Here is a 53,308-nt window from a genome sequence, read left to right on the forward strand (position 1 = left end):
TCATCTGGCCCAGTTTGCCATCGGCCTGACCGATACGATCATGTTGGGCCGGTACGATGTCGAGGCGCTGGCCGCGGTGACGCTGGCCGGCAGTTTCTATTTCGTGCTGTTCCTGTTCGGGGGCGGATTCGGCTTGGCGGTGATGCCGATGGTTGCCACCTCGGCTGCCGAGGAGGATGAAACCAGCATTCGCCGCAGCACCCGCATGGGTCTGTGGTTGTCGCTGCTGTATGGCATGCTGGTGATGCCGCTGCTGTGGTGGTCCTACCCGATTCTGATCGCCACGGATCAGGATCCGCAAGTGGCGCAGACCGCGTCCGAGTATCTGCGGGTCGCGGGCTGGGGTCTGTTTCCGGCGCTGGTGGTGATGGTGCTGAAATCCTATCTGGCCGCGCTTGAGCGCACGCAGATCGTGCTGTGGATCACCGTCGCGGCGGCAGTGGTCAACGGCCTGACCAACTATGCGCTGATCTTCGGCAATTGGCGCGCGCCGGAACTGGGCGTGATGGGGGCGGCGATCGCCTCGGTGGTGACCCAGACCGTGTCCCTGGTGGCGGTCATCATCTACGCGGTGAAGGTCCTGCCGGAACACAGTCTGTTCCAGCGGTTCTGGCGCCCGGACTGGGAGATGTTCTTCAGCGTGCTGAAGCTTGGCGTGCCGATTGGTCTGACCCTTCTGGCAGAGGTGTCGCTGTTTGCGACCTCGGCCTTCATGATGGGCTGGATCGGGCAGGTGCCGCTGGCGGCGCATGGGATCGCGCTGAACCTGGCCTCGGCCACCTTTATGGTGCATCTGGGCCTGTCCAACGCGGCGACGATCCGCGCCGGCAATGCGCTGGGCCGGAAGGACCGCGCGCATCTGGAAAAAGGCGCAATCGCGGTCACAGGCATGTCGCTGGTGGTTTCGGTGATGACGATCATCCTGTTCCTGACCTGCGCCGAGCCGCTGATCTCGGTATTCGTCGAATCGGACGACCCGCAGCGCCCGCAGATCCTGGCGATCGGGGCCGGGCTGTTGGCTATGGCCGCGCTGTTCCAACTGGTGGATGGGGCGCAGGTAATCGCGCTGGGCCTGCTGCGCGGGCTGCAGGACGCCAAGGTGCCGATGGTGATGGCCGGGCTCAGCTATTGGGTCGTGGGGATCCCGGCTTCGTACTATTTCGGCTTCATCCGCGGGATGGACGGTATCGGAGTCTGGTTGGGGCTGGTGCTGGGGCTGGCCTCGGCCGCCGTCCTGCTGATGACACGGTTCTGGACGCGCTCGGTCAAGGCGGTGGGCGTGCCGGCCGAATAGCCTCTCAGCTCTTGGGCTGGCGGTCGGCCTTCTTGCGCACCAAGACCGAACGCAAGTCATGCATCGCCAGCAGCAGCCGGTCGGTGACCTGTTCCAACTGGTTGTCAGTCGCCTTGGACTGGGCCCATTGCGCCGTCAGGTTCAGATGGTCGATGGTTCGGTGGATGTCGTCGATGTCACGCTGCGCCAACAGCGCCTTGCGGTCCTCCATCCAGCGGGCGATCTCGGCCTTGTCGGCCTCGGTCAGAGTGCGCTGGCCGTGTGGCTTGACCTCGCCATTGCGGATGTTGACGACCGCGATCTGATCCATCTCGATCCGGCGCTGTCGGTTTTCCGTGTCGATCCGATAGACTGCGGCGCCGTTCTCGCGGACGCGGAAATAGTATTCGGGTAGGGTCGCGGACATGGGGGTCTCGGGGTTATTTCAGGGAAGCGCAGAACCGCTGGATGCGGGTGCAGGCCTCGGTCAAGGCCTCGTCCGAGGTCGCGTAGCTGACGCGGAAATTCGGCGACAGGCCGAAAGCCGCGCCAAACACCACGGCCACATCGGCCTCTTCCAGCAAGGCCGTGGCAAAGGCCTCGTCGCTGTCGATGACCGTCCCGGCGGGCGTGGTCTTGCCGATCAGCCCGGCGATCGAGGGGTAGACGTAGAACGCGCCCTCGGGGGTGGGGCAGGTGATGCCCTCGATCTGGTTCAGCATGTCCACGACCAGATCGCGGCGGCGTTTGAACATCCCGTTATTCGGCGCAAGAAATTCCTGCGTGCCGTTCAGTGCCTCGACCGCGGCCCACTGGCTGATCGAACAGGGGTTCGACGTGGATTGCGACTGGATCTTGCGCATGGACGCGATCAACTCGACGGGGCCCGCGGCATAGCCGATGCGCCAGCCGGTCATGGCATAGGCCTTGGACACGCCGTTGCAGGTGAGCGTGCGATCATAGAGCCCCGGTTCGACCTGCGCGGGCGTGCAGAACTGAAACCCGTCATAGGCCAGATGTTCGTACATGTCGTCGGACATGACCCAGACATGGGGGTGACGCATCAGAACATCAGTCAGGGCCTTGAGCTCGTCCCACGAATAGCCCGCGCCGGTGGGGTTCGAGGGCGAGTTGAAGATGAACCACTTGGTCTTGGGCGTGATCGCGGCCTCGAGCTGTTCGGCGGTCAGCTTGAAGCGGTTTTCCAGCGTGGTTTCCACCGGCACCGGGGTGCCCCCGGCCAGCAGCACCATGTCGGGATAGCTGACCCAGTAGGGGGCGGGGATGATCACCTCGTCGCCCGGGTTCAGCGTGGCCATCAGCGCGTTGTAGAGCGTCTGCTTGCCGCCCGTGCCGACCGAGACCTGCGCGGGCGTGTAGTCCAGCCCATTGTCGCGCTTGAATTTGGCGCAGATGGCCTGTTTCAACTCGGGGATGCCGTCGGGTGCGGTGTATTTGGTCTTGCCCGCGGCGATGGCGGCGACGGCGGCGTCCTTGATGTTCTGCGGGGTGTCGAAATCGGGCTCGCCCGCGCTCAGGCCGATGACGTCGCGCCCGGCGGCCCGCAACTCGGCGGCCTTGGCCGTCATGGCGATGGTGGGCGAAGGTTTGACGCGCGACAGTGTCGCAGACAGAAAGCTCATGGACGGCCCCGTTTGTATGTTGGTCCCGACTGTCATAGGGTGCGCCCGAAACACGATCAAGCGATATGCATTTGCAGAACTGGAGAGTTTGATGAGCGACGAAACCGACTGGTTCGGACCCGAGGCGGCGACGTTCGGAGATCGTCTGGCCGGCGCACGCGAAGCCGCCGGCATGACCCAAGCCCAACTGGCGCGGAGATTGGGTGTCAAGAAGGCCACCGTGGTCGGGTGGGAAAACGACATGTCCGAGCCGCGGGCAAACAAGCTGTCGATGATGGCGGGCATGCTGAACGTGTCGATCATGTGGTTGCTGACCGGCGAAGGCGAGGGCGCGGGCGTGCCCGATCTTGTAGAAGGAGATGCCGAGCTGGCTCCGCTGGTTGCCGAGCTGCGTGCGATCCGCGGTGAGATGCGCGCCAGTTCCGAGCGGCTAGCGCGGGTGGAAAAGGCCTTGCGTTTGAAGCTGGAGAAAGGCGAATGACCGAAACGCGCGAAACCCGGATCAAACGGATGAAGATGCGGTCGATGCGACGTGGCATCAAAGAGATGGACATCATCCTGCAGGCCTATGCCGAGCGCAATCTGGATGCGATGGACGATGCTGGGCTGGACCGGTACGACGCGCTGCTGCATGAGAACGATCAGGATCTCTATCAGTGGGTCACCGGACAGGTTGCGCCGCCCGCTCCGTTTGAGGATTTGATCTCGGAAATCGCGCAAACCTTTCAAAAATGAGGAAAATCCGGATTTAACCGATTGTTCGGGATTTCGCGCCAAAGTTTCGAGAACAGCGCGACTGAATCGGAGGATCGGATGAGTTTGGAAATGCAGGTCTCCGCGCCGGGGGCCAAGGGGTTCATGTCCAGCTATCTGGAGGCGCTGGCCCTGGTCGAACGCCTGCATCGGCTGCTGCTGGATGTCATCAAGGACGAGTTCGAGCGGGTCGGTGTGCTGGAGATCAACGCCGTACAGGCTCTACTGTTGTTCAACATCGGCGATCACGAGGTGACGGCGGGTGAACTCAAAAGCCGCGGCTATTACCAAGGCAGCAATGTCAGCTACAACCTCAAGAAACTGGTCGAGATGGGGTATATGCACCATCAGCGTTGCGAGATCGATCGGCGCTCGGTCCGGGTTCGGCTGACCGAACGCGGGCGCGAGATTCGCGATATCGTGGCCAACCTGTTTGCACGCCACGCGGACGGGCTGCAGAGCAAAGGTGTCTTGGGCGCGGACGGAATCGAAGACATCACCAGCGCGCTGCGCCGGGTTGAGCGGTACTGGACGGACCAGATCCGCTATATCTACTGATCCGTGGCGGGCAGGCCCTGCGACAACACCAGCGCGTCAAGCTCGCGGATCAGCTTACGGGTCATGGCGTCCTCGTAGGCTTCGAACCCCAACGCAGTTTCGACGAACGCGCCGGGGCCCAATATGACCCAGGCATTGTAATAGGCTGAAAGCTCTCCGATCTGGACAAAGCGAGCGTCGCCGTTGCCGGGATCGTCGGCGCCGATCACCAAACCGTTGATCGTGAGGCCAGCGCTGCGCAGCGCTGACTTGGCCGTTCGCGGATGTGGGCCGACATTGTGCTTGCCGTCCCCCGACAGATCAAGCGTGCGCTTCCAGCAATCCGCTTGCCCAGCCAGAAGCCCGGCGCCGAACTGCATCGCAGCCCCCACCGCGGTGCCTTGTGGCGCCGACGAGCGGCGGGTGGCTTTCAGGCGTTCGGCGATGGCCTGCAGGTCGGACGAACTGCGCAGAGTGGTCCAGTCGATGAGCACGCGTTGAAAGCTGGTTTCGCTCCATTCGAAGACGGCAAGCCGGATCGGTGTGCTCGGGTCCGACAGGATGAGGTCTTGCACTTCGGGCCGCTGCAGGGCTGCCGCCAGCCCGTCCAGTTGCAATCGGTACTCACGGCTGTCGACCGAGCCCGAAACATCCAGCCCCAGCGCCAGTGCCTGTCGGCATTGGGCGGCAAGCGGGGTCGCGACCAGGCACATCAACAACGCCAGCGCTCGGACGATCATCGGACGGCCCTCTCCAGCGCGCCGATCTGCAGGCTGGTCAACTCGCGCTCCAGTTTGCGGCGCATGGCGCGTTCGAAGTCCTCGAATCCCTGGGCGATTTCCAGAAAGGCTCCGGGGCCGTGCAGGACGTTGTTTTCAAAGAACGGAATCAGGAACAGCTCGCCTTCGAAATCTGCGGCGTTGATGACCAACCCGTTGACCGTGACGTTTTCAAAGGGGAAATGGCGATAGGCGATCTGCGGGCCGTAGCCGTCATTGTTCGATCCGTCCCCCGACAGATCAATGGTCTGGAACAGGCAGGGCGGGGCTTGGCGCATCAAGGTTGCACCGTACCCCAGCGCGTGGCCCATGGCTGTGGCGGACCCGGCATCGGAGCGGGTGGAACGACCGATGCGCCGGGCCACATCGAGCAGATCGGCCCGGGTTTCGATCATCTGCCAGGGCAGGATGACATGCTGCGTGTTTCGCCCGCTCCACTCATAGGCGGCCAAGGCCACGGGCATGGGCGACGAAAAGAACGCCCGTTCAACCTCGGGCGCAACCAGCGCGGCGGCCAAGCCCTGACGCTGCAGCGCGTCCTCGGTTGCATCGACCGATACCGAGATGTCGAGTGCAAGCAGCAGTGCCAGGCGGCATTGCTCGGCCTGAACGGGGCCGGCCAAGGCGGCCAACCCCAAGGCTGTCAACCAGCGGATCACCAGTGGCCGGTGTTTTCCAAGCTGACCCAGGGCTCGGCCGGGGGCAGCGGTTCGCCGTTCTGCAACAGTTCGATCGAGATGTTGTCCGGCGAGCGCACAAAGGCCATGCGCCCGTCGCGCGGCGGGCGGTTGATGACGACGCCGTTGTCGGCGAGGTGCTGGCAGGTTTCATAGATATTGTCGACGCCATAGGCGATGTGCCCGAAATGGCGGCTGTCGCTGGGCAGACCATCATCGCCGTCCCAGTTGTAGGTCAGTTCAATCGGTGCGTCCTCCTGTCCCGGAGGTGCCATGAAGATCAACGAGAACCGCCCCTCTTCGCTGTCATAACGGCGGGTTTCCTGCAACCCCAGCAGCTTGTAGAACGCCATGGATTTGTCCAGGTCCTTCACTCGAACCATCGTGTGGAGGTATTTCAGCCCCATCGTGTTTTCCTTTTTTCAAGATGATCTGCGTCAGCTTAGCGCGCTGTCGGTGGGTGTCGAGGGGCGGGCAGGGCTCCATCCGAAAAATGCACAAAGCGCCGTACATATCGCGGTTTCGATGCCAGTGCTGCCGATATATAGTGTTAGACGACTCAATGCTGGAGAGGGAAATTTCATGCCGCTGTCTGCCGAACAACTGGCCGAAATCGAAGAACAACGCACCCAGACGCAGCCGACCCGTCGAGTCGTGGCGCCCGGCATGGAAGAGCATCTGTACACCGCACACCCGGTTCTGGACCACGGTTTCGTGCGGGTGATCGACTATATGGGCGACGACGCGGCGATCTGCCAGGCGGCGCGGGTCTCGTACGGCAAGGGCACCAAATCGGTGCAGAATGACGAGGGGTTGATCCGCTATCTGATGCGGCACTGGCACTCGACCCCGTTCGAGATGTGCGAGGTCAAGCTGCATGTCAAACTGCCGGTCTTCGTAGCACGACAGTGGATCCGGCACCGCACGGCGAATGTAAATGAATACTCCGCCCGCTATTCGATCCTTGACCGGGAATTCTACATTCCCGCGCCGGATCAATTGGCGGCGCAGTCGGCGGTCAACAATCAGGGCCGGGGAGAGGCGTTGCAGGGTGAAGAAGCTGCCCGCGTGCTGGACATTCTCAAGGCCGACAGCGCCCGCTGCTACGACAATTACGAAGCGATGATCAGCCAGGACGGCCAGCAGGGGCTGGCGCGCGAACTGGCGCGGATGAACCTGCCGGCCAACATCTACACGCAGTGGTACTGGAAGGTGGACTTGCATAACTTGTTCCATTTCCTGCGGTTGCGGGCCGACCCGCATGCGCAATACGAAATCCGGGTCTATGCCGAAACCATGTGCAAAATCGTGGCTGACTGGGTTCCGTTCGCCTACAAGGCGTTCGAGGACTACCGCCTGGGTGCGGTCAACTTGTCAGCGCAGATGGTCGAAGCACTGCGGCGCATGCTGCAAGGTGAGGCGGTGACACAGGAGAACTCGGGCATGACCGCGCGCGAGTGGCGGGAGTTCGAGGCGGTGATCCGCAACACCTAGCCACGCAGCCTGTCTGGGCAACGTCATGACCGCTTCGCAAACAGCCGACCCGGTCAAAAAACCGGCGCAGGGCATAGGGGGCGGTAGAGGAGCGGTCAACGGCCCGCAAATTGGCCGTCGACCTTGTTTCAGGGCGCCGCCCGGACGGGCGGACCGATTACATGGGCTTCAAATCACCCGCCATTTGGCGGCCGTCGCGTCCGTCCTGCAACTCGTACGAGACTTTCTGATTGTCGGCGAGTCCGGTCAGGCCGGATCGTTCTACGGCCGAGATATGAACAAACACATCCTTGCCACCCTCATCAGGGGCAATAAAACCATAGCCTTTGGTCGTATTGAACCACTTCACGGTGCCAGTAGGCATAATTCCGTGTCTCCTTCTCCTTGCGCGTCACCCTGCAAAATGACAGGGCATAGTCAAAGCGACCACCAATCGACGCAGTTCCGAGCGAACGAGACGGCGTAAATTATGTGTTTCGCCTTTTTCAACATTGCACGGTGCGGTAAAAAATCAAGGAATACTGGGCCAGGCACTGCGTTTTGCCCGAAATTGGATCAAAAACCAAAGAGGACCGGCCATGCGCCTTTATGGTCTCAAGACCTGTGACACTTGCCGCAAGGCGTTGAAATCGCTTCCGGATGCCGAGTTTGTAGATGTGCGCTTGCAAGGCGTGCCGGCCGATGTACTGGCGCGGGCATTTGCGCGTTTCGGCGACACCTTGCTCAACACCCGTTCAACGACCTGGCGCGGATTGGACGCGGCCGCGCGCGCGCGTCCGGTTCTGGAACTGCTGGCTGACCACCCCACGCTGATGAAGCGGCCGCTGATCGAAAACGGGGCCGAGATGTATCTGGGCTGGACCCCGCAGACCCAAGCCGGCCTTGGCATTGTCTGAGAGGGTGCCTATCTGTCACGACGCAACAGCAAGGAAGACAGCATGCGAAACGCAGCCATGATCCTGGGGGTCATCGCCGGGCTGGTCGGAATGATCGTCGGGTTTTTCGGGTACGGGTTCGTCGAATTGGTGGATCGCTATGGCGAGATTGAAGGTCTGGCCGAGCAGGTGGAGAACCCGGAACTGATCAAGACGGCCTCGATCTTTGCGCCGATGCTGGCGATTGCCGGGGGTGCGATGGCGCACGCCCGGGCTTTGGTGGCGGGGGTCTTGCTGCTGATTTCCGCGGCGGGAATGTACTACGCCTTTGGCTTTGGCGTGTTTACCATGTTCCCCATTGCCTTCGCCGGCGTCGCGGGGCTGCTTGGGATCGCCGCGGGCAAGCCGGACGAACCCAAGGCGCATTTCTAGGTCATTTCAGGCGGAGAACCCGATCGAGCGAGAGCGGGCCCGCGCCGTTGATCACGATAACCACGAACAGGAAGGTCCACATAACCCGCTGATCCATCAGGGTGATGGTGTTGTCGAACAGACTGCCCAGCTTGACCCCATGCCCGGTGACATCGGTGAATGTCTGCACCCAGACGAACCCGATCATGCCCAGGGCGGCAAGGCGAGTGAACAGCCCCACCAGCAGCAATGCTGGCAGGATGAACTCGGCCCACGTGCCGGCGACGGCAACGGGCCAGGTAAAGAACCCAAGCTGCGAGCTGTCATAGCCGACGGCCTCCATCGCCTTGGGGAAGATCTGCACATAGGCCCCGTCCGAAGGGAAAAGGAACCCAAAAAAGCCGCTGCCCAGCTTGGTCATGGCCGAGTTCCAGTAATAGACCAGAAGAACCGCAGCAAAGGTCAGCCGCGCCACTGTCGGCGTCAGCCAGCTCGAGGCGTGGTCCAGCTTACCGAATGCGGAATTGTGCAGAGAAATTAGGGCAGTCATGTTTCCGGCCTTTCGATGGTGACAGAAGTGATCGCATTGCCCTGCAGCAGCAGTGCCAGGGTGGCACCCAGGTCGAATGCGGGCGTCCGAGCGGTGGTTGTCTCGAAGGCCTGGCCAATGGTCCGGCCGGCCTGAATGGCGGTGATCCAGTCGAGCCCGCCGGGGGGCAGCAGGTGCGGCGACGGGTCGAATTCAGCGCGCGTGATCAGCACGTCCTGCGCACCGGGCTCGGGCTTTGGCGCGCCGTCTTCGGTGTTGAACAACCAGATGGCGTAAATGGGCCAGTCGGACCGGATCAGCTGCATGGCCTGGGCAATGCCCAGCCGGGCCTGCATCAAGTCCTGGGGCGGCAGGGTGGCCAGCACGTCGGGCGCGATCGGCTGGCTGTCGGCGGCGTGGTACGACCGGCGCAGGGCGAGCTCAAGTCGCGCCACGTCGGGCAAATAGCCCAGATGCGCCAGTTGCTTGGTGTCGGCGAGAAATTCGGGGAAGCTCTCGCCATAGAACATCATCAGCGGGGAGGTCGGCGGGTGCTGACGCAGGTAGAGCCCGGCCAGACCGTCCATGTTCTGCGGACCCAGCAGCTTGGTTATGACCGGAAATGCCTGGTGCATGGCTTCGGTCAGCGACACGGCTACGTTGTTGCGATAGACGCTGAAGCGGCGTCCGGCGGGGCGGGCCTGGTCGTCCAGCAACCCGTCGGGCACGGGGGCTGCCGGGTCCAGCAAGGCCGCCCGGAATTCCGATTGCGAAACGCTCATGCCGGGATCCGGTCCAGCGCGGATTGCGCGCGTTCAGCCTCGGCGCGCAGGGTGGGCCAGTCGGGCACGTCATTGTCCCATTCGATCAGCACGGGTTTGGGGCCTGATTGGTCGAGCACATAATCCAGCAAAGCCCAAACCGGGTCGACGACGGCGCGGCCGTGGCTGTCGATCAGCAGGGGTTGCCCATGGTCGTCCTCGTCCTCGTCGTGGCCACCCAGGTGGATCTCGCCAACCTGGTCCACAGGGTAGGCGTCGATATAGGCCTGCGGGCTGTAATTCAGATTGGTGGCCGAGACGAAAACATTGTTGACGTCCAGCAGTAGGCCACATCCGGTCCGGCGTGCGACCTCGCGCAAGAAGTCGGGTTCAGACCACGTGCTTTCGGCAAAAGCGAGATAGCTGGACGGATTTTCCAGCAGCATCTGCCGGCCCACCGTCTCTTGTACCTGATCGATATGATCGCAGATGCGCGCCAGTGTGGCGTCTGTATAGGGCAGGGGCAGCAGATCGTTCAGGAACTGGCTGTCATGGGTGGACCATGCCAGATGTTCTGAAAAGCTGGCCGGGTTCAGCCAGCCCACAAGGTGTTTCAATCGGTCCAGGTGCTCGGCGTCCAGCGGTCCTTCGCCGCCGATCGACAGGCCCACGCCATGCACCGAGATGGGAAACCGTTCGGCAAGGTGACGCAGTTGCGCCAGGGGGCGACCGCCGTCGCCCATGTAGTTTTCGGCGTGAATTTCCAGCCAGCCGACTGGACCGGGCTGCGCCAGAAGGTCGGCAAAGTGCTGAGGCTTGTAGCCAACACCGGGCGCGGCGGGCAAATGGTTTACTTTACGGGCGTCATCCAACAAGGGCCTGATCCTTTCCGGCAAAAAAGAGGGCGGGCAATTTGAAAACGCCCGCCCTTGTAAACCGTCAGGCAGTCTTATGCGGGCAGGTCACGCTCGAGCGGTTCCAGTGAGCCCTTGCGGGGTGTTCCGTCCGCAGCTTTGGGCAGTTCGATATCGGTGCAGGTGCCTGCATCGACCAGCGTCCAGGCATTGCCCTGGTAATCGACGGTCGAGGTGCCGGCGCAAGTGGTGCCCGGACCAGCGGCACAGTCATTCTGACCGGCCTTCGAGATGCCATAGCACTTTTCCTTGGCCTGTGCGGCTGCGGTGGTGGCAGTGCCGGCAACGGCTGCTGCAACGGCGCTTGCGATTACGAGGGTTTTGGCGGTGTTCGACATCTCAGGTAATCCTTTTCGTGATTGCGTATGTCTGCTTGTGACATTGACAAAGGTAACGGCTGACACCTCTCTGTTGAATTCACGAGCCCGTGTCTCACGGCTGTGTCAGGGAACGTTAATGCCCCTTGCAAGTTAACGCACTGTAATAAATTAGGAAATCCAAAAATGTTTCAGTCCGGCCCCGTGCTGAGGGCCGGATTTTCTGCAAGGCGGAGCCGATTGTTACAGAAGATCGGGCGGCGTGGCCGCGCGCGCCAGCTCTTTTGTTACATCCTCGAGCGACTGGACACGGGTCTGCTTCTCGCCCAGGCGGCGGACGCTGACGGTACGCTCTTCGACCTCGCGGTGGCCCACGGCCAGGATCACCGGGACCTTGCCGACCGAATGCTCGCGGACCTTGTAGTTGATCTTCTCGTTGCGGATGTCGGCCTCGGCGCGGACACCGGCGGCCTTGAGCGTTTTGACCACTTCCAGAACGTAGTCATCGGCCTCGGAGGTGATCGAGGCGACGACGACCTGCCGGGGCGCCAGCCAGAAGGGCAGCTTGCCGGCGTGTTCCTCGATCAGGATGCCGATGAACCGTTCGAACGAACCCAAACAGGCGCGGTGCAGCATCACCGGACGGTGCTTGGCCCCGTCGGCGCCGATATAGGTCGCGTCCAGCCGTTCGGGCAGCACGAAATCGACCTGGAAGGTGCCGCATTGCCAATCACGCCCGATCGCGTCGGTCAGCACGAATTCCAGCTTCGGCCCATAGAAGGCACCTTCGCCGGGGTTCAGTTCCGGCTCGACCCCTGCGGCGCGCGTGGCGGTCAGAAGGGCCTCTTCGGCCTTGTCCCAGACCTCGTCCGAGCCGGCGCGCTGTTCGGGGCGGTCCGAGAATTTCACCTTGAAACTGTCAAAGCCCAGATCCTTGTAGACATCGGTTAGAAATCCGATAAAGCGGGCACATTCGTCGCCAATCTGGTCCTCGGTCGCGAAGATATGGGCGTCGTCCTGGGCAAACCCGCGGACCCGCATGATGCCATGCAACGCGCCCGAGGGTTCGTAGCGTGCGCAGGATCCGAACTCGGCCATGCGCAGCGGCAGGTCGCGATAGGATTTCAGACCCTGCTTGAAGATTTCCACGTGGCAGGGACAGTTCATCGGTTTGAGCGCGTTCACGGCCTTTTCGCGGGCGTGTTCCTCGTCGACTTCGACGATGAACATGTTCTCCTGGTACTTGTCCCAGTGGCCCGAGCGTTCCCACAGCTTGCGGTCCACCACCTGCGGGGTGTTGACCTCGACATAGCCGCCGCGTCGCTGCTGGCGGCGCATGTAGTCCTGCAGCTGGGTGTAGATCGTCCAGCCGTTGGGGTGCCAGAAGATCTGGCCCGGGGCCTCTTCCTGCATGTGGAACAGGTCCATCTCGCGGCCCAGCTTGCGGTGGTCGCGTTTGGCGGCCTCTTCCAGCATGTGCAGGTGCGCCTTGAGCTTTTCCTTGCCAGTGAAGGCCACGCCGTAGATGCGTTGCAGCATCGGGCGGTTGCTGTCGCCGCGCCAGTAGGCGCCGGCGATGGACATCAGCTTGAACGCGTCGCCGGGCAGTTGGCCGGTATGCTGCAGGTGCGGGCCGCGGCAGAGATCCTGCCAATGGCCGTGCCAGTACATGCGCACCGGTTCGTCACCGGGGATCGCCTCGACCAGCTCGACCTTGTAGGGCTCGTTGTTGGCCTTGTAGAATTCGATGGCGCGCTCGCGCTCCCAGATCTCGGTGGTGACCGGGTCGCGCTTGTTGATGATCTCTTTCATCTTTTTCTCGATGAGGCCGAGATCTTCGGGCGTGAACGGCTCTTCGCGGTCGAAGTCGTAGTACCAGCCGTTTTCGATGACCGGGCCGATGGTGACCTTGGTGGCGGGCCAGATTTCCTGCACCGCGCGGGCCATCACGTGGGCAAAGTCGTGGCGGATCAGTTCGTTGGCCTGGGCCTCGTCCTTCATCGTGTGGATGGCGATTTCGGCATCCTGTTCGATGGGCCACTGCAGGTCCCAGTGCTGGCCGTTGACGGTGGCCGAGATGGCCTTTTTCGCCAGCGAGGTGGAGATGTCGGCAGCGACCTCGGCCGGCGTGACGCCTGCCGCGTAGGATCGGGAATTGCCATCTGGGAAGGTAAGAGAGACGGATTTTGAATCCAGGGCCATGATCTGGCTCTCCTCGTCGGTTTGGCGCCCACAGAACGCCCGGTTGCGGGTTATGGTGTCGGGCCCGTGTGGCAGGTGGTGGTGTCTGTGTCAAGGGTGAGGGGCGAGGGGCGCTGCCCCTCGCGCTCCTCGGGATATTTGAGGCCAGATGAAGAGGGGGGCGGGGAATTGCACTTGGGCGCGGCGCGTGCATGATGCTGGAAAAGCAAGTGAGGGTTTCATGGCAGCGACGACATTTCTGGAAACGCCGCAGGGGCGGCGGCTGGCCTATCACAAGAGCGAAGGGGTGGGGCCCACGGTCGTTTTTCTGGGTGGTCTGAAGTCGGACATGGAGGGCACCAAGGCGGTGCATCTGGAGGACTGGGCGCGGGCGCGTGGGCAGGCCTATCTGCGGTTCGACTACTCCGGGCATGGCGAAAGTTCCGGCCGGTTCGAGGAAGGTTGCATCGGGGATTGGCACGAGGACACGGTTGCGGCGGTTTCAGCGCTGACCCAGGGGCCGCTTATCGTGGTGGGTTCGTCCATGGGCGGGTGGCAGGCGCTGTTGCTGGCGCGGACCATGCCCGAGCGGATCGCCGGCATGGTCACCATCGCGGCGGCGCCGGACTTCACCGAGGACGGCTATTGGGCCTCGTTCAGCGACGAACAGAAACAGGCGCTGGCGACGGTGGGGCATGTTGAGTTGCCCTCGGATTACATGGAGCCCTACATCATCACCAAGCGGATGATCGAGGATGGCCGGTTGCGGCTGGTGTTGCGGTCGCCATTGAACCTGCCTTTTCCTGTGCGGTTCCTGCAAGGCACGGCGGATACGGCGGTTTCGGTCGACACCGCTGTACGGCTGCTCGACCATGCCAGCGGGCCGGACATGCGGCTGTTGCTGGTCAAGGATGCGGATCACCGGTTCTCGGACGGGCCGTGCCTGGGGCTGATCGAGGATGCGGTTCGCGACGTGATGGGGGCCAATTGATGTGGCGGCTGGGGCGGTTTCTCGGGCGGGCCTTGCTGGCGTTGGTGGTGGTCGGCGGGCTGATCTACTGGTTCGGCCCGCGCGAAGAGGTAGATCTGCACCCGCGGTTCGATCCGCGCAAGTTCGGCGAGGGGGTTCAGGTCTATTTCGAAAGCATCGAGTCCGCCTATGACGATATCGTGCCGGGTGTCGAAAAGCGGGTCATCTGGCAGGACGGATTCAAGGAACGGCGCACGCCTTATTCGGTGCTCTATGTGCACGGGTTCTCGGCCTCGTCCGAGGAAATCCGCCCGGTGCCAGACAGGATCGCCGACGCGCTGGGGGCCAATCTGGTCTATACGCGCCTGCAGGGGCACGGGCGCGGGTCGGATGCGATGGCCGAGGGGACGGCCTCGGGCTGGATGCGGGACATAGCCGAAGGTCTGGCCGCCGCCCGCGCCGTGGGCGAGGAGGTCATCGTGATCTCGACCTCGACCGGGGGGACCCTGGCGGCAGCCGCGGCGTTGGACCCCGAGCTGAGCAAGGATGTGGTCGGGATGGTGTTCATCTCGCCCAATTTCGGGGTGCAGGCGGCCGGATCCTGGATACCGTCACTGCCTTGGGCGCGCAGTTGGCTGCCGTTGCTGATGGGGGAAACCCGCGACGTGTCGGGCGACGATGCCGAACGGAACACGTACTGGACGTTGGTCTATCCGTGGGAGGCCGTGGTGCCGATGTCGGTGCTGGTCGACCGGGTGCGGGCGCTGGATTTCTCCAGGGCGTTGGTGCCGGCGCTGTTCTGGTTTTCGGATGAGGACAAGATCGTGCGGCCGGACCTAACGCGCAAAGTCGCCGCCGCATGGGGCGTGCCTGCAACCGTGCACACAGTGACAATGGGGCCGGGTGACGACCCCTATTCGCATGTGGTTGCGGGGCGGCTGACCTCGCCCGGGCAGGACGCGGCCACGGTGCAGGGTATTCTGGACTGGCTAGGGGCGCTGGGGGTCGAATAGGCCATTTGCCAGCGGACAGAGGTGGAGAATGCGCAAGCCGGGCAGCATGTGGAGCCTTGAGGCGCTCGGCCGGGTGCGGCTGTCGCGGCATTTCTTCTTGCGCGATTTCCTGTATTCCGAAATCGGGAATTTTCACGCCCGGCCGAACATTCCCGAGGATCCCGACCTTGCAATCAAAACGGGGCGGGCGCTGTGCGAAACCTTGCTGGACCCGCTCGAGGAGACCTTTGGCCGGGTTGCCGTGCGCTCGGGCTATCGCTCGCCCTCGCTGAACCGCTTCGGCAACGAGAACAAGCTGAACTGCGCCCGCAACGATCATCCGTTGGAATGCCACATCTGGGACCGGGGACGGGGGGATGCGCGGATCGCGGGGGCGTCGGTAGTGATCCCATGGTTCGCGGACCGGTACGCGCAGGGCCGCGATTGGCGCGATCTGGCGTGGTGGATGCACGATCATCTGGATTATTCCGAGATCTGGTTCTTTCCCAAGCTTTGCGCGTTCAACCTCGTGTGGCGGCCCGTTCCGCTGCGCCGGATCGACAGTTACATCGCTCCGCGCGGCAGCCTGTTGCGGGCCGGAGCGGAGCCGGACGAGCCACCCGACGCACGGCGTGCGCGGTATGCCGATTTCCCGCCGTTCCGGGGTATCTGCTACCCGTGATTTTTGGCCTTGCCCGGCGATGCGCAACCTTTCATCCTGACGAAAACGCCGACGCATTCGGCAGACAAAAGGAGGCCCCGCGTGATCGAGCCGCTGGTGCTTTTGCCCGGTCTGATGGGTGATGCCCGACTGTTTCAGCCGCAGATCGCCCAGCTGTCGCGGGATCGGGCGGTGACGGTCGCGCCCATCGGCGGCGGGGATCGGACCGAGGAAATCGCCTCGGGGTTACTGGACCAGTTGCCTCACCGCTTTGCGCTAGCCGGGCTGAGCATGGGCGGCGTTGTCGCGCTGGAATTGGTGCGGCGGGCGCCAGACCGGGTGACGCGGCTGTGCTTGATGGCCACCGATGCGCAGGCCGACACCCCCCAGATCGCCGCGAACCGCGAAGAGTTGATCGTTGGGGCGCAGGCCGGACGCCTGCAGGAAGTGATGCGCAAGGTCATCGGAACCAACATCTTGGCGCCGGGGCCGCAGCGCCTTCCCATACTGGACGACATGCTGCAGATGGCGACCGAACTGGGGCCGGACCTGTTCGTGCGCCAGATGCGCGCGCTTCAACGGCGCCCGGATCAGCAGGGTACCCTGCGCCGGATCAAGGTGCCGACGCTGGTTTTGTGCGGGGCGCATGACACGCTGACGCCGGTACGCAAGCACAGCTTTATGGCCGAACTGATCCCCGAAGCCGTCTTGCACGTTGTGAATGACTCCGGGCATCTGCCCACGCTTGAGGCGCCCGAGGAAACGACTGCCGCGCTGATCGACTGGTTGAATATTCCGTTGCGGATTTTCTAGTCGTAGAGGGCCGCGCGTTCTTCGCGGGTGATCACATGCGGCAGCGCGACCGGTTCGCCTGTCTCGGTATCGAAAAACGGGGTCTGCCGCCAACGACCGGATAGGCGCGCGCCCAGCACGCGCCGGATCATGCCCAGAACGGCCGGGCCCGGTTTTTCATGTTTCCACTTGCCGTTGCTCTGCGGAACATAAGCGCGGGTCTTTACCGGACCCAGCGGTTCAGGGTCGGCAAACCGGGCCACGTCAAAGCCGGCAAACGGAAGTTTCGGGCTGCTGGTGGTGGTAGCCAGCGGGGCGTTGCAGCATTTAGCGTACCAGCGAAACAACCCCTTGGGGCCAAGGCGCATCACCGCCAGGTTCTCGGCTCCCATGGAGATGTGTATGTATTCTGGAGACATCTGGAATATGTCCACCGGGCCGGGCGCGGGATCGGGCTGGCCGAAAAAGAGCTGCCCGGCCCGGCAATCGGGGCAATAGCAGACGACATGGGTGCCCGTGGCCAAGCCTTTGGCGCTGACCTCGCCGCTCAGCCCGCCGCAGGTGCAGGCGAAGGTCAGCGACGTGGCTTTGGCGCCGGTTATCACGCGACCTTGTTGCTGTTGGCGGCGCGGCGTCTCGGCTTGCGGCTGTTTTCGTTCATGAACTCAATGACCAGCGGGCGGATGTTGTCGCGCCAGCTGCGCCCGGCGAAGATGCCGTAATGCCCGGCGCCGGGTTCGACATGGCTGGCCTTCTTGCTGTCGGGCAGGCCGGTGCACAGATCCAGCGCCGCGATGCACTGGCCGGGCGCCGAGATGTCGTCATTGGCGCCTTCCACCGTTTTGACCGCTACATCGGTGATTTTGCCGATATCCACCTTGTGGCCATCCACGACGAACTCGTTCCGCGCGATTTCGCGGTTCTTGAAAACACGCTCGACTGTGGAAAGGTAGAATTCGGCGGTCATGTCCATCACGGCGAGATATTCATCATAAAACCGGTTGTGGGCGTCGTGGTCCGATGCTTCGTCACGCATCACGCGGTGGATCTGGTCCGAGAAAGCCTTGCCATGGCGCTCGGCATTCATCGACATGAAAGATGCCAGCTGCAACAGGCCGGGATAAACCATCCGGCCGACCCCTTTGTATTTAAAGCCCACGCGCTGGATCATCGTTTCCTCAAGCTGGCCCATGGTCACGCGGCGGCCGAAATCGGTGACTTCGGTCGGCGTGGCGTCAGGATCGACGGGGCCGCCGATCAAGGTCAGGGTGCTGGGCTGCGCCTTGGGATCCTTCTCGGCGAGGTAGGCGGTGGCGGCCAAGGTCAGCGGCGCGGGTTGGCAGACGGCCACCACATGGGTGTCGGGCCCCAGCTCCTTCATGAAATCGACAAGGTAGAGGGTGTAGTCCTCGATATCGAACTTGCCTTCGGACACGGGGATGTCGCGCGCGTTATGCCAATCGGTGATGTAGACTTCGCAATTGACAAGCAGGCTTTTGACGGTCGAGCGCAGCAGCGTGGCGTAGTGCCCCGACATCGGCGCAACCAAAAGCACCTTGCGCGGTTGCTCTTCGCGGCCATTCACGCGAAAGTGGATGAGATCGCCGAAGGGGCGTTCAAGCACGGAGGTGACTTCCACCAGATGATCTTTGCCGTCCTCGCAGGTAAATGTTCGGATGCCCCAGTCGGGCTTGGCGACCATGCGTTTGAAGGTGCGTTCCGTGACTTCACCCCAGGCCGCCATCCAGTTGAACACCGGATTGGGAACCATCGCAAAGGCGGGGTAGGAGGCAAATGTGCTTGCGGTTGCACCAAGCCATTGATTGGTGTTCCGCATCGACTCCATCAGGTCGTAGGTCATCATATAGCGCATGGATTTGGCCTCCTGAATGTCAGCCTGAAAGTTCGGACCATTCGCCGCTTTGCCCCCCGGTTCCCACGACGATATTCTGCACAGCAGCGAGGTTAGGGGGGATTTGTTTAAATGACAACAAGCGAAGGCAAGATGCCGGAAATGACCGACGAACACCTTGAACGGCTTCAAGAAAACATGATGAAAGTCGAGGCGCTGTCGAAGCGACTGGTCGAGGTTATGGCGTCCAGAAAACCTCACAATCCCGCGCTGGATGTCCCGAATCACGAAGTTTTGGCAAAGGCGGCAACGGCTTACTGGACCGAGGCGCTGCAGAACCCGGCCAAGCTGCTGGAACAGCAGATCGAATACTGGGGCAAGTCCGTTTTGAATTTTGCTGCAGCGCAGCAATCGCTGCTGAGCGGAGACGACGACGTGGAAACCGGCGCGCCGCGTGACAAGCGGTTTGCGAATCCGCTGTGGGACAAGAACCCCTATTTCCGTCTGGTGCTTCAGCAATACCTGACCAATGCCGAGGCAATCGCACAGGCCGTCGATTCCGTCGAGGATCTGGACGAAAAAGACAAGCGACGCCTGCGCTTCATGGCGCAGCAGATCGTCGACATGATGTCGCCCACCAATTTCCTGCCGACCAACCCAGACGCCCTGCAAAAGGCGATCGAGACCGACGGCCAGTCGTTGATTCAGGGGCTTGAGAACCTGGTGGCCGATCTCGAGGCCAATGACGGCGCGCTGGTGGTGAAACTGGCCGACGAAAAAGCATTCGAGGTGGGGGGCAACCTGGCAACCACACCGGGCCAGGTAGTGTATCGCAACCGGATGATGGAGTTGATCCAATATGCGCCAGCCACCGAAACGGTGCACGAGATCCCGATCGTTCTGTTCCCGCCGTGGATCAACAAATTCTACATTCTGGACATGAAACCCGAAAACAGCCTGATCAAATGGATCACCGAGCAGGGTTATACCCTGTTCGTGGTTAGTTGGGTCAATCCCGATGCCAGCTATGCCGAAACCGGCATGGAGGACTATATTCAGGACGGCTACCTGACCGCGATCGAAGAGGCTAAGAAGATCTGCAAGGTCAAGCAAGTGAACGCTGTCGGCTATTGCATTGCGGGCACCACGCTGGGCCTGACTTTGTCGCTGCTGAAACAGCGGGGTGACAAATCGATAAAATCCGCAACCTTCTTTACCGCGCTGACGGATTTTTCCGATCAGGGCGAGTTCACGCCGTTCCTGCAGGAGGACTTCATTGAAGAGATCGAAGAGGAGGTGAACCGCATCGGCGTTTTGCGGTCATGGATCATGGCGCGGACCATGTCCTTTCTGCGGGCGCGTGATCTGGTCTATGCCCCTGCGGTGCGCAGTTACATGATGGGGGAAACGCCGCCGGCATTCGACCTGCTGTATTGGAACGGCGATGGGGCCAACCTGCCGGCCAAGATGGTGGTGCAGTATCTGCGGGGCCTGTGTCAGCGCAACGAGTTCGTCACCGACGGGTTCGAGTTGATGGGCCACAAGCTGCATGTGCGCGACGTGGATGTGCCGCTGATGGCAATCACCTGCGAGACCGACCACATCGCCGCTTGGAAGGATTGCTACCGGGGGGTCCAGCAGATGGGGTCTCGGTCGAAGAGCTTCGTGGTGTCCGAATCCGGCCATATCGCGGGCATCGTGAACCCGCCCAGCAAGAAGAAATACGGTCACTACACCAATGACGACCTGAAGGCGGATGCCGACACCTGGATGAAAGAAGCCTCCTTCCACGAGGGCTCGTGGTGGCCGCGCTGGGAGGCGTGGTTGAAAAAGCGTTCAGGCAAGCAGGTTCCCGCGCGTACGCCTGCTGATTCGGACCATCTACCGCTGGCCCCGGCGCCCGGCACCTATGTCGTGGCCAAGCCAAAGGTCTGATTTCATTCTGAAACCTAAAATATTTCTGCGACGCAGCAAAAAATGCTTGAAATGCTGCGTTGCGGCATTCATATTGTCCTCAAGCTGAAGAACCCGGGGTGGGCCCGGACTGGCTGAAAGGATTAGACCAATGGCAAAGACCCAAGACTTTACCGCGACCCTGAAGGAAATGATGGGTGCTTTCCCGGTGGATACCACCGCAATGGAAAATGCGTTCAAATCGACCGCGACCCTGAACGAGAAACTGTCCGGCGTTGCGCTGGAAGCCGCCGAGAAATCGGCCGAGATCTCGAGCAAGTGGACCAAGGACACCCTGGCCAAGCTGGCCGAGATGTCGAAAGCCAAGGCCGAGCCGGCTGACTACGCAAAAGCGGCAACCGACTTCGCCAGCGCTTCGGCCGAAGTCGCGGCTGAGAACCTGGCCGCTTTCGCTGAAATCGCCAAGAAGCTGCAGTCGGAAACCGTCGAGCTTCTGATGGCTGCCGGCAAGGAAGCTGCGGAAGAAACCACCGCAGCCGTCAAGAAAGCCACCAACGAAGTGACCGCTGCCGCTAAGAAAGCAACGGCCGCCAAGTAAGCAAGACCCGCGAAACGCACCCATCCCTCCCAACCGGTGCAATCGCTAGGGGCAGGTCCTGTGACCTGCCCTTTCTTTTTGTGCTGCGGTCGCATAACCTCTGCTGCAACGCATCATCCTTGGGGAGGGCAAACGGTGTCGGACAAAGAAAAACCTCTGCTGATCAAGCGCTATGCCAGCCGTCGGCTGTATAACACCGAGACCAGTGACTATGTCACGCTCGAGGACATCGCGGGATTCATCCGCGACGGGCGCGAGGTGCAGATCATCGACCTGAAGACCGGGGATGACCTGACCCGCCAGTATCTGCTTCAGATAATTGCCGAACATGAAAGCCGCGGCGAAAACGTGCTGCCGGTAAACGTGCTGAACGATCTGGTGCGCAGCTACATGCTGCCGGGCGGGGGCATGATGCCGCAATTCCTGCAATCCAGCTTTGAGATGCTTCGCGAAAGTCAGACCAAGATGATGGAGAACATGAACGCCATGAACCCCATGAGCAACATGCCGGGGTTCGAGGCGCTTCAGGCGCAGCAGCAGGCGTTTCTGAAGGCCATGACAGGCGGTTTGTCAGGCGGATGGTCGGGGCCTGAAAAGGACGAGAACGCCAAGCCCGAGTCCAAAGAAGACTTGGACGACATCAAGAAACAACTGGCCGAGCTGCAGCAGAAACTGTCCAAGCTCAGCTGATACCAGACAGGCCCGGATGACCCGGGCCTTTTGTCTCTGGCGTTGAGCTCAGGTGCCGAAGGCCACTTCGGGCGCGGTAACCTCGCCGACCGAGGCCAGGATGATGTCGGCGATTACATCCAGTTCCGCGCGGGTTAGGCGCACGGGAAGGCGCACATCACAGGCCGACATCAGCATTGCGCGCGTTCGAGGCAGCTCGACCTGCTCGGGCAGAAACTGCCAATTCCAGAAGGCGCGGGCATTGTCCTCGCTCAGACCAAAGACCTGCACCTTGACGCCACGGCCCTCGGCTGCAGCGGCAAATGCCTTGATCTGGTCTTTGTTCAGGTCGACCAGGTTGAATTGGATCGAATCCGGCGCACGTCGTTCCGGTGTCAGCGGGTCGGGTACGTGAATATGCGGCGAGCTGTTCAGGCGCTGCGCCACATAGTCGTGGTTGGCCAGCCCGTCGCGCACCCGCCGCGCCAATTCGGGCAACTGCGGCCGTATCACTGCCGCGCTGAGGTTGCTCATACGCAGATTGTAAAGCGGCAGCTTGTTCTGCCATCGGGCAAAAGCCTGCTCCAGATCGGCCGTATTCTGGCCATGCGGGCCTTTGTGTTTCTTCCAATTGTGCTCGTAGGCGCCCGACATGATCACGGCGCCGGCGACGAGGTCGGCGTCGTCGGTGACAAGGATGCCGCCTTCGCCCGCGTTGATCATCTTGTAGGACTGGAACGAGAAACAGCCCACCTTGCCGATTGTGCCGATGTTGCGGCCATGCCAGGTCGTGCCCAGCGAGTGGGCTGCGTCCTCTATCACCGGGATGTCGCGCATGTCGCACAGCGCCATGATCGCGTCCATGTCCGAGGTATGGCCGCGCATGTGGCTGATGATAACCGCCTGAACGCCGTCGAGCTTGGTCGCGAAATCGTCGATGTCGATGCGGTAATTTTCACCCACCTCGCACAGGACCGGAACGCAGTCGGCATGCACCACCGACGAGGGCACCGCCGCAAAGGTAAAGCCGGGGATCAGCACCCGCGCGTCCCGCGGCAGCCCCAGCGCCTTGAGCGACAGGAACAGTGCGGCCGAACAGGACGACACAGCCAGCGCGAATTTGCTGCCGAGCAATTCGGCGAACTCTGACTCGAGCAGGGCAACCGGCGCGTCCTGCGGCGCGGTATAGCGGAACAGGTCCCCGGATTGCATCAGGGATTCGATCGCGTCTTTGGCAGCGGCAGGGATGGGTTCGGCGTCGTGGACGTTGGGTGGCAGCGTCATATTTGAAAATTCCAAAGGTTATCTGTGGAAAAGATAAAATGAAAGATCGCGCAAACCAAGCTTTCATTCGCCTGTTGGGCGAAATTTCACCGAACTGTCACAAGTCTCGGGTCAAAGGCCCAGCCGATCACGCAGGGCATACCATGTCATTGCCAGCACCAGCAGAGGGCTGCGCAGGGCCGAGCCGCCGGGAAAAGGCAGAGCGGGCACGCGGGCCATCGTGTCGAACCCTTCGGCCTGACCCTGGATGGCCAGCGCCATCAACTGACCGGCATGGGTTGCAGTGCCGACCCCGTGACCGGAATAGCCCGAGGCAGACAGGATGTTCGGCGCCAAGCGTGTCAGGTAGGGCATCCGCCGCATTGTGATGGCCAGCGTGCCGCCCCAGGCATAGTCGATCCGAACGTCACGCAGATGCGGAAAGATCTCGGTCATCGGTTTGCGGACCTTGGCGGCGATGTCGGATGGAAAGCGATAGCCATAGCTCTCGCCACCGCCGAACAACAGCCGCCCATCGGCGCTGAGCCGGAAATAGTTCACCACGAATTTTGTGTCGGCAACCGCCACATCCTGCGTCAAAACCTTTGCAGTCTCGGCGCCCAGAGGTTCTGTTGCGGCGATGAAATTGTTGATCGGCATGACCCGCGCCGCGACCTTGCGGTTCAGGTTGCCCAGATAGCCATTGCAGGCCAGAACCAGATGGTCGGCCGTGACCGAACCCTGTTCGGTGCGAACGGTGACGCGCGGGCCTTCTTCGATGCCCAGAACCTCGGTGTTTTCGTGCAGCATCAGACCGGCGGCCAAGGCGGCCTCGGCCAGGCCAAGCGCAAAGTTCAGCGGGTGCAGATGGGCCGCGCCCCTGTCCAGATAGCCGCCCGCATAGGCCGGCGAGGGGCAGAGCGCGCGCCCGGATTCGGCATCCAGAAGCTCGATCTGGTCATAGCCATAGGCGGTTTTCAGGTGCTTGGCGTGGGCGTGCAATTCGCCCCGTTCGCCGTCGCTGAAGCCTAGCGTGGCGATGCCCGGTTTCAGGTCGCAATCGATGCCGTGGCGTTCGATCAAGGATTTGACCAGCGTCTTGGCGTCTTCGGCCAGATCCCACAGCTTGGCCGCGTCGTCGCGCCCGACCAGTTTTTCCAGATCTTCCTGATCCATGCGCTGGGCGCTGCCCAGTTGCCCGCCGTTGCGCCCCGAAGCGCCGAAACCCACGCGATGCGCCTCAAGCAAGACCACCCTGAACCCAGCCTCGGCCAGATGCAGCGCGGTCGACAGACCCGTATACCCTCCACCGACGATGCACACGTCGGCTGTGACATCGCCGCGCAGCGACTCGGTTGGGGTTCGCGGGTGCGCGGTGGCGGCATACCAACTGGGTGGGTAAGTGCCGCGTTTGTCATTGCTGTACAGCAGATTCATGGCGCACATGGCTCAGACGTTCAGCAGCAGGTGTTCACGCTCCCACGGCGAAATCACCTGCAGGAATTCCTCGTACTCGGCGCGTTTCACGATGCTGTAGACGCGGGCGAACTCGGGGCCCAGAACCTGATGCAGGGCGTCGGCCTCGTCGAACAGATCCAGCGCGTTGCCCATGACCTGCGGGATGTCGCCGTCACCTTCGTAGGCGTCGCCATAGAACTGACGGCGCGGCCGGTCCTGATTGACAAGACCAAGATAGCCGCAGGCCAGAGATACGGCGATGCCCAGATAGGGGTTGCAATCCATTCCGGCGATGCGGTTTTCCACCCGGCGGCTGTCGGGACCCGACAGCGGCACGCGGATCCCCGTGGTGCGGTTGTCGCGCGCCCATTCCAGGTTGATCGGGGCGGCGTGGTCCTTGACGTAGCGCCGGTACGAGTTGACGTAGGGTGCCATCACCGCCAGCCCGGCGGGCAGGTGCAGTTGCAGACCGGCGATGAAGTTGTAGAACGCATCGGTCTCGCCGCCCTGAGGACCCGAGAACAGGTTCTTGTCCGTCTCCATGTCGATGATCGAGTGATGGATATGCATGGCCGATCCCGGCTCATCCTCGATCGGTTTGGCCATGAAGGTGGCAAAGCAGTTGTGGCGCAGCGCAGCCTCGCGGATGAGGCGTTTGAAATAGAACACCTCGTCGGCCAGCTTGACCGGGTCGCCGTGGCGCAGGTTGATCTCAAGCTGACCAGCGCCGCCCTCCTGGGTGATGCCGTCGATCTCGAACCCTTGCGCCTCGGCGAAATCGTAGATGTCGTCGATCACGGGGCCGAATTCATCGACCGCGGTCATGGAATAGGCCTGCCGCGCGGCAGCCGGGCGGCCCGAGCGGCCCATCATCGGCTCGATCCCCTTGGCCGGGTCCACGTTGCGGGCAACCAGAAAGAACTCCATCTCGGGCGCGACAACCGGTTTCCACCCTTTGTCCTTGTACAGCTGGACCACGCGTTTGAGCACGTTGCGCGGGCTGAACGGAATCGGATCGCCGTCGCGGTCGTAGGCGTCATGGATCACCTGCAACGTCCAGTCGCCCGTCCACGGTGCCGCGGTGGCGGTGGAAAAATCGGGCTTGAGGATCATGTCGCGCTCTATGAAACCATCCTCGCCTGCGGCTTCGCCCCAGTCTCCGGTTATGGTCTGGTAGAAGATGCTGTCTGGCAGATGGAAATAGGACTGCTTGGCAAATTTCGAGGCCGGAACCGCCTTGCCCCGGGCAATGCCGGGCAGGTCCGAGATGATGCATTCTACCTCGTCCAGCCGGTGTCCTTCGATGTAATCGCGCGCCGCCTGTGGCAGCTGCTCTGTCCATTCGGCCATCAGGCCCTCTCTTTCTTCAGGAAATCGGCCATCAGGCGGCCGATCCGTTCGTTGTCATCGGGGGCGGCTTCGCGGGTCTTCGCGTCTTTCATCAGCGCATCGGGCACCACACCCTTGCCGCGCGTTTCCATCAGCCCCTGGATGAAGTCGTTGGAATATTCCGGGTGGGCCTGCACGGTCCAGATCGTGTCGCCATAGGCCAGCATCGCGTTTTCGCAGAACGGGTTGCTGCCCAGCAGGTGCGCGCTTTCGGGGCGTTGCGTGACCTGATCCTGATGCCAGGCGTTCAGGCTGACGGTTTCGCCGTCATAGTCGTATTCGGTGCGCCCTATGGCCCAGCCGCCTTTGAATTTCTCGACCTTGCCGCCCAAGGCCTGCGCGATGATCTGGTGGCCGAAACAGACGCCGATCAGGGGTTTGCCGGCCGCCTGGATCTGTCGGATCAGCTCTTCGAGCGGCGGTATCCACGGATGATCCTCATAGGCACCGTGACGCGACCCGGTGATCAGCCAGCCATCGGCATCATCGGGATCATCGGGAAATTCGCCATCAACCACGGCATGGGTCACGAATTCAAAACCGTTGCCATCCAGCAGGGTGCGGAACATGGCGTCATAGTCGCCGAATTTCTTCTCCAGCGGTTCGGGCGCGTGGCCGGTCTGCAAAATGCCGATTTTCATGGGTCACCAAATTTGATCAAATTTAATCTAGCTGAGTCCCGCCGAACGGGCAAGGGGGTCAGACGGCCTCGAGATAACTGAGCCAGTGCTGATCTGCCGGGATCTGCTCGAAGCGCGCAATCTCCTGCCGCTTGGTCATGGCCATGTTGCGGATCAGATCAGCGGGAAAGATGCGCGCGACGATCGGGTCGGTCTCGAACGCAGTCACGGCCGTGTCCCAGTCAGCGGCCAATTGCGGCAGGCCGTCGATGTCGTAAGCGTTGCCGGTGATCGGGGCTGGGGGGTGCAGGCCGTCCTCGATGCCCACGAGGGCCGCGCCCAGGACCGCAGCCAGCATCAGATAGGGGTTGATGTCGCCGCCGGCCACGCGGTGCTCGATCCGGCGGGCGGCGGGCGCTCCGCCCGGAATGCGGATCGCGGCGGTCCGGTTTTCATAGGCCCAGGCCGCGCCTGTGGGGGCATGGGCTCCGGGCACGAGCCGCGAGTAAGAATTGCCATGCGGAGCAAAAATCAGCGTGCTGCCGGGCATGGCGGCCAGACAGCCGGCGACGGCAGAGCGCAGGATTTCGGTTCCTTCACGCCCGCCATTGTCAAAGACGTTGCGGCCCTGGCCATCAAGCACCGAGAAGTGCACATGCATTCCGTTCCCCGCATCATCAGCATAGGGTTTGGCCATGAAGGTCGCGGTAAAGCCGTGCTTGCGAGCCAGCCCACGGGTCAGTGCCTTGAAAAGCCACGTATCATCGGCGCAGCGCATGGCGTCCTGATGGTTCAGGTTGATCTCGAACTGGCCGATGCCGCTCTCGGAAATTGCCGTCTGGGCGGGGATCCCCATTTCGGCGCACCCGTCATAAAGCTCGGTGAAGAAGGCGTCGAAGGCGTCCATTTCGGCCATCGACAGCACCGCCTCGCCGCGCAGCCGACGGCCAGTGACCGGGTTATGCGGGGGCTTTGGATGCGCATCCGAGGAATCAAGCAGGGTGAATTCCAACTCGGTCGCGGCAACAACTTTCCACCCGCGCTGGGCATAGCGCGACAGGACCGCGGCCAGCGCATGGCGGGGATCGCCGGCAAACGGCGTGCCGTGATCGTCGTACAGACACATCGGCACCAGCGCCGTGGGTGTAGTCAGCCAGGGCATCGGCACCGGCCCGCGCTCGGTCGGGCGCAGCACGCCATCGGCGTCGCCGGTTTCGAACACCAGCGGGCTGCCCTCGATATCGGCGCCCCACAGATCGACGTTCAGCGCCGAAAACGGCATGCGCACCGCGCCGCTGTCCAGCTTGTCGGCGTAAGACGGGGGCACGCGTTTGCCGCGCATCTGGCCGTTCAGGTCACATGCGGCGACGCGAAAAGTGTGCAGGGCGGCAAGGTCCATCCGGGGCTCCGTAGCTGTGCTTCGGCAAACCTAGTCGAGCTTTTTGCCCTTGTCACGATATTTGATCAAATTATCCGACAGCAGCTGTCGCCCTGCTGAATGGGCGGGCAGGCCACGGTTCCGTACGAGCAGTAGACACAGCAATCGCCCGGCTTGGGTTTCAGCACCGTGTGACAGGCGCTGCATTCGTAGAACCACTGGCAGGCGTCGGTGGGCATGGTCTCGGTTTGCGAATGGCCGCAGGCGGGGCAGGTCAGGGTGCTTTCAAGCGTTACGGTCGTGTCTGTCATGGTCTCACATCTGTTGGATCAGAAATTCGTTGATGCGGGCCTCGTTGAACACGACGACCCAGGCGAGGGCGGTCATCGCGGTGCTGGCCGCCAGGCCCCATTTCAGATGGCGCACCTTGTTGCGCCGATAGGCCACCAGCCACGCGACCGCAACCAGTGCCGTCGAGGCCGCCAGAACATAGTAGCTGAGCGCCGCGATTTGGCCAAAGACAGCCAGCCAACTGCCACCCAGGCCCAGCAACATCATCGTCATCGGCAGCATGCAGCACGCGCCCACACTAAGGGCCGACAGGGATCCGGCGAAGCTGAGGCCGAGAAATCCGCGCATCTTGTTCCTCCGTTATTCAAGGCCTGCGGCATTGCCGCATCGCGTGGGCAGAGGTCTAAATCCTGTAGTCACTACAGGATCAAGCGAAAGAGGTCACATGATTGCGATCGGCGAAGCGGCCCGTCAAAGCGGCGTGGGGATTGAGAACATCCGGTATTACGAGCGCGAAGGCATCGTGCCGCGCCCGGCGCGGGCCACCAACAATCGGCGGCTGTATTCCGCGCAGGATGTGGGGCGGTTGCGGTTTCTGAAACGCTGCCGTGACCTGGGGGTTTCGCTGGGCGACGCAAAGGCCTTGCTGGACCTGTCCGAGGGCGGCGCGGCCGATTGCGCCGAGGTCAACGCATTGGCGCAACGTCACATGGAAAGCGTACGCCGCAAGATCGCCGAGTTGCAACGGTTGCAAGCCGCCCAGGACGAACTGACCGCCAATTGCGCCGAAGGGTCGGTGGACTGCCGGATGCTGGGCCAGTTGCGGATGGCCTGAACCCTGGCGCCTCAGCGCGCCAGGTTCAGGCGGAACCGCATCTTGGCCTTGCGCGCCACCGGCAGGTGCCGGTTCAGCCGCTTGTTGATCAGGCCGAACATGCCCACGATCACCAGCGTCAGCAGGATGAAGTAGAACGCCAAGATCGGGTAGGGGACGAACGGGTTGAACGTCTTGTCAGCGAAATAGCTGGCATAATACAGCGCATCCCCCCGTTGCTGCCAGGCCGGGAAGGCCGAGAAGAAGACCAGCGTGGTGGCATGGAACAAGAATATAGCCTCGTTTGTGTAGGCGGGCCAGGCCAGCCGCAGCATGGTGGGCCACACGATCCGGCGAAAGCGCGACCAGCCGGACATGCCATAGGCATCGGCGGCCTCGATATCACCCTTGGGGATCGACCGCAGCGCGCCATAGAAGATCTCGCCGGAATAGGCGGCGGTGTTCAGGAACAGCACGATCAGCGCCCCCAGCCAGGCCGAGGTGAAGGCGTCGAACATAGGGTAGGTCTTCTTGAGCGACAGGAACAGGAAGTAGGCAAAGAAGAACTGGATGAACAGCGGCGAACCGCGGAAGATGAAGATGAACCACTCGGACGGTTTTCGCAGCCACTTGCGGCTGGACGCCTTGCCCAGAGCCACGGCCGTGGCCAGGAAGAACCCGGTGGCCAGCGCCATCACGCCGAAATAGATGTTCCAGATCATCCCCGAACCGATCAGGGTGAACTGTTCGCATAGGGTGAAATCGCTGCGCGGCAGCAGGCGCTCGCCGATGCCGATCGAGCGCAGGCCGTAATCTTGGATGGTCTGCAGGCAGCTCATGCGGTGGTCTCCTTACGCAGCAGCTCTCCGCCCGAGGTCGCCTGGCCATGCGACAGGCGGCGCATCAGCCGTTCAAGGCCAATCTCGGAAACGCGGGTCATGCCAAGGTAAAAAACCAGCAGGAACAGGAAGTACCACATGCGCCAGTCGCCATGCGGATAGGCGGTGAATTTCGAGGTCTTGGTGCCGCCCAACTCGCGCGCCCAATAGACGATGTCCTCGACCCCCAGCAGGAACAGCAGGGGCGTGGCCTTGATCAGCACCATCCACAGGTTCGACAGGCCGGGCAGAGCATAGACCCACATCTGCGGCACGAGAATGCGCCAGAAGGTCTGGCGGCGGGTCATGCCATAGGCCTCGGCGGTTTCAAGCTGCGCCAGCGGCACGGCGCGCATGCCGCCGAACAGCACGTTGGCGGCGAAGGCGCCGAAAACGATCGAAAAGGTGATGACGGCCAGGAAAAAGCCGTAGGTTTCGTGCACCCATTCCGGTGCGGTGCCCAGCGGCAGCTTAGCGGCGGGGCAGACGAGGAAATCGTTGCCCTGACGGATCGGATCGGTCCAGTCGGGACACAGCACCTGGTGCCGCATCCATTCGAAACCCTGGTCCAGGGCGATCACGAAGAACAGGAAAAACGCAATGTCGGGCACCCCGCGCACGATGGCGATATAGCCCTTGCCCAGCCAGCCCAGCGGCGGGACATGCGACCGGGCCGCCATGGCCCCCGCAAAACCGAAGGCCAACGCCACCGGGGCCGTCACCGCCAGCAAGGCCAGAACCTTGATGAACGACAAGTAGAACGACCAGTGCACGCCGTTAGTCAGATAGCATGAAAACCAGCGGAAAGTGCCGAGCGTGTCGGGATCAGCGCAGTAGGAAAACATGAGGCGTCTTTCGAACGTCAGGCCCAGCACAAGGCCGGGATTGGTTCGGCGCGCGTGGCGCCGAACCGTAGGACCGGATGCTTAGTTGGTGACGACCGAGCCGTCAGGTGCATAGGTGGCGGTATCCTCACCGAACCACTTTTTCAGCATCTCGTTCAGGGTGCCGTCCTGTTTCATCGAGGTAATCGCGGCATCGAATTTTTCACGCAGCTCCGTGTCGCTTTCGCGCAGACCCATACCGACGCCACCGCCCAGCGGAACTGGATCGCCGACAAAGACCAGTTCGCCATTCGATTCCTCGACAAGCGGCACCAGATAGTCGCGGTCGGCCAGAACGGCATCGGCTTCGCCGTTGCGCACGGCGGCGATGGTTTCCTCGGGCGTTGCGAATTCAACCAGGGTTGCGCCCGACTCGGCCACGTGGCCGGCCTGGATGGTCGCGGTCTGTGCAGCGACAACGCCACCGGTCACGTCAACATCCGCCGAGGTGGCCACATAGGCCGACGCGGTCGGCGGGTAGTAGTCCTGGGTGAAGTCGATGACCTCGTCACGCTCGGCCGTGATCGACATGCCGGCGATGATGGTGTCGTAGTTGCCCGACACCAGGTTCGGAATGATCGAATCCCAGTCGTTCTTGACCCATTCGCATTCCAGCTGGGCGCGTTTGCACAGCTCGTCGCCGACTTCACGCTCGAAGCCGTCGATCTCGCCGGCGTCGTTGATGAAGTTGTACGGAGGATAGGCGCCCTCGGTGCCCATGCGGACCGTGTCGGCCATGGCCATGCCGGCGCCAAGCGCCAGTGCCGCGGTGGTCAGAATCAGGTTTTTCATTGGTAACTCCCCTGTTTGGTTCTGTTCTGATGTTATGCCGCCATCGTGGCGGAGAGAAAGCCCCGAAGCCGTTCGGATTCGGGCGCGGAGAAGATATCTTCGGGCGAGCCTTCTTCTTCGATCAGGCCCTGGTGCAGAAACACCACGTGGCTCGAGATGTCGGCGGCCATCTGCATGTCATGGGTGACGATGATCATGGTGCGGCCTTCGGCGGCCAGATCCTTGATTACCTTGATCACTTCCTGTTCCAGCTCGGGATCCAGCGCCGAGGTCGGTTCGTCAAACAGAAGCGCCTCGGGCTCCATGCAGAGCGCGCGCGCGATGGCGGCTCGCTGTTGCTGGCCACCCGAGAGCTGCGCCGGATAGGCGTCGCATTTGTCGCCGATGCCAACCTTGTCCAGATATCTGCGGGCGCTGTCCTCGACCTCGTGCCGGTCACGGCCCAGCACGGTGATCGGGGCCTCCATCACGTTTTGCAGGATGGTCATGTGGGCCCAAAGGTTGAACTGCTGGAACACCATCGACAGGTTGGTGCGAATGCGCAGCACCTGCTTGGGATCGGCGGGGCGGCGATGGTCGCGGGTTCCCGTCCAGCGTACCGGCTCGCCCTTGAACAGGATTTCGCCTTCCTGGCTGTCTTCCAGCAGGTTGCAGCAGCGCAGCAGGGTGGATTTGCCCGACCCCGATGACCCGATCAGCGACACCACGTCGCCGCGATGGGCGGTGATGTCCACTCCTTTGAGGACTTCGAGATTGCCAAAGCTTTTGTGCAGGTTCCTGATCTCGATGACGGGAGTGCTGTCGGTCACGGGTCGTCCTGGTGTTGTTGAGTGCGTTGGTGCGGTACTAGGGCTGAAAAACCAGAGCAATGCAATGCGCAAATGACAAGTTCAAGACCTGAAATCTCCGATTCGGCCAAGGAAAGTGGTCAAATTGGTCAGCTTTCGGGCACCACCGCCGCGGGCGGTGGCGGGTTGGGAACGGCAAGGTAGAGATCGGGAGCAATGTCGATCAACCCGTGAATGTGCAGCGCCGCGCGATCGGCCGGGGAAAGGTCTGAGATCGCGGCGCGAACCGCGGCGGCGACCGCGGCCGGATCGCGCGTGATCGCGGTGATGTAGGGCAACGCCGGGGTGGGGCGCGTGGTTGCCACTTGGCGCAGGCGCTGGCCCAGATCGGTGTGCTCTTGCAGCAGCACCCTTGTCAGCGCGTCCAGCGATGCAAAATCGGCATGTCCGTCGGCCACGGCCTGCGCTGACAGGGCGTGTCCACCGGTTTCCAGCAGGCGCGCCGGTGCAAGGCCCAGTTCGGACAGATGCGTGACCGGGGCGGCCCAGCCCGATTGGGACAGGGCCTCGTTATAGGCAAAGACGCAGGCGGCCAGTTCTGGCAGATCACGCGCATCATTGGCCCGGGCCACGAAAACCGAACAATAATGCCCCGGCGGGCAACCCAGCAGGCCATAATTGGGGGTGCCAACCAGATGCACCTTGCCATGCAGTCGGGTGCGATAGGGCATGCCGCAGGTCTGGGCAAAGACTAGGTCAGGGTCCTGCCAGATTTCCCAGAAATCGCGATCACGGGTCAGTTGGCCCGGACCTTCGCCCAAATGCGCGCGAATCAGGCTCCAAAAGCGATCATTGACGGGCCGAAGGGCGGGCATGTCGTACATGCCCAGCATTGCGGTCACGATTTGGCGGCCTTCTGCCGGGCCCGTGCCGAATCCACGTCGCTGACGCCCAGAAGGCTGACCACCAGCCGCAAAAGCGAATCCTCATCCTGCGAGCGCTGACCGTCGGCCAGCGCCACCGACCACAGCGCCTGAACCACGCTGAGGCGGTGATCGTAGGGCACCGCATCCTTGATGGCACGGGTGAAACGGACGGTGTCGGGGGCTTCTGCCTCGAGGTCCTCGGCCCGCGCACGCAGTCCTGCGGCCTCGAACGGCGACAGGTCATAGCGTTCAGCCAGGACCTTGTCGATGCGCGACATTTCGCTGTCGGCATAGTCATCGTCGGACCGGGCCAGGCGCACCAGCAGGGCGGCAAGCGCTAGCCGGGCGTCGTCATCGGTCAGTGGGTCGGGCTGCGGCTGGGTAAGCCGGGACAGGAAGGCATTGAACATGCCTCAGATATAGCGGCGGCTCAGTCTGCGTCCAAGCGGCTTTGCACGCGTTCGCGCGCGGCCTGGCTGTCATTGTAGCTGAGCCCCATGGCGATGCGTGCCTCTTCCACAATCTTGATCTCGCCCTCGTCCGAGTTTCCGTCGGCCAGCACCACCTCCCACAGGGCCTCCATCGCGGCCAGCCGCTCCTGCAAGTCCGTCGTTTCGCGGATCAGCTTGCCGAACGTGTCGGTGTCGGGGGCTGCGGCGTGCAGCTTCTCGCAGGTGGCGCGGACCTGGGCGGCCTCGATCGCGTTGTGCTGGTACAGGCGTGCCAGGATGCGATCGATCAACCGGATCTCTTCCAGCTTGTAGTCGCGGTCGGCCTGAGCCACGCGCACCAGCAACGCGCCTAGAGCCAGTTCCGTGTCCGGATCGGGCAGGGTGGTCTGTTGCTGCGGGCGAAACGCTTGAAAGAACTTTTTCAACATTGGCGCAGACTATTCCGTATTTTGTGGTCCGCCAAGCCCGGGCTACCCGTCATAGCCTTCGATGACCACCAGATCGCCCAGCGAGACCGGATCGCGCAAGGCCTTGGCTTTCTGGTAACCCGCGCTTTCATAGCAGGCCAGCGCATCCTCGTAGCTTGGGAATTCGATCACCACGGTGCGGGCGCGGGCTGCACCTTCCTTGACCTGGCGCTGACCTCCGCGCACCAGAAACCGCGCGCCATAGGCGGCGAAGGGTTCGGCGTTTGCGGCGATGTAATTCCTGTAGGCCTCCATATCGTTCACGTCGACATGCGCCACCCAGTATCCTTTGGCCATGAAACTCCCCCCTGCGGTTCTTCCGGGTCAAATTGACCCGGAACGGAATGCAAAGCAAGCCCAAGCCGAAGGGGCGCGTCAGACCAGGCGCGAGCTTTCCTTCGCAGCGCGCACGAAATCGCGGAACAGCGGGTGCGGGTCGAAGGGTTTGGACTTCAATTCTGGGTGATATTGCACGCCAATGAACCACGGGTGATCCGACCATTCGACGATTTCCGGCAGGCGCCCGTCGGGCGACATCCCCGAAAATTTCAAGCCCGCTTTCTCAAGCTGTTCGCGATACTTGGTGTCCACCTCATAGCGGTGGCGGTGGCGTTCCTCGATCTGGGTGGTGCCATAGACCTCGGCCACCTTGGAGCCTTCGGTCAGAACCGCATTGTAGGCGCCCAACCGCATGGTGCCGCCCTTGTCATCGCCAACCTTGCGTTCGATCTTGGCGTTACCCTGAATCCATTCCTTGAGGTGATAGACCACCGGTTCAAACCGTTTCTGGCCGGCCTCGTGGTCGAATTCCTCGGACCCCGCGCCGGAGATGCCGGCAACGTTGCGGGCGGCTTCGATCACGGCCATCTGCATACCCAAGCAGATGCCCAAATAGGGAACCTGATGTTCGCGGGCGTATTGCGCCGCCTTGATCTTGCCCTCGGTGCCACGCTCGCCGAATCCACCCGGCACCAGAATGGCGTGGAAGCCTTCCAGATGCGGACCGGGGTCCTCGGTGTCGAAGATCTCGGCATCGACCCATTCGACCTTGACCTTGACGCGGTTGGCCATGCCGCCGTGGGTCAGCGCTTCGGCAATCGATTTATAGGCGTCTTCCAGCTGGGTGTATTTGCCGACGATGGCCACCTTCACCTCGCCTTCGGCGTTGTGGATGCGGTCGCTGACGTCTTCCCATTTCGACAGGTCGGGCTTGGGGGCCGGGCTGATCTGGAAAGCATCCAGCACCGCCTGATCCAGCCCTTCCTTGTGGTAGGCCAGCGGCGCGTCATAGATTGTGGACAGGTCCTGCGCAGCGATCACCGCATCGGGGCGGACGTTGCAGAACAGGGCCAGCTTTTCGCGCTCTTTCTGCGGGATCGGACCTTCGGAACGGCAGACCAGGATGTCGGGGGCCAGACCGATCGAGCGCAGTTCCTTGACCGAGTGCTGGGTGGGTTTGGTTTTCAATTCTCCGCTGGCCTTGATGTAGGGCAGCAGGGTCAGGTGCATAAAGATGCACTGGCCACGCGGCTTGTCCTGGCTGAACTGGCGGATCGCTTCAAAGAAGGGGAGGCCTTCGATGTCGCCGACAGTGCCGCCGATTTCGCAAAGCATGAAATCGACCTCGTCCTCGCCGATGGCGATGAAATCCTTGATCTCGTTGGTGACGTGGGGAATGACCTGGATGGTCTTGCCCAGATAGTCGCCGCGGCGCTCCTTCTCGAGCACGTTCATGTAGATGCGGCCCGAGGAAATGGAATCGGTCTTGCGTGCCGGAACGCCGGTGAAGCGTTCATAGTGACCCAGGTCCAGGTCGGTTTCTGCGCCGTCATCGGTGACGAAGACCTCGCCATGTTCGAACGGCGACATGGTGCCGGGATCGACGTTCAGGTAGGGATCGAGTTTGCGTAGACGCACCGAATATCCGCGTGCCTGCAGCAACGCGCCCAGTGCGGCCGAGGCCAGCCCCTTGCCCAGCGACGAAACAACACCACCAGTGATGAAAATAAAACGCGCCATGTTTTTCGGCTGCTCCCGTGAGACGTCATTACCAACTGCCCGGCGGCCTGAAAAACCGCAGCATCACGGGACTTCACATATAAAGGATTCGCGCCAAAAGCGCAAGAGAACCGCAAGATGCTGTTGCCGTTCTCTTTCAGGTTTCTAGGTTTTGTGGATCAGTCGGCCTGCGGGATCAGCGGGGCATTGTCGCCCTGCGCCGGAGGCAGCAGATCTTCGGCCGGCGGAACCAACGGTGTGGTTTCTTCGGTTTCCACCGGAGCCGGAACGCCCAGACGATCGATGACCGACGTGCCAGCCGATTTCTGCGCCGCCAGAATCGTCAGCGTGATCGAGGTGACGATGAAACAGGCCGCAAGAATCCAAGTCAGTTTGCCCAGCGCCGTCGCGGCTGCGCGGCCGGTCATGGCGCCGCCGCCACCGCCGCCCATCCCCAAGCCGCCGCCCTCGGACCGCTGCATCAGGACAACGGCAATCAGGCCAAGGGCCAGAAGAAGGTGGATGATGAGAACGACGTTTTCCATGGTGGTCCTGTACGGCGTGGCGTGTATCGCCGGGTACTTAAGCAAGTTTGGGGGCGGGGGCAAGTCACGAGTTTCCCGCAGCCGGATCGATCCGCGATTTTGCATCGAAAGATGTGGACAGGACGCGGTGCATCGCGCAGGCTTTGGCCATGCCACATGACCACCCCGATCATCCGCACGCCCTGCTGCCACCCGAACCCGCCCTGCGCGTGAAAGCGCTGGAAACGGTTCTCATCCGCAAGGGCCTGATCGACCCGGTGGCTCTGGATGAGATCATTGACATCTATCAAAACCGGATTGGTCCGCAGAATGGTGCGCGCGTTGTTGCAAAGGCATGGGCCGATCCACAGTTCAAATCCGGGCTGCTAAAGGATGCGACGCCGCTGATCGCCGAACTGGGCTATTACGGGCGGCAAGGAGAGCACATTGTGGTGGTCGAGAACACGCCGCAGCAGCACAACATGGTCGTCTGCACCCTGTGCAGCTGCTATCCGTGGCCGCTGCTGGGGATTCCGCCCACCTGGTACAAGTCAGACGCCTATCGCGCCCGCGCGGTGCGCGAGCCGCGAAAGGTTTTGGCAGAGTTCGGCGTAAATCTGCCGTCTGAGACGGCGGTACGCGTGTGGGATTCGACAGCCGAGATACGCTACCTCGTCCTTCCGATAAGGCCGCCGGGCACTGAGGGGATGAGCGAGGACGAGCTTACGGCGCTGGTGACCCGCGACAGCATGATCGGCACCGGGCTGCCCAAGGTGCCGGCATGACGCGCGCGCATGATATGGGTGGCCGGTTCGGGGATGGCAGGGTCCGGCCCGAGCCGCAGGAGGCCCCGGTTTTCGCCGAGGAGTGGCACGCCCGGGCGCTTGCCGTCACGCTGGCCGCGGGCGCGTTGGGGCAATGGAACATTGACACCGCGCGCCATGCGCGCGAGCGGTTGTCGCCGCAAGACTATGCGCGGTTTTCCTATTACGAAAAATGGATCTCGGCCCTGGCTGACCTGTTGGTCGAAACGGGTGTGCTCAGCCTGGACGAGCTGCGCGGGGTGGACACCAAGGTGGAACATCCGTTGGCGGTTCGGGCGCTGCAAGCCGGTGCTGTGGAAAAAGTTCTGGCCATGGGTGGTCCGGCCGACCGTCCTCCGAACGTCGAGGTCGAATTCAAGGTTGGTCAGGTGGTGCGTACGCGCCGACCGGCGGGGAACCGATTGGTCGATGGCGGTCATACCCGATTGCCGAAATATGCCGCCGGAGCGCAGGGGCGGATCTTGCGCGTTCACGGATCTCACGTGCTGCCGGATTCCAGCGCCCACGGACTGGGTGAAGCGCCTGAGCCGCTCTACGCCGTCGCGTTTCGGGCCTCGCAACTTTGGACGCATCCCGAAAGCCCACAGGACGAGGTCATCCTTGACCTTTGGCAAAGCTATCTGGAGCCGTCATGACCACATGCCCACCACCAATCCGACCTGACGTGGTGTTCGAGCAACCCTGGCACGCACAGTTGTTCGCCGCCACGGTTGCGCTGAACGAGGCGGGGAGGTTTTCCTGGGCTGAATGGACGAATGCCTTTTCGACCACTTTGACGCGGCACGGTGTCGCCCGCGAACTGGATGGCAGCAATGACTATTTCCTAGCTTGGCTAGAAACGCTCGAGACACTTTTGGTATCCTCAGGTGCCGCCGAGCGCAATGAACTTGATGCTGTGTTCGAGGCTTGGAGGGTTGCGTTTCTGAGCACTCCACACGGGCACCCAGTTCGACTTACTCGCGAATAGGGGCTCTGCCCCCGCCGCCCGTTCCGGGCGACTCCCCCAGGATATTTATGGCCAGATGAAATTTGCGGCCAATGTTCATCCGGCCCAAAATATCCCCACCGGAGGCATCGCGCGCCAGCGCGATCGAACACTGCGTCGAAATACCGGTTTCCCTGCTGCCTGTGCCTCGTTATACGGGCCGAGTTTGGAAAATCAGCACAAAAGGACCGGATATGGCCAATGTTGTTGTTGTCGGCGCCCAATGGGGCGACGAAGGAAAAGGCAAGATCGTCGACTGGCTGAGCGAGCGGGCAGACGTGATCGCGCGTTTTCAGGGCGGGCACAACGCCGGGCATACGTTGGTTATCGACGGCAAGGTCTACAAGCTGCACGCCCTGCCGTCAGGAGTGGTGCGTGGCGGCAAGCTGAGTGTCATCGGCAACGGGGTCGTGCTGGATCCGTGGCACCTCTTGGAAGAGATAGAGACGATTCGCGGGCAGGGGGTCGAGATCACGCCCGAAACGTTGATGATTGCCGAGAATACACCCTTGATCCTGCCGATTCACGGAGAGTTGGACCGGGCGCGCGAAGAGGCCGCAAGCAAAGGGACCAAGATCGGCACGACTGGCCGTGGAATCGGGCCGGCCTATGAAGACAAGGTGGGGCGCCGCTCGGTGCGGGTGGCCGATCTTGCGGATGATGCGACACTGGAGACCCGGGTCGACCGGGCATTGCAGCATCATGACCCCCTCCGCAGGGGGTTGGGTATTGCTCCGGTCGATCGCGATGCCCTGATCGCTCAACTGAAGGATGTCGCGCAGCAGATTCTTCCGTTTGCCGCCCCGGTCTGGAAAGTGCTCAACGAAAAGCGCAAGGCGGGCAAGCGCATCCTGTTCGAGGGCGCACAAGGTGCGTTGCTGGACATTGATTTCGGTACCTACCCGTTCGTGACATCGTCAAACGTGATCGCCGGCCAGGCCGCGACGGGCGTAGGTATTGGACCCGGATCCATCGATTTCGTTCTGGGTATCGTCAAGGCCTATACGACCCGGGTGGGTGAAGGGCCTTTCCCGACCGAGTTGCATGACGCGGACGGGCAGCGCCTGGGTGAGCGCGGGCACGAGTTCGGGACCACCACTGGACGCAAGCGGCGTTGCGGTTGGTTCGACGCCTGTCTGGTGCGCCAGACCTGTGCAACCAGCGGGGTCAACGGTATTTCGCTGACCAAGCTGGATGTTCTGGATGGTTTTGACACGCTGAAGATCTGTGTTGGCTATGAGTTGGATGGGCAGCGCTTGGACTATCTGCCCACGGCCGCCGAGCAGCAGGCGCGCTGCAAGCCGATCTATGAGGAGTTGCCGGGCTGGAGCGAGTCCACCGAAGGTGCGCGCAGTTGGGCGGATCTTCCGGCCAATGCGATCAAATACGTGCGTCGGGTCGAAGAACTGATCGAGTGCCCGGTGGCCTTGTTGTCCACCAGCCCGGAGCGGGACGACACCATCCTGGTGACCGACCCGTTTGCAGACTGATGCGCAGGCAACAAGAAACCGGTCTCAGCTACAAGGCGCGCAGGCGGTGGTCATTGGTGCTGCTGCTGGTGGGGCTGCCGCTCTACATCGTGGCCGTCGTCACCGTGTTGAACTGGCTGGACCGTCCTCCGATCTGGCTGGAACTTTTGGTTTATGTCGGGCTTGGGATCCTGTGGGCGCTTCCGTTCAAATTCGTGTTCAGGGGGGTGGGGCAGGCCGACCCCGACCAAGAGCAGGAGTAAGTGCACCACTGGCCCTGATCAAAGCCGCGTGATCGGGGCGCGACCGGCTTCCCAAAAGAACCCATGTCAGCCGCACCAAAAAAGGCCGGAGAAATGTCTCCGGCCCGATTGGTCAGTTGTGGGGGTCTTGTCAGCCCGCGGCGCGTTTGTCCTCGGGCCGGAAGCCGATCTGGTTCGAGGCGGCAAAGCGCCCTCCGCCGGCTTTTTCGATTTTGCCGTCGCGCAGCAGCTGGCCGAACGACCGCAAGCTTTCCTCGCGGTTGAATTCGTCTTGTTTCAGGGCGCGAACCTTGTTCATCAACTGAGGGCGCGAGAACTGTTCCTGGCCCTCGATGAACGACAGGTAGGCGGCCGCGGCCTCGAGCAGTTCGGGCAGTGACTGTGCGCCCTGTTCTTGCGCGAACCGGGCAAACCCGCCTTCATCGGGTGACGAGTCCGCCGGTTCGGCGGTCACGCGGCGCGGGGTCACCGGGCCCGCCTCTGGGGCGTCCTTGTCGACCCGCTGCTCGGCCACCAGCTTGAGGGGGGCGGCCGTATCCGATTCCGGGCGCATGCTGGTTACTCGAATCTCGGGGCGGCGCGGGCTGACGACCGAGGCCAGATCGCCGCGGTATTTTTCGTCCTCGGAAGCCGCATTGTCACCGGTCGCCTCGCGCTCGGCTTCGGTGGCCGCGACAGCCGTGCGCAGGTGCGAATAGGTTTCTCGCGTGTCGGCAGTGGCCGGGTCACCCAGTTCGGCATCCGCCTTCTGCAGCAGGCGCAGAACATCCGTGTCCAGTTCGTCGTCGTCCGCGTGGTCGGCCGGCGCTTCCATTTCGGACTCGATCGCGGAAATTTCGCGCAGGATGTTTTCCTCATCCTCGACCGTCAGGGTGCCGGTTGCCTCTTTGGTGTCATCCGAGTTGTCGTCTTCGCCCAGAATGTTGAGGATGTCGTCGACATCGGGCTGGGCGTCGTCCTCGATATCCTCGAACAGGGCTTCTTCGGCCGCTGCTTCCGGTTCGATCGGGGTGGAAGGTGCCGCGGGCGCCATCTCGTCAGACCCGTTGTCCTCGGTCTCTGCCGCCTCGGCCTGGGGCGTTTCAACGGACAAATCGTCGTCGGCATCTGTGTCTTGAAGGTCTTGAAGCGGCAGGTCGGGTTCCACGTCAGTCTGATCGACCAACTCAACGGAGGCACCGGTTTCTGCAGCGCTTTCCACATGGTCGTCCGGCTGGGCCATGATTGGTTCCGCACCGGCGGTGGACGGGGTGTCGGGCTGCCGGGGGCTGGCTGCCGCCGGATCCGAACCGGCCACCGTTTCCAGATCGTCCGGGGCCAAGGCGCCCGTTTCGAAAGCAGCCGAAATGGCGTCGACCTGGGGTTCGGTTGCAGCCAGAAAGCCGGTCTCATCTTCTTCTGAGTAAGGCGTGGGGGGGTGGTCGCCGTGGGAAACCACCGCGCGGATACGCTGCAGTTTCGCGGCGATGCTGTCCGCAGCCGGGGGCGGCGCCGCAGGGCGCGCGGCTGGGTCTTGCGGGTCAGACAGGGGAGGGGTCATAGAGGGGGTCCGGGTGTCAGCAGTCATGGGGTGCGGTGCGGCCGAAGGGGGGCGATCCGAGGCGCGCAACAGCAACCCGTTCTCGCCGGGGCGGGCCTCGACGTGGCGCGCGGTGTCTCGTTGCGCGATGCGGGCCAGCATCTCGGCGTCGGGTTGCGGAGGTTCAGAACCGAAATAGCGATCTTCTGCGGCGAGATCGCGGAAATATTCCGCAATCGCCTTCATCGTTTCGAAGGAATCGTCGAACCCTTCCAGCGTGCAGGAAAAAGTCCCGTAGGAAACGGTCAATACCTTGTTGTTCTGTACCATCAGACGCACGTCCTTTACACAATAACACAGCCAAACTCGCAACCGCGGCGCAGAATCGGCTCAAGCAACTGTTCTGATGAACCTATCATTTTGTGGTCTGAATGTGTCCAAAAGCGGGAAAAATGGTCAATCTTGGAAAAAACGGCGAAATTGTTCATTCTGATTGGCCAATCGGGCTGTTTGGTGGCGGAGAAATCGGCCCCGGCGATCTGGATCTGGCGCTGAGCCGCGTCAGGCTGGCCGTTGCTGCGGATGGGGGCGCGGCGGGTTTGATCGATTCGGGGCGCGTTCCGGATGCGGTGATCGGCGATTTCGACTCGCTTTCCAGCCGCCATCGTGCGCAGGTGCCGGCCGAGCGGCTGTTTCCGATCCGCGAACAGGACAGCACCGATTTCGACAAGGCCCTGCGCAATATTCGAGCACCGGTGGTGCTGGGTGTCGGATTCCTGGGCGGGCGGCTGGATCACCAGCTGGCGGTGTTCAATACCATGGTGCGTTGGCCGGATCGGCCCTGCATCCTTCTTGGGTCGCAAGAGGTGGTGTTCCACGCGCCGCCGCATGTCACCTTGCAGATCCCGCCAGGCGACACGGTGTCATTGTTTCCGTTCCGGCGGGTGACCGGGCGAAGCTTGGGGTTGGAATGGCCCATCGACGGATTGGTGCTGGAACCCGACGGGCGTGTGGGCACATCGAACCGGGCGCTGTCGGATGTCACGCTCACGGTGGATGGGCCGGGCTTGATCGTGATGGTTCCGCGCGGCGCGCTGGATCAGGTCATGCAGGCGTTTGCGTCCGGGCAGACAGGGCGGTGGCCCGCTCGCGCAGAATGACATAGAGGCCGGCACCCACGGTGATCGCGATCCCCAAGGCGGCAAGACCGTTGGGCAGGTCGCGGAAGATCAGCCAGCCGATCAACGTGGCGACGGGGATTTCCAGATACTGCATCGGGGCCAGCGTGGCCGACGGCGCATAGCGCAGCGACCACGTCATCAACAGGTGCGCGACCGTGCCCAATACCCCTATGGACAGCAGCAGACCGTAGGGGGCGTTGGCCGGCAGAGTCAGCGTCAGGGCAGGCAGGTCTGCGGATGCGCCGATCAGAAGGACAGGCAGCAGCAACAGCGTTGCCATCAGACCCGATACCGCCTGCAGGGCGATCGGATCGGTCTCTTTGGCGATCTGCCGCGTGACCAGCATGAACAGGGCGAAAACCACCGCAACGATCAACGGCAGCAATGCGGGGACGCCCACTTGGGCAAAGCTGGGCTGGATCACCAGCAGGGTGCCGGCAAAGCCGATGATGCAGGCGATCAGGCGGCGGGGGCCGACCTCTTCGCCCAGAACGTAGCGCCCCAGCAGCAGCATGATGAACGGCATGACGAAGGCGATGGCCACCGCATCGGCCAGCGGCAGGAATTGCAGCGCGCTGAACATCGCGCTGATGCCGATGATATGCAGCAGCGTGCGCAGCGCGGTCAGCCGCAGGACGCGCCCGCGCATCCGCCACGGTCGGCCGGTCAGTGCCACCAGAGGGATCAGGAGCGCAGCCTGCACCGCGAAACGCGCCAGGACCAGCAGGCCCAGCGGCATGGTCTCGCCCAACAGCTTGGCCAGCGCGTCGCCCAGCGGGGCCAGCACGCAGAAACCAAGCATCAGGAAGATGCCGAAGACGGGGCGATCCTGGGTCATGGCCCGCACGCTAGGTCAAGCGGCGGGCCGGTGAAAGGCCTAATGCGTCTCAGCAGTTCGGCACGTTGACGGCCAGACCGCCCAGCGAGGTTTCCTTGTACTTCTCGTGCATGTCATGGCCGGTCTGGCGCATGGTCTCGATCACCGCGTCCAGCGGCACGAAATGCTGCCCGTCCCCGCGCAGGGCCAGCGACGCCGCCGAAACCGCTTTGATCGCGCCCAGCCCGTTGCGCTCAATGCAGGGAACCTGCACCAGCCCGGCGACCGGGTCGCAGGTCATGCCCAGATGATGCTCCAGCGCGATCTCGGCGGCATTTTCCACCTGTTCGGGCGTGCCGCCCATCACTGCGCAGAGGCCCGCCGCGGCCATCGCGGCCGCGCTGCCCACTTCGGCCTGACACCCGGCCTCGGCGCCCGAGATCGAGGCGTTGTACTTCACCAGCCCGCCAATGGCGGCGGCGGTCAACAGGAAATCCTCGATATGGCTTTCCGATGCGCCGGGAACGTGGTCGAGGTAATAGCGCAGCACCGCCGGCAGCACGCCCGCCGCGCCGTTGGTGGGGGCGGTGACGACCTGACCGCCAGCAGCGTTTTCCTCGTTCACCGCCATCGCATAGACGCTCATCCAGTCGTTGATCGTGTGCGGCGCATTCAGGTTCATGCCCCGTTCGGCCATCAGCGCATCGTGGATCGCCTTGGCGCGGCGCCGTACCTTAAGGCCGCCGGGCAGGATGCCGTCGGTGCTCAGCCCGCGCTCGATGCAGGCGTTCATCACCTCCCACAGGCGGGCGGTGCCCTTGGCGAAACTGTCGGCGCAGCCGCGCGCGATCTCGTTGGCGCGTTTCATTTCGGCGATGGACTTGCCGCTTGCGCGGGCCATCTCCAGCATCTCGGCTGCGGTCTTGAACGGGTAGGGCACGGGGGGACCATCGTTGGTGTCCTTGCCTTCGGCCAGTTCCTCTTCGGTCAGGACAAAGCCGCCGCCGACCGAGTAATAGACCTGCCGCAGGATCACGTCGCCCTGCGCGTCGGTGGCCATCAGGATCATGCCGTTGGCGTGGCCCGGCAGCGCGTTGTCATAGTCAAAGATCAGGTCCGCCTTGGGGTCGAAGCGCAGCGTGGGCAGGCCCTCGGGCGAAACGCTGCGGGCGTCGGCGATGGCGGCCAGGGTCGCCTCGGCCTTGTCATGGTCATAGGTGTCGGGGGTGAACCCGGCCAGGCCCAGGATCGTGGCCCGGTCGGTGGCGTGGCCGACCCCGGTAAAGGCCAGCGATCCGTGCAGCGAGGCGCGCAGCCCCGCGAATTCGAACGGCGAGGCGCGCATCAGATCCAGGAACCGGGCGGCAGCCACCATGGGTCCCATCGTGTGGGACGAGGACGGGCCGATGCCCACTTTGAACATGTCGAAGACGGAAAGAAACATCAGGTGGCAGACCCTTCTGGAGGCTTTGCATAGGTGGGTGCGGTAAACGGTGCGGTGCCCAGCCCTTCGGCCGTGATCGCGGCGGTTCCAAAGATCGGGCACTGCGGGGTTCCCAGAACCCGTATCAGCCCGTTGGGATTGAGCGCGCGACAGGCGGCGCTGTCCTGCGCATTGTGGGCGCGGTCGACCAGTTCCGTGCGGTAGGGCAGGCCCATCTCTTCCAGCGCCAGCCGGATCACCAGCGCGGCGTTGTCGGGGGCGTAGTGCAGGGCATACCGTTCAGTCATGGAGCCAAAATATCCAGCCCGCCTGTTGCGCGAACATACGATTGCGACGTTTCCGATAGGAAACGCGTATTTCCGACACATCAAATCGTCAATGGCAAGGATCGGCTTTTGTGCGCCACCCAGACGAAATGGGTGATCGACATGAAAAACCGGCCCGCGTCGGCAAGGGCGTTTTGCTCGTCGGCCCAGGCCGTTGCCTCGGCCTCGAGGATTTCGCCAGACTGGATGGCAAAGTCCTGCATCAGCCGAATCATCATCAGGGCTAGTCCGTCGGGGCGCAGGGTGGTGTCGCAGAACGTCACCGGATTCACCTGGTCCGGTTGAAACCCGCAGCCCCGCAGGGCCGCGGGCAGCGCGGCCGGAACGCAGCGGTCGGCCAGGTGGGCGTCCCAGATTTCGCAGATGCGGCGCATGCGTTCAGGGTGGTCGCTGTGCCATGTCAAACTGTCCCAGTGCGTGTCGCCGATCACCAGACGCCCGCCCGGACGCAGGACGCGGTTGAGTTCGCTCAGCGCAGGCGCCGGGTCGGCGAAATATTCGAAGACCTGTACGGACACGGCCTTGTCGAAATGCTGGTTGTGGATCGGCATGTCAAAGGCCGAGCCCTCGACCAGGTCAACGTGATCAAACGCGCTGCATCGGCTGCGCGCGGCGGCCAGCATGTCCGGGCTGGTGTCGAGGCCGGTAACCTGCCCCTGTGGCCCCACCGCACGGGCCAGTTCGGCGGTCAGCAGGCCGGTACCGCAGCCAAGATCCAGGATCGCCTCACTCGGGGCGGGGGCGAGGGCGTCGAAATTGGCGCGACGGCGGCGCGATACATCCGCGCCCTGATAGGCCATGTCCAGCAGTTGCGCCGTGGATTTTCCGAATTTCAGCATGGTGCCCCCTTCGGACCATCGTAGCCGAAATTCTTGTGCAGACGAAGGAAACCGCGCCCTTCCCCCTCGCACCCGCAGCAGGGATTGCCTATAAGGGGTCGAATTTTGAACTTTGCGAGGTTGCAATGACCCAGAAACTGTCACCGATCGACACTGCCAAGCGCGTCGCCGCCTATCGGGCGGCCGAGATGGTCGAGGACGGAATGCGCGTGGGGCTGGGCACCGGGTCGACGGCGGCCTGGTTGGTGCGCCGACTGGGCGAGCGCGTGAAGAACGAGGGCCTGAAGATCAGGGGCGTTCCGACCTCGACCGCAACGGCGCAGCTGGCGCGCGAGGTGGGCATCGAGGTGGTATCGCTGGATCAGGCCGGGTGGCTGGACCTGACCATCGACGGGGCCGACGAATTCGACGGCGAGTTGAACCTGATCAAGGGCGGCGGCGCGGCCTTGCTGCAGGAAAAGATCGTGGCCACGGCCAGCGACCTGATGGTGGTGATCGCCGATGCCGGCAAAGAGGTCGAGACTCTGGGCGCCTTTCCCCTGCCGATCGAGGTGATTCCCTTTGGCTGGCAGACCACGCGGACGCTGGTCGAGGAACTGCTGGATTCGATGGACGTTCTGGGCACGTCGGCTACGTTGCGGATGAACGGCGAGGCCCCGACCGTCACCGACGAGGGCAACCACATCCTGGACCTGCACCTGCAGCGTATCGGCAACCCGCGGCAATTGGCGCTGGCCCTGAACCAGATCCCCGGCGTGGTGGAAAACGGGTTGTTCATCGACATCTGCGACAAGGTGGTGATCGGGTTCGGCGATGGCCGGGTCGAGCTGCGCGACATCAACGAAGGCACGATCCAGCTGGATCGTCTGGGCGAGGGCGACGACAACCTGTTCTCGGACCTGGCCGACTGACCGGGGCGTTCACGCGCCCGTGTGGTATCAATGCCCGGGGCTTGGCAGGTTGTGCTGCGCCCCCACATATCCAAGACACTTCGAGGCAGGCTGACAGAAGGAACGCGGCATGAGCTTTGACTATGATCTATTCGTCATCGGCGGCGGCTCGGGCGGGGTCCGCGCGGCGCGGGTGGCGGCGGGTGAAACCGGCGCCAAGGTCGCGCTGGCCGAAGAGGACCGGTATGGCGGAACCTGCGTGATCCGGGGCTGTGTGCCCAAAAAACTGATGGTGTTTGCCAGCGAATATTCGGGCATGGTCGAAGACGCTCGTGCCTATGGCTGGGACATCCAGTCGGGCGCTTTCGACTGGCAGCAGTTCCGCGGCAAGCTGCATGCCGAGCTGGACCGGCTTGAAGGGATCTATCGCAATATCCTCAAGAACAACGGCGTCGAAACCTTTGACCAGCGCGCGAAACTGGTCGATCCGCACACGGTCGAACTGGCCGATGGCACCCGCAAGACCGCCAAGCACATCCTGATCGCAACCGGCGGCCGCCCCGTGGTGCCCGAGTTTCCGGGTTCGGAACTGGCGATCACCTCGAACGAGATTTTCCATCTGGATAAGCTGCCCGAGACCATGCTGATCGTCGGCGGCGGCTATATCGCCTGCGAGTTCGCCGGGATCATGAACGGCCTGGGCGTTAAGACCACGCAATTCTATCGCGGGGCGCAGATCCTGCGCGGGTTCGATGACGAGGCGCGCGGGCTGATCTGCGAAGAGATGTGCCAGAACGGTGTCGACGTGCATCTGGGCACCAATGTGCTCGAGATGAAAAAGCAGGGCGACAAGATTTGGGTCAAGGCGACCAACGGGTCGGAACTGCTGTTCGACGTGGTCATGTTCGCCACGGGCCGGGCGCCCAATGCCGACGATCTGGGGCTGGAAGGTCTGGGCGTCGAACGTGGCCGCAAGGGCGAGATCATCGTGGACGAATACAGCCAAACGGCGGTGCCCTCGATCTTTGCCATCGGTGACGTGACCGACCGAGTGAACCTGACGCCGGTCGCGATCCGCGAGGGAATGGCCTTTGTCGAGACCGTGTTCAAGGGCAACCCCACCCCGGTGGATCATGAACTGATCCCGACCGCAATCTTCACCCAGCCCGAGATGGGCACCGTGGGGCTGAGTGAGGAGGCCGCCGCCGAGCAGGAGCCGATCGAGGTCTATGCGACCTCGTTCAAACCGATGCAGAAGGCGTTCGCAGGCAGCACGCAACGGGTGTTGATGAAGCTGATCGTAAGTCAGGCCACCCGCAAGGTGCTGGGGTGTCACATCGTCGCCCCCGGCGCGGGCGAGATGATCCAGTTGGCTGGCATCGCGGTCAAGATGGGGGCGACAAAAGAAGATTTCGATCGCACGGTTGCGGTTCATCCAGTAATGGCCGAAGAACTGGTAACCATGCGACAACCCGTGCGTACCGCTTGATTTGCAAGCGCGCGCACACAGGTTACAAGTGATCCCGTGAGCTCACGGGCCAAAACAAGGGAAATGAAACACATGGCGGGCAACAGCGGAGGCCCCTGGGGGGGCGGAGGCTCATCCGGTGGCGGAGGAAACCGGGGAAACAATGGCGGCGGGCGACGTCCGCCCGAAGGCGACGGGCCGCAGATCCCCGAAATCGATGAATTGATGAAAAAGGGCCAGGAGCAGCTGCGTGTGCTTATGGGCGGGCGCGGCGGCGGTGGTCGCGGCAGCAACGGGTCCGGCCAGGGAGGCGGTGGCGGCCCGGCGATCACCAAGGGCACGATCCTGCTGGGTGGGGTTGCCGCCCTGGTTCTGTGGGGCTTTGCCAGCGCCTATACGGTCAAGCCCGAAGAACAGTCGGTTGAACTGCTGTTCGGCCGCTTTTCCGGGATCGGCACCGAAGGTCTGAACTTTGCCCCCTGGCCCGTGGTCACGGCCGAAGTCATCCCGGTGAAGGTCGAACAGACCGAGACCATCGGCTCGGGCGGTCGCGGCACCGATGCAGGGCTGATGCTGACCGGCGACGAGAACATCGTCGACATCGATTTCCAGGTGGTCTGGAACATCTCGAACCCGGCGGACTTCCTGTTCAACCTCCGCGATCCGCGCGAAACCATCCGTGCGGTGTCTGAATCGGCCATGCGCGAGATCATCGCGCAGTCGGACCTGGCGCCGATCCTGAACCGCGACCGTGCGGTCATCGCCGAGCGGCTCGAGGAGCTGATCCAGTCAACGCTGGACAGTTACAATTCGGGCATCAACATCGTCCGTGTGAACTTTGACGGGGCCGACCCGCCAGAGCCGGTCAAGGACGCCTTCCGAGAGGTCCAGTCGGCCGGACAGGAACGGGACCGGCTCGAGAAGCAAGCCGATGCCTATGCCAACCGGGTTCTGGCCGGTGCGCGCGGTGAAGCCGCGCAGGTGCTGGAAGAGGCCGAGGCCTATCGCGCCCAGGTCGTGAACGAAGCCCAGGGTGAGGCCAGCCGATTCAGCGCGGTTCTGGAAGAATATTCCAAGGCGCCGGACGTGACTCGCAAACGTCTGTACCTGGAACGGATGGAGCAGGTTCTGGGCGACGTGGACAAGATCATCCTGGACGAAAGCGCGACCGGACAGGGGCAGGGCGTCGTGCCCTATCTGCCGCTGAACGAACTGCGCCGCAATTCGGGCGAGGGGAATTAAGACATGCGTAAATCATCCTTTCTCCTGCCGGCCATTTTCGTGGTTCTGGTGATCGCCCTGTCGGCGATCTTCATTGTGGACGAGCGCGAAAAGGCGCTGGTTCTGCAATTCGGCCGGGTGGTCGACGTCAAGGAAGAGCCGGGCCTGGCCTTTAAGATTCCGATCATCCAGGAGGTCGTGCGCTATGACGACCGTATCCTCAGCCGCGAGGTCGGGCCGCTGGAAGTCACGCCGCTGGATGACCGCCGCTTGGTGGTCGACGCCTTCGCGCGCTATCGGATCGCCGATGTGCGCCAGTTCCGCGAGGCCGTGGGTGCCGGTGGCATCGACACTGCCGAGCAGCGTCTGGACTCGATCCTGCGCGCCAAAACCCGCGAGGTTCTGGGTTCGGTCAGCTCGAATGACATCCTTAGCTCGGACCGGGCGGCGCTGATGCTGCGCATCCGCAACGGCGCGATCGCCGAGGCCCGCGATCTGGGCCTCGAGGTGATCGACGTGCGCCTGAAACGCACCGACCTGCCGCAGGCCAACCTCGAGGCGACTTTCGCCCGGATGCGCGCCGAGCGGGAACGCGAGGCGGCCGACGAAGTGGCCCGTGGTGAGGAAGCCGCACAGCGGATCCGCGCTCAGGCCGATCGGACCGTGGTCGAGCTGGTGTCAGAAGCACGCCGCGAGGCCGAGATCGTCCGCGGTGAGGCCGATGCGCAGCGCAACGCAATTTTTGCCGAAGCTTATGGCAAGGACCCGGAGTTCTTCGAGTTCTACCGGTCCCTGACGGCTTACGAGAACGCCTTGAAGGGCGGCAACAGCTCGTTGGTTCTCAGCCCGGATTCCGAGTTCTTCAACTATCTCGGATCGCCGACCGGGCGCCGTGGAACGGCGGCCGAGTGATGGGCATGGTCTTGCTGGCCTTCGGGCTGGTGTTGATTGTCGAGGGGCTGGCCTATGCGCTGGCCCCTTCGCTTGTGGTGCGAATGCTCGAAGCGCTGCGCAGTCTGCCCGAACCGGCGCGGCGGCTGGTAGGGTTGCTGTGCGTGGTCAGCGGTTTCATTCTGCTCTGGGCCGCGTATCAGGCGGGGTTTTGACCCGCCGCGGTCACGCGCAGGTGAATTCCTGTGCTTACCGAGTTGCGGGGCGGTGCAAACTGACTACATTGTTTGCAAACAGGGCGCGCCAAGGCGGTCCTGATGGCGATTGTCGACAAGGAGAGACCAAGTGCAGGCATTAGCACGCAGTGTGGCCGTCCGCCGGGACGATATGGTAACGATGATGCGGTTGATGTGGCTGTCTTTTGCCACCGCGATCCTGGTGCTGGCCCAGACCGTGGCCGCGCAGGCCCGGCCCGAAAGCCTGGCGCCTCTGGTCGACAGGATCAGCCCCGCGGTGGTCAACATCACCACCACAACCCTGATCGAGGGGCAGGCCGGTCCGCGCGGCATCGTACCCGAAGGCTCTCCGTTCGAGGATTTCTTTCGCGAATTCCAGGACCGCAATGGCGGCGAGGAAAACCGTCCCCGCCGCAGCAACGCGCTGGGCTCGGGCTTCGTGATTTCCGAGGATGGATTTATCGTCACCAACAACCACGTCATCGCCGAGGCCGATGAAATCCTGATCGAATTCTTCCCGGGTGACGGACAGCCAAAGAAAGAGCTGCCGGCCAAGGTGATCGGCACCGACGAAAAAACCGATATCGCTGTGCTCAAGGTCGAGGCTTCGGGGCCGCTGAAGTACGTCACCTTCGGTGACAGCGATACGGCACGTGTCGGCGATTGGGTCATCGCGATGGGAAACCCGCTGGGGCAGGGATTTTCGGTCTCGGCCGGTATCGTGTCAGCGCGCAACCGTGAACTCAGCGGCAGCTATGACGACTACATCCAGACCGATGCGGCGATCAACCGAGGCAACTCGGGCGGGCCGCTGTTCAACATGGACGGTCAGGTGATCGGCGTGAACACCGCGATCCTGTCGCCCAATGGCGGCTCGATTGGCATCGGTTTTTCGATGGCATCGAACGTCGTGGTCAAGGTGGTCGACCAACTGCGCGAGTTCGGCGAAACCCGTCGCGGTTGGCTGGGTGTGCGCATCCAGGACGTGACCGAGGACATGGCCGAGGCGATGGGGCTGGACAAGCCCGGCGGGGCGCTGATCAGCGATGTGCCGGACGGCCCCGCGAAAGAGGCGGGCCTGCTACCGGGTGACGTGATCCTGAGCTTTGACGGGGTCGAAGTGCAGGATACGCGCGCATTGGTGCGCCAGGTCGGCGAAACCCCGGTCGGCAAGGCGGTGCGCGTCGTGGTGATGCGCGACGGGGCGACCAAGACCGTGGTGGTCACGCTGGGCCGCCGCGAAGACGCCGAGCGGTCCGAACAGGGCGTAGCTGAAGATTCTCAGGCGCCGGTCGAGGAGGACGCCACTGTTCTGGGCCTGACGATCGCACCGCTTACGGATGCGCTGCGCGAGGATCTGGGGCTGGATGCGGGTGGCGAGGGCCTTGTGGTCATGGATGTCGACGAGGCGTCCGAGGCCTTTGACAAGGGCCTGCGGGCCGGTGACATCATCACCGAGGCGGGCCAGCAGAAGGTCAGCACCATTGCCGAGTTCGAGGCCCGCATGGACGAGGCCCGCGAGGCCGGGCGCAAGTCGCTGTTGCTGCTGGTGCGGCGCGGCGGCGACCCACGGTTCGTGGCGCTGAGCCTCGAGGAGTAGGCGCTCCAAGAATGGACGGTATGGCCGGGGCTTCACGCTCCGGCCATTTTAATTTCGGTCCCGAACGCAAAAGAGCCACATGCCGGGGAGGCACATGGCTCTGGTGCAGGGAGAGGCCAGTGGACAGATATCGGGGATGATACGCTGGCCCCCTACGGTAACGTCTATCGGTGTAATGTATTGTCCGTGCCCTGTATGTGAAGCGGATCACATCGGCCGTGGTTTTCCGAAACCTCAGATCAGATCGGATTCCGCAAGCTGGCGCAGGGCATCGAAATCATGAATTTGTACCCCCCCGCGCGTTGCTTCGACCACTTTGCTGCGTTTCCAGGTGGCGATGGTCTTGGACACGGCCTCGCGTGTGGCACCGACGAATTCGGCCAGTTCGCTCTGCGACAGGGCAATTCGGGCGCTGGGTACCTCTTGCTGGTTTGCAAGGTGCAACAGCTTGCGCGCAAGGCGCACGGGCATGGGCAGGAAGACCTGCTCATTCAACTGTACCCCCATCCAGCGCATTCGCAGCCCGGCCAGCCGGATCATATCCACCGCAAGGTCCGGGTGTGCACGGATCTGGTTCATCACGTCATTGCGGCGCACGCGCAGCACCTGCGACGGCTCGGCCGCCGTGATGGTGGCGGTGCGGGGGCCGCTGTCGAACAGGGCAATCTCGCCAAACACCTCGCCCGGCCGCATCAGGCTGAGCGCCAGCTTGCGCCCGCTCATGGCCAGGAAGGAAACCTCGAGCATGCCTTCCATCAGGGCATAGAGCGCATCGCCCTCGTCGCCCTGTTCAAACAGAACCTCTCCCTGCGACAGGGATA

62 protein-coding genes and 1 pseudogene (2 of these 63 cut by a window edge) are annotated in these 53,308 nt (G+C 62.7%); 27 read left to right on the top strand and 36 right to left on the bottom strand.

The window, feature by feature from the left end:
- Positions 1–1,294, top strand: partial view of an MATE family efflux transporter gene (locus tag AC2FM3_RS07085; protein WP_496680223.1) — the 3' portion only. The gene continues 71 nt to the left of window position 1, outside the view; the window shows 1,294 of its 1,365 coding nt (coding positions 72–1,365); its start codon lies off the left edge, out of view; the stop codon is at positions 1,292–1,294.
- Between the two features lie 4 nt (positions 1,295–1,298).
- Here AC2FM3_RS07085 and AC2FM3_RS07090 read toward each other — a convergent pair whose 3' ends face one another.
- Positions 1,299–1,700: a hypothetical protein gene (locus tag AC2FM3_RS07090; protein WP_496680225.1), complete on the bottom strand. Its 402-nt coding sequence runs from the start codon at positions 1,698–1,700 to the stop codon at positions 1,299–1,301.
- Between the two features lie 13 nt (positions 1,701–1,713).
- Positions 1,714–2,916, bottom strand: coding sequence for a pyridoxal phosphate-dependent aminotransferase (locus tag AC2FM3_RS07095; RefSeq protein ID WP_496680226.1), 1,203 nt, complete (start codon positions 2,914–2,916; stop codon positions 1,714–1,716).
- Between the two features lie 91 nt (positions 2,917–3,007).
- On the opposite strand from AC2FM3_RS07095, the gene AC2FM3_RS07100 reads away from it, so the two are divergent.
- The 3 genes from AC2FM3_RS07100 to AC2FM3_RS07110 all read left to right on the top strand — a co-directional run bounded on the left by AC2FM3_RS07100 (position 3,008) and on the right by AC2FM3_RS07110 (position 4,227).
- Positions 3,008–3,397: a helix-turn-helix domain-containing protein gene (locus AC2FM3_RS07100; protein WP_496680228.1), complete on the top strand. Its 390-nt coding sequence runs from the start codon at positions 3,008–3,010 to the stop codon at positions 3,395–3,397.
- Positions 3,394–3,651, top strand: a complete 258-nt coding sequence (locus tag AC2FM3_RS07105) for a succinate dehydrogenase assembly factor 2 (RefSeq protein ID WP_496680230.1) — start codon at positions 3,394–3,396, stop codon at positions 3,649–3,651. The genes AC2FM3_RS07100 and AC2FM3_RS07105 overlap by 4 nt, the downstream gene beginning before the upstream one ends.
- A gap of 78 nt (positions 3,652–3,729) precedes the next feature.
- Positions 3,730–4,227, top strand: coding sequence for a MarR family winged helix-turn-helix transcriptional regulator (locus AC2FM3_RS07110; protein ID WP_496680232.1), 498 nt, complete (start codon positions 3,730–3,732; stop codon positions 4,225–4,227).
- On the opposite strand, the gene AC2FM3_RS07115 is transcribed toward AC2FM3_RS07110, so the two are convergent.
- Genes AC2FM3_RS07115 through AC2FM3_RS07125 form a run of 3 tightly spaced genes read right to left on the bottom strand, consistent with a single transcriptional unit; the run spans position 4,221 to position 6,069 of the window.
- Positions 4,221–4,946: a DUF1194 domain-containing protein gene (locus AC2FM3_RS07115; protein ID WP_496680234.1), complete on the bottom strand. Its 726-nt coding sequence runs from the start codon at positions 4,944–4,946 to the stop codon at positions 4,221–4,223. The genes AC2FM3_RS07110 and AC2FM3_RS07115 overlap by 7 nt on opposite strands.
- Positions 4,943–5,644, bottom strand: a complete 702-nt coding sequence (locus tag AC2FM3_RS07120) for a DUF1194 domain-containing protein (RefSeq protein ID WP_496680236.1) — start codon at positions 5,642–5,644, stop codon at positions 4,943–4,945. Before AC2FM3_RS07120 ends, AC2FM3_RS07115 begins: the two co-directional genes overlap by 4 nt.
- Complete coding sequence (locus tag AC2FM3_RS07125) at positions 5,641–6,069, bottom strand: VOC family protein (RefSeq protein WP_496680237.1); 429 nt, start codon at positions 6,067–6,069, stop codon at positions 5,641–5,643. Before AC2FM3_RS07125 ends, AC2FM3_RS07120 begins: the two co-directional genes overlap by 4 nt.
- Before the next feature lie 175 nt (positions 6,070–6,244).
- Here AC2FM3_RS07125 and thyX point away from each other — a divergent pair, with 175 nt between their 5' ends.
- Positions 6,245–7,156, top strand: coding sequence for an FAD-dependent thymidylate synthase (gene thyX, locus AC2FM3_RS07130; protein WP_496680239.1), 912 nt, complete (start codon positions 6,245–6,247; stop codon positions 7,154–7,156).
- Between the two features lie 157 nt (positions 7,157–7,313).
- On the opposite strand, the gene AC2FM3_RS07135 is transcribed toward thyX, so the two are convergent.
- Positions 7,314–7,520, bottom strand: coding sequence for a cold-shock protein (locus AC2FM3_RS07135; protein WP_496680240.1), 207 nt, complete (start codon positions 7,518–7,520; stop codon positions 7,314–7,316).
- 214 nt (positions 7,521–7,734) lie between these two features.
- Between AC2FM3_RS07135 and AC2FM3_RS07140 the strand changes: the two genes are divergently transcribed.
- Positions 7,735–8,052, top strand: coding sequence for an ArsC/Spx/MgsR family protein (locus tag AC2FM3_RS07140; protein ID WP_496680241.1), 318 nt, complete (start codon positions 7,735–7,737; stop codon positions 8,050–8,052).
- Between the two features lie 42 nt (positions 8,053–8,094).
- Entirely contained in the window at positions 8,095–8,463 is a 369-nt protein-coding gene (locus tag AC2FM3_RS07145; protein WP_496680243.1) for a hypothetical protein, read from the top strand.
- Between the two features lies 1 nt (position 8,464).
- On the opposite strand, the gene AC2FM3_RS07150 is transcribed toward AC2FM3_RS07145, so the two are convergent.
- The 5 genes from AC2FM3_RS07150 to thrS all read right to left on the bottom strand — a co-directional run bounded on the left by AC2FM3_RS07150 (position 8,465) and on the right by thrS (position 13,165).
- Positions 8,465–8,992 (bottom strand): DoxX family protein, encoded by a 528-nt coding sequence (locus AC2FM3_RS07150; protein ID WP_496680244.1) that lies wholly within the window; start codon positions 8,990–8,992, stop codon positions 8,465–8,467.
- Complete coding sequence (locus AC2FM3_RS07155) at positions 8,989–9,753, bottom strand: HvfC/BufC family peptide modification chaperone (protein WP_496680245.1); 765 nt, start codon at positions 9,751–9,753, stop codon at positions 8,989–8,991. Before AC2FM3_RS07155 ends, AC2FM3_RS07150 begins: the two co-directional genes overlap by 4 nt.
- On the bottom strand, positions 9,750–10,604 hold the full coding sequence (gene bufB, locus AC2FM3_RS07160; protein WP_496680320.1) for an MNIO family bufferin maturase: 855 nt from the start codon (positions 10,602–10,604) through the stop codon (positions 9,750–9,752). The genes AC2FM3_RS07155 and bufB overlap by 4 nt, the downstream gene beginning before the upstream one ends.
- A 77-nt stretch (positions 10,605–10,681) precedes the next feature.
- The gene (locus tag AC2FM3_RS07165; RefSeq protein ID WP_496680247.1) at positions 10,682–10,984 is read right to left on the bottom strand and encodes a BufA1 family periplasmic bufferin-type metallophore; all 303 of its coding nucleotides are present in this window, start codon (positions 10,982–10,984) and stop codon (positions 10,682–10,684) included.
- A gap of 222 nt (positions 10,985–11,206) precedes the next feature.
- Complete coding sequence (gene thrS / locus AC2FM3_RS07170; protein WP_496680249.1) at positions 11,207–13,165, bottom strand: threonine--tRNA ligase; 1,959 nt, start codon at positions 13,163–13,165, stop codon at positions 11,207–11,209.
- A gap of 220 nt (positions 13,166–13,385) precedes the next feature.
- Between thrS and AC2FM3_RS07175 the strand changes: the two genes are divergently transcribed.
- The 4 genes from AC2FM3_RS07175 (at position 13,386) to AC2FM3_RS07190 (ending at position 16,580) form a co-directional block, all read left to right on the top strand.
- Positions 13,386–14,135 (top strand): alpha/beta fold hydrolase, encoded by a 750-nt coding sequence (locus AC2FM3_RS07175; protein WP_496680251.1) that lies wholly within the window; start codon positions 13,386–13,388, stop codon positions 14,133–14,135.
- Complete coding sequence (locus AC2FM3_RS07180) at positions 14,135–15,127, top strand: alpha/beta hydrolase (RefSeq protein ID WP_496680252.1); 993 nt, start codon at positions 14,135–14,137, stop codon at positions 15,125–15,127. The genes AC2FM3_RS07175 and AC2FM3_RS07180 overlap by 1 nt, the downstream gene beginning before the upstream one ends.
- Positions 15,128–15,173: 46 nt before the next feature.
- The gene (locus AC2FM3_RS07185) at positions 15,174–15,788 is read left to right on the top strand and encodes a hypothetical protein (protein ID WP_496680321.1); all 615 of its coding nucleotides are present in this window, start codon (positions 15,174–15,176) and stop codon (positions 15,786–15,788) included.
- Between the two features lie 81 nt (positions 15,789–15,869).
- On the top strand, positions 15,870–16,580 hold the full coding sequence (locus AC2FM3_RS07190) for an alpha/beta fold hydrolase (protein WP_496680254.1): 711 nt from the start codon (positions 15,870–15,872) through the stop codon (positions 16,578–16,580).
- Here the strand turns inward: AC2FM3_RS07190 and AC2FM3_RS07195 are convergent.
- Entirely contained in the window at positions 16,577–17,164 is a 588-nt protein-coding gene (locus AC2FM3_RS07195) for a DUF6151 family protein (protein WP_496680256.1), read from the bottom strand. The genes AC2FM3_RS07190 and AC2FM3_RS07195 overlap by 4 nt on opposite strands.
- Positions 17,161–18,432, bottom strand: coding sequence for a polyhydroxyalkanoate depolymerase (gene phaZ / locus AC2FM3_RS07200; protein WP_496680257.1), 1,272 nt, complete (start codon positions 18,430–18,432; stop codon positions 17,161–17,163). Before phaZ ends, AC2FM3_RS07195 begins: the two co-directional genes overlap by 4 nt.
- 111 nt (positions 18,433–18,543) lie before the next feature.
- Here phaZ and AC2FM3_RS07205 point away from each other — a divergent pair, with 111 nt between their 5' ends.
- From AC2FM3_RS07205 to phaR, 3 genes are all read left to right on the top strand, one after another.
- Positions 18,544–20,346, top strand: a complete 1,803-nt coding sequence (locus AC2FM3_RS07205; protein ID WP_496680259.1) for a PHA/PHB synthase family protein — start codon at positions 18,544–18,546, stop codon at positions 20,344–20,346.
- A 130-nt stretch (positions 20,347–20,476) separates the two neighbouring features.
- A complete protein-coding gene (locus tag AC2FM3_RS07210; protein WP_490361999.1) occupies positions 20,477–20,923 on the top strand; it encodes a phasin, PhaP in 447 nt (148 codons plus the stop codon).
- 135 nt (positions 20,924–21,058) lie between these two features.
- On the top strand, positions 21,059–21,613 hold the full coding sequence (gene phaR, locus AC2FM3_RS07215) for a polyhydroxyalkanoate synthesis repressor PhaR (RefSeq protein ID WP_496680260.1): 555 nt from the start codon (positions 21,059–21,061) through the stop codon (positions 21,611–21,613).
- Between the two features lie 48 nt (positions 21,614–21,661).
- Here the strand turns inward: phaR and AC2FM3_RS07220 are convergent, their stop codons facing one another.
- The 7 genes from AC2FM3_RS07220 to AC2FM3_RS07250 all read right to left on the bottom strand — a co-directional run bounded on the left by AC2FM3_RS07220 (position 21,662) and on the right by AC2FM3_RS07250 (position 28,339).
- The gene (locus AC2FM3_RS07220) at positions 21,662–22,876 is read right to left on the bottom strand and encodes a DegT/DnrJ/EryC1/StrS family aminotransferase (protein ID WP_496680261.1); all 1,215 of its coding nucleotides are present in this window, start codon (positions 22,874–22,876) and stop codon (positions 21,662–21,664) included.
- A gap of 111 nt (positions 22,877–22,987) precedes the next feature.
- The gene (locus AC2FM3_RS07225; protein WP_496680262.1) at positions 22,988–24,292 is read right to left on the bottom strand and encodes an NAD(P)/FAD-dependent oxidoreductase; all 1,305 of its coding nucleotides are present in this window, start codon (positions 24,290–24,292) and stop codon (positions 22,988–22,990) included.
- A 12-nt stretch (positions 24,293–24,304) separates the two neighbouring features.
- Entirely contained in the window at positions 24,305–25,663 is a 1,359-nt protein-coding gene (locus AC2FM3_RS07230; RefSeq protein WP_496680263.1) for a glutamine synthetase family protein, read from the bottom strand.
- A complete protein-coding gene (locus tag AC2FM3_RS07235) occupies positions 25,663–26,343 on the bottom strand; it encodes a type 1 glutamine amidotransferase (protein WP_496680264.1) in 681 nt (226 codons plus the stop codon). The genes AC2FM3_RS07230 and AC2FM3_RS07235 overlap by 1 nt, the downstream gene beginning before the upstream one ends.
- Before the next feature lie 58 nt (positions 26,344–26,401).
- A complete protein-coding gene (locus tag AC2FM3_RS07240) occupies positions 26,402–27,721 on the bottom strand; it encodes a glutamine synthetase family protein (RefSeq protein ID WP_496680265.1) in 1,320 nt (439 codons plus the stop codon).
- A gap of 65 nt (positions 27,722–27,786) precedes the next feature.
- Positions 27,787–28,011, bottom strand: a complete 225-nt coding sequence (locus AC2FM3_RS07245; protein ID WP_496680266.1) for a GDCCVxC domain-containing (seleno)protein — start codon at positions 28,009–28,011, stop codon at positions 27,787–27,789.
- A gap of 4 nt (positions 28,012–28,015) precedes the next feature.
- Positions 28,016–28,339 carry a hypothetical protein gene (locus tag AC2FM3_RS07250; protein WP_496680267.1) on the bottom strand — a complete coding sequence of 108 codons (324 nt, stop codon included), beginning with the start codon at positions 28,337–28,339 and terminating at the stop codon, positions 28,016–28,018.
- Between the two features lie 97 nt (positions 28,340–28,436).
- Here AC2FM3_RS07250 and AC2FM3_RS07255 point away from each other — a divergent pair, with 97 nt between their 5' ends.
- Complete coding sequence (locus AC2FM3_RS07255; RefSeq protein ID WP_496680268.1) at positions 28,437–28,826, top strand: MerR family transcriptional regulator; 390 nt, start codon at positions 28,437–28,439, stop codon at positions 28,824–28,826.
- 11 nt (positions 28,827–28,837) lie between these two features.
- Here the strand turns inward: AC2FM3_RS07255 and AC2FM3_RS07260 are convergent, their stop codons facing one another.
- The 10 genes from AC2FM3_RS07260 to secG all read right to left on the bottom strand — a co-directional run bounded on the left by AC2FM3_RS07260 (position 28,838) and on the right by secG (position 36,535).
- Positions 28,838–29,644, bottom strand: a complete 807-nt coding sequence (locus AC2FM3_RS07260; protein WP_496680269.1) for an ABC transporter permease — start codon at positions 29,642–29,644, stop codon at positions 28,838–28,840.
- Positions 29,641–30,528: an ABC transporter permease gene (locus AC2FM3_RS07265; protein ID WP_480633320.1), complete on the bottom strand. Its 888-nt coding sequence runs from the start codon at positions 30,526–30,528 to the stop codon at positions 29,641–29,643. Before AC2FM3_RS07265 ends, AC2FM3_RS07260 begins: the two co-directional genes overlap by 4 nt.
- Before the next feature lie 81 nt (positions 30,529–30,609).
- Entirely contained in the window at positions 30,610–31,359 is a 750-nt protein-coding gene (locus AC2FM3_RS07270; protein ID WP_496680270.1) for a transporter substrate-binding domain-containing protein, read from the bottom strand.
- Between the two features lie 32 nt (positions 31,360–31,391).
- On the bottom strand, positions 31,392–32,168 hold the full coding sequence (locus AC2FM3_RS07275) for an ABC transporter ATP-binding protein (protein WP_496680271.1): 777 nt from the start codon (positions 32,166–32,168) through the stop codon (positions 31,392–31,394).
- A gap of 128 nt (positions 32,169–32,296) precedes the next feature.
- Positions 32,297–33,040 (bottom strand): phosphate/phosphite/phosphonate ABC transporter substrate-binding protein, encoded by a 744-nt coding sequence (locus tag AC2FM3_RS07280; RefSeq protein WP_496680322.1) that lies wholly within the window; start codon positions 33,038–33,040, stop codon positions 32,297–32,299.
- A 5-nt stretch (positions 33,041–33,045) separates the two neighbouring features.
- Positions 33,046–33,483 (bottom strand): tellurite resistance TerB family protein, encoded by a 438-nt coding sequence (locus tag AC2FM3_RS07285; RefSeq protein WP_496680272.1) that lies wholly within the window; start codon positions 33,481–33,483, stop codon positions 33,046–33,048.
- 20 nt (positions 33,484–33,503) lie between these two features.
- Positions 33,504–33,953 carry a tellurite resistance TerB family protein gene (locus tag AC2FM3_RS07290; RefSeq protein ID WP_496680273.1) on the bottom strand — a complete coding sequence of 150 codons (450 nt, stop codon included), beginning with the start codon at positions 33,951–33,953 and terminating at the stop codon, positions 33,504–33,506.
- A 42-nt stretch (positions 33,954–33,995) separates the two neighbouring features.
- Positions 33,996–34,289, bottom strand: coding sequence for a DUF1330 domain-containing protein (locus AC2FM3_RS07295; protein WP_496680275.1), 294 nt, complete (start codon positions 34,287–34,289; stop codon positions 33,996–33,998).
- Between the two features lie 78 nt (positions 34,290–34,367).
- Positions 34,368–36,011, bottom strand: coding sequence for a CTP synthase (pyrG, locus tag AC2FM3_RS07300; RefSeq protein ID WP_496680276.1), 1,644 nt, complete (start codon positions 36,009–36,011; stop codon positions 34,368–34,370).
- Positions 36,012–36,169: 158 nt separating this feature from the next.
- Entirely contained in the window at positions 36,170–36,535 is a 366-nt protein-coding gene (gene secG, locus AC2FM3_RS07305; protein ID WP_496680278.1) for a preprotein translocase subunit SecG, read from the bottom strand.
- A gap of 149 nt (positions 36,536–36,684) precedes the next feature.
- Between secG and nthA the strand changes: the two genes are divergently transcribed.
- The 5 genes from nthA (at position 36,685) to AC2FM3_RS07330 (ending at position 40,055) form a co-directional block, all read left to right on the top strand.
- Entirely contained in the window at positions 36,685–37,299 is a 615-nt protein-coding gene (gene nthA, locus AC2FM3_RS07310; RefSeq protein WP_496680323.1) for a nitrile hydratase subunit alpha, read from the top strand.
- A complete protein-coding gene (gene nthB / locus AC2FM3_RS07315; RefSeq protein WP_496680280.1) occupies positions 37,296–37,973 on the top strand; it encodes a nitrile hydratase subunit beta in 678 nt (225 codons plus the stop codon). The genes nthA and nthB overlap by 4 nt, the downstream gene beginning before the upstream one ends.
- A complete protein-coding gene (locus AC2FM3_RS07320; RefSeq protein WP_496680281.1) occupies positions 37,970–38,305 on the top strand; it encodes a nitrile hydratase accessory protein in 336 nt (111 codons plus the stop codon). The genes nthB and AC2FM3_RS07320 overlap by 4 nt, the downstream gene beginning before the upstream one ends.
- 212 nt (positions 38,306–38,517) lie before the next feature.
- The gene (locus AC2FM3_RS07325; RefSeq protein WP_496680282.1) at positions 38,518–39,813 is read left to right on the top strand and encodes an adenylosuccinate synthase; all 1,296 of its coding nucleotides are present in this window, start codon (positions 38,518–38,520) and stop codon (positions 39,811–39,813) included.
- Complete coding sequence (locus AC2FM3_RS07330) at positions 39,813–40,055, top strand: DUF2842 domain-containing protein (RefSeq protein ID WP_496680284.1); 243 nt, start codon at positions 39,813–39,815, stop codon at positions 40,053–40,055. The genes AC2FM3_RS07325 and AC2FM3_RS07330 overlap by 1 nt, the downstream gene beginning before the upstream one ends.
- Before the next feature lie 130 nt (positions 40,056–40,185).
- Here AC2FM3_RS07330 and AC2FM3_RS07335 read toward each other — a convergent pair whose 3' ends face one another.
- Positions 40,186–41,904 carry a hypothetical protein gene (locus tag AC2FM3_RS07335; RefSeq protein WP_496680286.1) on the bottom strand — a complete coding sequence of 573 codons (1,719 nt, stop codon included), beginning with the start codon at positions 41,902–41,904 and terminating at the stop codon, positions 40,186–40,188.
- Between the two features lie 122 nt (positions 41,905–42,026).
- Between AC2FM3_RS07335 and AC2FM3_RS07340 the strand changes: the two genes are divergently transcribed.
- On the top strand, positions 42,027–42,734 hold the full coding sequence (locus AC2FM3_RS07340) for a thiamine diphosphokinase (RefSeq protein WP_496680288.1): 708 nt from the start codon (positions 42,027–42,029) through the stop codon (positions 42,732–42,734).
- Here AC2FM3_RS07340 and AC2FM3_RS07345 read toward each other — a convergent pair.
- The 4 genes and pseudogenes from AC2FM3_RS07345 to AC2FM3_RS07360 form a co-directional block, all read right to left on the bottom strand.
- Positions 42,679–43,593 carry a DMT family transporter gene (locus AC2FM3_RS07345; RefSeq protein ID WP_496680290.1) on the bottom strand — a complete coding sequence of 305 codons (915 nt, stop codon included), beginning with the start codon at positions 43,591–43,593 and terminating at the stop codon, positions 42,679–42,681. The genes AC2FM3_RS07340 and AC2FM3_RS07345 overlap by 56 nt on opposite strands.
- Before the next feature lie 49 nt (positions 43,594–43,642).
- Complete coding sequence (locus AC2FM3_RS07350) at positions 43,643–45,016, bottom strand: L-serine ammonia-lyase (protein ID WP_496680292.1); 1,374 nt, start codon at positions 45,014–45,016, stop codon at positions 43,643–43,645.
- Positions 45,017–45,090: 74 nt separating this feature from the next.
- Positions 45,091–45,303, bottom strand: a pseudogene (locus tag AC2FM3_RS07355) (thioredoxin domain-containing protein); the annotation flags it as partial.
- 80 nt (positions 45,304–45,383) lie between these two features.
- The gene (locus AC2FM3_RS07360) at positions 45,384–46,181 is read right to left on the bottom strand and encodes a methyltransferase domain-containing protein (protein WP_496680293.1); all 798 of its coding nucleotides are present in this window, start codon (positions 46,179–46,181) and stop codon (positions 45,384–45,386) included.
- A 125-nt stretch (positions 46,182–46,306) separates the two neighbouring features.
- Between AC2FM3_RS07360 and rpiA the strand changes: the two genes are divergently transcribed.
- From rpiA to AC2FM3_RS07390, 6 genes are all read left to right on the top strand, one after another.
- Positions 46,307–47,092 (top strand): ribose-5-phosphate isomerase RpiA, encoded by a 786-nt coding sequence (gene rpiA / locus AC2FM3_RS07365; protein WP_005982205.1) that lies wholly within the window; start codon positions 46,307–46,309, stop codon positions 47,090–47,092.
- Between the two features lie 109 nt (positions 47,093–47,201).
- Entirely contained in the window at positions 47,202–48,560 is a 1,359-nt protein-coding gene (gene gor, locus AC2FM3_RS07370) for a glutathione-disulfide reductase (RefSeq protein WP_496680294.1), read from the top strand.
- 72 nt (positions 48,561–48,632) lie between these two features.
- Complete coding sequence (gene hflK, locus AC2FM3_RS07375) at positions 48,633–49,781, top strand: FtsH protease activity modulator HflK (RefSeq protein WP_496680296.1); 1,149 nt, start codon at positions 48,633–48,635, stop codon at positions 49,779–49,781.
- Positions 49,782–49,784: 3 nt separating this feature from the next.
- The gene (gene hflC, locus AC2FM3_RS07380) at positions 49,785–50,672 is read left to right on the top strand and encodes a protease modulator HflC (RefSeq protein ID WP_496680297.1); all 888 of its coding nucleotides are present in this window, start codon (positions 49,785–49,787) and stop codon (positions 50,670–50,672) included.
- Complete coding sequence (locus tag AC2FM3_RS07385; RefSeq protein ID WP_496680299.1) at positions 50,672–50,866, top strand: DUF2065 domain-containing protein; 195 nt, start codon at positions 50,672–50,674, stop codon at positions 50,864–50,866. Before hflC ends, AC2FM3_RS07385 begins: the two co-directional genes overlap by 1 nt.
- A 172-nt stretch (positions 50,867–51,038) precedes the next feature.
- Complete coding sequence (locus tag AC2FM3_RS07390) at positions 51,039–52,487, top strand: DegQ family serine endoprotease (RefSeq protein WP_496680300.1); 1,449 nt, start codon at positions 51,039–51,041, stop codon at positions 52,485–52,487.
- A 234-nt stretch (positions 52,488–52,721) separates the two neighbouring features.
- On the opposite strand, the gene AC2FM3_RS07395 is transcribed toward AC2FM3_RS07390, so the two are convergent.
- Positions 52,722–53,308, bottom strand: the 3' portion of a protein-coding gene (locus AC2FM3_RS07395; protein ID WP_496680301.1) for a Crp/Fnr family transcriptional regulator. 82 nt of this gene lie beyond the right edge of the window; 587 of the gene's 669 nt are visible here — the last part of the coding sequence; the start codon falls outside the window, past its right edge — the gene reads right to left on this strand; its stop codon occupies positions 52,722–52,724.

This window comes from Ruegeria sp. BHSB172 (assembly GCF_059613165.1).

Bases quoted from the DNA above. Each gene is read 5' to 3' on its own strand.
- AC2FM3_RS07090 (WP_496680225.1), bottom strand. From the start codon at position 1,700: ATGTCCGCGACCCTACCCGAATACTATTTCCGCGTCCGCGAGAACGGC.
- AC2FM3_RS07095 (WP_496680226.1), bottom strand. From the start codon at position 2,916: ATGAGCTTTCTGTCTGCGACACTGTCGCGCGTCAAACCTTCGCCCACC.
- AC2FM3_RS07100 (WP_496680228.1), top strand. From the start codon at position 3,008: ATGAGCGACGAAACCGACTGGTTCGGACCCGAGGCGGCGACGTTCGGA.
- AC2FM3_RS07105 (WP_496680230.1), top strand. From the start codon at position 3,394: ATGACCGAAACGCGCGAAACCCGGATCAAACGGATGAAGATGCGGTCG.
- AC2FM3_RS07110 (WP_496680232.1), top strand. From the start codon at position 3,730: ATGAGTTTGGAAATGCAGGTCTCCGCGCCGGGGGCCAAGGGGTTCATG.
- AC2FM3_RS07115 (WP_496680234.1), bottom strand. From the start codon at position 4,946: ATGATCGTCCGAGCGCTGGCGTTGTTGATGTGCCTGGTCGCGACCCCG.
- AC2FM3_RS07125 (WP_496680237.1), bottom strand. From the start codon at position 6,069: ATGGGGCTGAAATACCTCCACACGATGGTTCGAGTGAAGGACCTGGAC.
- thyX (WP_496680239.1), top strand. From the start codon at position 6,245: ATGCCGCTGTCTGCCGAACAACTGGCCGAAATCGAAGAACAACGCACC.
- AC2FM3_RS07135 (WP_496680240.1), bottom strand. From the start codon at position 7,520: ATGCCTACTGGCACCGTGAAGTGGTTCAATACGACCAAAGGCTATGGT.
- AC2FM3_RS07140 (WP_496680241.1), top strand. From the start codon at position 7,735: ATGCGCCTTTATGGTCTCAAGACCTGTGACACTTGCCGCAAGGCGTTG.
- AC2FM3_RS07145 (WP_496680243.1), top strand. From the start codon at position 8,095: ATGCGAAACGCAGCCATGATCCTGGGGGTCATCGCCGGGCTGGTCGGA.
- AC2FM3_RS07150 (WP_496680244.1), bottom strand. From the start codon at position 8,992: ATGACTGCCCTAATTTCTCTGCACAATTCCGCATTCGGTAAGCTGGAC.
- AC2FM3_RS07155 (WP_496680245.1), bottom strand. From the start codon at position 9,753: ATGAGCGTTTCGCAATCGGAATTCCGGGCGGCCTTGCTGGACCCGGCA.
- AC2FM3_RS07165 (WP_496680247.1), bottom strand. From the start codon at position 10,984: ATGTCGAACACCGCCAAAACCCTCGTAATCGCAAGCGCCGTTGCAGCA.
- thrS (WP_496680249.1), bottom strand. From the start codon at position 13,165: ATGGCCCTGGATTCAAAATCCGTCTCTCTTACCTTCCCAGATGGCAAT.
- AC2FM3_RS07175 (WP_496680251.1), top strand. From the start codon at position 13,386: ATGGCAGCGACGACATTTCTGGAAACGCCGCAGGGGCGGCGGCTGGCC.
- AC2FM3_RS07180 (WP_496680252.1), top strand. From the start codon at position 14,135: ATGTGGCGGCTGGGGCGGTTTCTCGGGCGGGCCTTGCTGGCGTTGGTG.
- AC2FM3_RS07185 (WP_496680321.1), top strand. From the start codon at position 15,174: ATGTGGAGCCTTGAGGCGCTCGGCCGGGTGCGGCTGTCGCGGCATTTC.
- phaZ (WP_496680257.1), bottom strand. From the start codon at position 18,432: ATGCGCTATATGATGACCTACGACCTGATGGAGTCGATGCGGAACACC.
- AC2FM3_RS07205 (WP_496680259.1), top strand. From the start codon at position 18,544: ATGACAACAAGCGAAGGCAAGATGCCGGAAATGACCGACGAACACCTT.
- AC2FM3_RS07210 (WP_490361999.1), top strand. From the start codon at position 20,477: ATGGCAAAGACCCAAGACTTTACCGCGACCCTGAAGGAAATGATGGGT.
- AC2FM3_RS07220 (WP_496680261.1), bottom strand. From the start codon at position 22,876: ATGACGCTGCCACCCAACGTCCACGACGCCGAACCCATCCCTGCCGCT.
- AC2FM3_RS07225 (WP_496680262.1), bottom strand. From the start codon at position 24,292: ATGAATCTGCTGTACAGCAATGACAAACGCGGCACTTACCCACCCAGT.
- AC2FM3_RS07230 (WP_496680263.1), bottom strand. From the start codon at position 25,663: ATGGCCGAATGGACAGAGCAGCTGCCACAGGCGGCGCGCGATTACATC.
- AC2FM3_RS07235 (WP_496680264.1), bottom strand. From the start codon at position 26,343: ATGAAAATCGGCATTTTGCAGACCGGCCACGCGCCCGAACCGCTGGAG.
- AC2FM3_RS07240 (WP_496680265.1), bottom strand. From the start codon at position 27,721: ATGGACCTTGCCGCCCTGCACACTTTTCGCGTCGCCGCATGTGACCTG.
- AC2FM3_RS07245 (WP_496680266.1), bottom strand. From the start codon at position 28,011: ATGACAGACACGACCGTAACGCTTGAAAGCACCCTGACCTGCCCCGCC.
- AC2FM3_RS07250 (WP_496680267.1), bottom strand. From the start codon at position 28,339: ATGCGCGGATTTCTCGGCCTCAGCTTCGCCGGATCCCTGTCGGCCCTT.
- AC2FM3_RS07255 (WP_496680268.1), top strand. From the start codon at position 28,437: ATGATTGCGATCGGCGAAGCGGCCCGTCAAAGCGGCGTGGGGATTGAG.
- AC2FM3_RS07260 (WP_496680269.1), bottom strand. From the start codon at position 29,644: ATGAGCTGCCTGCAGACCATCCAAGATTACGGCCTGCGCTCGATCGGC.
- AC2FM3_RS07265 (WP_480633320.1), bottom strand. From the start codon at position 30,528: ATGTTTTCCTACTGCGCTGATCCCGACACGCTCGGCACTTTCCGCTGG.
- AC2FM3_RS07270 (WP_496680270.1), bottom strand. From the start codon at position 31,359: ATGAAAAACCTGATTCTGACCACCGCGGCACTGGCGCTTGGCGCCGGC.
- AC2FM3_RS07280 (WP_496680322.1), bottom strand. From the start codon at position 33,040: ATGCTGGGCATGTACGACATGCCCGCCCTTCGGCCCGTCAATGATCGC.
- AC2FM3_RS07285 (WP_496680272.1), bottom strand. From the start codon at position 33,483: ATGTTCAATGCCTTCCTGTCCCGGCTTACCCAGCCGCAGCCCGACCCA.
- AC2FM3_RS07290 (WP_496680273.1), bottom strand. From the start codon at position 33,953: ATGTTGAAAAAGTTCTTTCAAGCGTTTCGCCCGCAGCAACAGACCACC.
- AC2FM3_RS07295 (WP_496680275.1), bottom strand. From the start codon at position 34,289: ATGGCCAAAGGATACTGGGTGGCGCATGTCGACGTGAACGATATGGAG.
- pyrG (WP_496680276.1), bottom strand. From the start codon at position 36,011: ATGGCGCGTTTTATTTTCATCACTGGTGGTGTTGTTTCGTCGCTGGGC.
- secG (WP_496680278.1), bottom strand. From the start codon at position 36,535: ATGGAAAACGTCGTTCTCATCATCCACCTTCTTCTGGCCCTTGGCCTG.
- nthA (WP_496680323.1), top strand. From the start codon at position 36,685: ATGCCACATGACCACCCCGATCATCCGCACGCCCTGCTGCCACCCGAA.
- nthB (WP_496680280.1), top strand. From the start codon at position 37,296: ATGACGCGCGCGCATGATATGGGTGGCCGGTTCGGGGATGGCAGGGTC.
- AC2FM3_RS07320 (WP_496680281.1), top strand. From the start codon at position 37,970: ATGACCACATGCCCACCACCAATCCGACCTGACGTGGTGTTCGAGCAA.
- AC2FM3_RS07325 (WP_496680282.1), top strand. From the start codon at position 38,518: ATGGCCAATGTTGTTGTTGTCGGCGCCCAATGGGGCGACGAAGGAAAA.
- AC2FM3_RS07330 (WP_496680284.1), top strand. From the start codon at position 39,813: ATGCGCAGGCAACAAGAAACCGGTCTCAGCTACAAGGCGCGCAGGCGG.
- AC2FM3_RS07335 (WP_496680286.1), bottom strand. From the start codon at position 41,904: ATGGTACAGAACAACAAGGTATTGACCGTTTCCTACGGGACTTTTTCC.
- AC2FM3_RS07340 (WP_496680288.1), top strand. From the start codon at position 42,027: ATGGTCAATCTTGGAAAAAACGGCGAAATTGTTCATTCTGATTGGCCA.
- AC2FM3_RS07345 (WP_496680290.1), bottom strand. From the start codon at position 43,593: ATGACCCAGGATCGCCCCGTCTTCGGCATCTTCCTGATGCTTGGTTTC.
- AC2FM3_RS07350 (WP_496680292.1), bottom strand. From the start codon at position 45,016: ATGTTTCTTTCCGTCTTCGACATGTTCAAAGTGGGCATCGGCCCGTCC.
- AC2FM3_RS07360 (WP_496680293.1), bottom strand. From the start codon at position 46,181: ATGCTGAAATTCGGAAAATCCACGGCGCAACTGCTGGACATGGCCTAT.
- rpiA (WP_005982205.1), top strand. From the start codon at position 46,307: ATGACCCAGAAACTGTCACCGATCGACACTGCCAAGCGCGTCGCCGCC.
- gor (WP_496680294.1), top strand. From the start codon at position 47,202: ATGAGCTTTGACTATGATCTATTCGTCATCGGCGGCGGCTCGGGCGGG.
- hflK (WP_496680296.1), top strand. From the start codon at position 48,633: ATGGCGGGCAACAGCGGAGGCCCCTGGGGGGGCGGAGGCTCATCCGGT.
- hflC (WP_496680297.1), top strand. From the start codon at position 49,785: ATGCGTAAATCATCCTTTCTCCTGCCGGCCATTTTCGTGGTTCTGGTG.
- AC2FM3_RS07385 (WP_496680299.1), top strand. From the start codon at position 50,672: ATGGGCATGGTCTTGCTGGCCTTCGGGCTGGTGTTGATTGTCGAGGGG.
- AC2FM3_RS07390 (WP_496680300.1), top strand. From the start codon at position 51,039: ATGGTAACGATGATGCGGTTGATGTGGCTGTCTTTTGCCACCGCGATC.